Source organism: Actinoplanes sp. NPDC049681, from assembly GCF_044465265.1.
In the GTDB taxonomy this organism is placed as follows: Bacteria; Actinomycetota; Actinomycetes; order Mycobacteriales; family Micromonosporaceae; genus Actinoplanes.
Map to the genome: position 1 here is coordinate 337,166 of NZ_JBITLP010000006.1, position 55,586 is coordinate 392,751.

The 55,586-nt window shown below is 70.9% G+C and carries 52 protein-coding genes and 2 tRNA genes (1 of these 54 cut by a window edge); 22 read left to right on the forward strand and 32 right to left on the reverse strand.

Translation table 11 applies throughout. The features are described 5' to 3' along the window. Window positions 1–538, reverse strand: the 5' portion of a protein-coding gene (locus tag ACIBO8_RS23455; protein ID WP_396117398.1) for an ABC transporter ATP-binding protein. 338 nt of this gene lie to the left of the window's left edge; only the first 538 of its 876 coding nucleotides appear in the window; it begins with the start codon at window positions 536–538; its stop codon lies off the left edge, out of view. Further along, a complete protein-coding gene (locus tag ACIBO8_RS23460; RefSeq protein WP_396117399.1) occupies window positions 535–891 on the reverse strand; it encodes a GntR family transcriptional regulator in 357 nt (118 codons plus the stop codon). The genes ACIBO8_RS23455 and ACIBO8_RS23460 overlap by 4 nt, the downstream gene beginning before the upstream one ends. A 73-nt stretch (window positions 892–964) precedes the next feature. On the opposite strand from ACIBO8_RS23460, the gene ACIBO8_RS23465 reads away from it, so the two are divergent. Further along, window positions 965–2,053, forward strand: coding sequence for a tetratricopeptide repeat protein (locus ACIBO8_RS23465; protein ID WP_396117401.1), 1,089 nt, complete (start codon window positions 965–967; stop codon window positions 2,051–2,053). On the opposite strand, the gene ACIBO8_RS23470 is transcribed toward ACIBO8_RS23465, so the two are convergent. Genes ACIBO8_RS23470 through ACIBO8_RS23485 form a run of 4 tightly spaced genes read right to left on the reverse strand, consistent with a single transcriptional unit; the run spans window position 2,050 to window position 5,248 of the window. Next, the gene (locus ACIBO8_RS23470) at window positions 2,050–2,409 is read right to left on the reverse strand and encodes a hypothetical protein (protein ID WP_396117403.1); all 360 of its coding nucleotides are present in this window, start codon (window positions 2,407–2,409) and stop codon (window positions 2,050–2,052) included. The genes ACIBO8_RS23465 and ACIBO8_RS23470 overlap by 4 nt on opposite strands. Before the next feature lie 15 nt (window positions 2,410–2,424). After that, the gene (locus ACIBO8_RS23475) at window positions 2,425–3,528 is read right to left on the reverse strand and encodes a cystathionine gamma-lyase (RefSeq protein WP_396117404.1); all 1,104 of its coding nucleotides are present in this window, start codon (window positions 3,526–3,528) and stop codon (window positions 2,425–2,427) included. After that, window positions 3,525–4,520, reverse strand: coding sequence for an NAD(P)H-dependent glycerol-3-phosphate dehydrogenase (locus tag ACIBO8_RS23480; protein WP_396117405.1), 996 nt, complete (start codon window positions 4,518–4,520; stop codon window positions 3,525–3,527). Before ACIBO8_RS23480 ends, ACIBO8_RS23475 begins: the two co-directional genes overlap by 4 nt. After that, window positions 4,517–5,248 carry a lysophospholipid acyltransferase family protein gene (locus ACIBO8_RS23485; protein WP_396117406.1) on the reverse strand — a complete coding sequence of 244 codons (732 nt, stop codon included), beginning with the start codon at window positions 5,246–5,248 and terminating at the stop codon, window positions 4,517–4,519. The genes ACIBO8_RS23480 and ACIBO8_RS23485 overlap by 4 nt, the downstream gene beginning before the upstream one ends. Before the next feature lie 219 nt (window positions 5,249–5,467). Between ACIBO8_RS23485 and cofC the strand changes: the two genes are divergently transcribed. Genes cofC through ACIBO8_RS23505 form a run of 4 tightly spaced genes read left to right on the forward strand, consistent with a single transcriptional unit; the run spans window position 5,468 to window position 9,534 of the window. Continuing rightward, window positions 5,468–6,127, forward strand: coding sequence for a 2-phospho-L-lactate guanylyltransferase (gene cofC, locus ACIBO8_RS23490; protein ID WP_396117407.1), 660 nt, complete (start codon window positions 5,468–5,470; stop codon window positions 6,125–6,127). Window positions 6,128–6,137: 10 nt separating this feature from the next. Beyond that, entirely contained in the window at window positions 6,138–6,335 is a 198-nt protein-coding gene (locus ACIBO8_RS23495; protein WP_396117408.1) for a cold-shock protein, read from the forward strand. 45 nt (window positions 6,336–6,380) lie between these two features. Beyond that, window positions 6,381–8,648, forward strand: coding sequence for an RNA degradosome polyphosphate kinase (locus ACIBO8_RS23500; RefSeq protein WP_396117409.1), 2,268 nt, complete (start codon window positions 6,381–6,383; stop codon window positions 8,646–8,648). Window positions 8,649–8,652: 4 nt separating this feature from the next. Beyond that, the gene (locus ACIBO8_RS23505; RefSeq protein ID WP_396117410.1) at window positions 8,653–9,534 is read left to right on the forward strand and encodes an NUDIX domain-containing protein; all 882 of its coding nucleotides are present in this window, start codon (window positions 8,653–8,655) and stop codon (window positions 9,532–9,534) included. On the opposite strand, the gene ACIBO8_RS23510 is transcribed toward ACIBO8_RS23505, so the two are convergent. The 4 genes from ACIBO8_RS23510 to leuC all read right to left on the reverse strand — a co-directional run bounded on the left by ACIBO8_RS23510 (window position 9,491) and on the right by leuC (window position 13,181). Continuing rightward, window positions 9,491–9,985, reverse strand: coding sequence for a hypothetical protein (locus ACIBO8_RS23510; RefSeq protein ID WP_396117411.1), 495 nt, complete (start codon window positions 9,983–9,985; stop codon window positions 9,491–9,493). The genes ACIBO8_RS23505 and ACIBO8_RS23510 overlap by 44 nt on opposite strands. Window positions 9,986–10,093: 108 nt before the next feature. Continuing rightward, window positions 10,094–10,906, reverse strand: coding sequence for an HU family DNA-binding protein (locus ACIBO8_RS23515; protein WP_396117412.1), 813 nt, complete (start codon window positions 10,904–10,906; stop codon window positions 10,094–10,096). A 224-nt stretch (window positions 10,907–11,130) separates the two neighbouring features. Next, window positions 11,131–11,718: a 3-isopropylmalate dehydratase small subunit gene (gene leuD / locus ACIBO8_RS23520; RefSeq protein WP_396117413.1), complete on the reverse strand. Its 588-nt coding sequence runs from the start codon at window positions 11,716–11,718 to the stop codon at window positions 11,131–11,133. Between the two features lie 17 nt (window positions 11,719–11,735). After that, on the reverse strand, window positions 11,736–13,181 hold the full coding sequence (gene leuC / locus ACIBO8_RS23525; RefSeq protein WP_396117414.1) for a 3-isopropylmalate dehydratase large subunit: 1,446 nt from the start codon (window positions 13,179–13,181) through the stop codon (window positions 11,736–11,738). A 49-nt stretch (window positions 13,182–13,230) separates the two neighbouring features. On the opposite strand from leuC, the gene ACIBO8_RS23530 reads away from it, so the two are divergent. Then, the gene (locus ACIBO8_RS23530) at window positions 13,231–13,917 is read left to right on the forward strand and encodes an IclR family transcriptional regulator (protein ID WP_106125738.1); all 687 of its coding nucleotides are present in this window, start codon (window positions 13,231–13,233) and stop codon (window positions 13,915–13,917) included. Window positions 13,918–13,925: 8 nt separating this feature from the next. Here ACIBO8_RS23530 and ACIBO8_RS23535 read toward each other — a convergent pair whose 3' ends face one another. From ACIBO8_RS23535 to ACIBO8_RS23550, 4 genes are all read right to left on the reverse strand, one after another. Next, the gene (locus tag ACIBO8_RS23535; RefSeq protein WP_396117415.1) at window positions 13,926–14,618 is read right to left on the reverse strand and encodes an N-acyl homoserine lactonase family protein; all 693 of its coding nucleotides are present in this window, start codon (window positions 14,616–14,618) and stop codon (window positions 13,926–13,928) included. A 59-nt stretch (window positions 14,619–14,677) separates the two neighbouring features. Next, a tRNA-Glu gene (locus ACIBO8_RS23540) sits at window positions 14,678–14,753 on the reverse strand. A gap of 102 nt (window positions 14,754–14,855) precedes the next feature. After that, window positions 14,856–14,927 (reverse strand) — tRNA-Gln (locus ACIBO8_RS23545). Window positions 14,928–15,303: 376 nt separating this feature from the next. After that, the gene (locus ACIBO8_RS23550) at window positions 15,304–16,107 is read right to left on the reverse strand and encodes a fumarylacetoacetate hydrolase family protein (protein WP_396117416.1); all 804 of its coding nucleotides are present in this window, start codon (window positions 16,105–16,107) and stop codon (window positions 15,304–15,306) included. Window positions 16,108–16,245: 138 nt separating this feature from the next. Here ACIBO8_RS23550 and ACIBO8_RS23555 point away from each other — a divergent pair, with 138 nt between their 5' ends. Further along, a complete protein-coding gene (locus ACIBO8_RS23555; protein WP_396117417.1) occupies window positions 16,246–17,184 on the forward strand; it encodes a 3-methyladenine DNA glycosylase in 939 nt (312 codons plus the stop codon). A gap of 34 nt (window positions 17,185–17,218) precedes the next feature. Here the strand turns inward: ACIBO8_RS23555 and ACIBO8_RS23560 are convergent, their stop codons facing one another. From ACIBO8_RS23560 to ACIBO8_RS23570, 3 genes are read right to left on the reverse strand one after another with little or no spacing between them, the layout of a single operon-like run. After that, complete coding sequence (locus ACIBO8_RS23560; RefSeq protein ID WP_396117418.1) at window positions 17,219–17,791, reverse strand: ion channel; 573 nt, start codon at window positions 17,789–17,791, stop codon at window positions 17,219–17,221. Between the two features lie 24 nt (window positions 17,792–17,815). Beyond that, the gene (arfB, locus tag ACIBO8_RS23565) at window positions 17,816–18,253 is read right to left on the reverse strand and encodes an alternative ribosome rescue aminoacyl-tRNA hydrolase ArfB (RefSeq protein WP_396117419.1); all 438 of its coding nucleotides are present in this window, start codon (window positions 18,251–18,253) and stop codon (window positions 17,816–17,818) included. A gap of 36 nt (window positions 18,254–18,289) precedes the next feature. Next, window positions 18,290–19,147 carry an EamA family transporter gene (locus ACIBO8_RS23570; RefSeq protein WP_396117420.1) on the reverse strand — a complete coding sequence of 286 codons (858 nt, stop codon included), beginning with the start codon at window positions 19,145–19,147 and terminating at the stop codon, window positions 18,290–18,292. A 65-nt stretch (window positions 19,148–19,212) separates the two neighbouring features. Between ACIBO8_RS23570 and ACIBO8_RS23575 the strand changes: the two genes are divergently transcribed. The 5 genes from ACIBO8_RS23575 to ACIBO8_RS23595 all read left to right on the forward strand — a co-directional run bounded on the left by ACIBO8_RS23575 (window position 19,213) and on the right by ACIBO8_RS23595 (window position 25,406). Further along, a complete protein-coding gene (locus ACIBO8_RS23575) occupies window positions 19,213–20,103 on the forward strand; it encodes a LysR family transcriptional regulator (RefSeq protein WP_396117421.1) in 891 nt (296 codons plus the stop codon). A gap of 36 nt (window positions 20,104–20,139) precedes the next feature. Next, window positions 20,140–21,453: a M16 family metallopeptidase gene (locus ACIBO8_RS23580; RefSeq protein ID WP_396117422.1), complete on the forward strand. Its 1,314-nt coding sequence runs from the start codon at window positions 20,140–20,142 to the stop codon at window positions 21,451–21,453. Next, entirely contained in the window at window positions 21,450–22,796 is a 1,347-nt protein-coding gene (locus tag ACIBO8_RS23585; protein WP_396117423.1) for a M16 family metallopeptidase, read from the forward strand. Before ACIBO8_RS23580 ends, ACIBO8_RS23585 begins: the two co-directional genes overlap by 4 nt. Window positions 22,797–22,918: 122 nt before the next feature. After that, a complete protein-coding gene (locus ACIBO8_RS23590; RefSeq protein WP_396117424.1) occupies window positions 22,919–24,340 on the forward strand; it encodes a hypothetical protein in 1,422 nt (473 codons plus the stop codon). Window positions 24,341–24,407: 67 nt separating this feature from the next. Continuing rightward, the gene (locus tag ACIBO8_RS23595) at window positions 24,408–25,406 is read left to right on the forward strand and encodes an endonuclease/exonuclease/phosphatase family protein (RefSeq protein ID WP_396117425.1); all 999 of its coding nucleotides are present in this window, start codon (window positions 24,408–24,410) and stop codon (window positions 25,404–25,406) included. On the opposite strand, the gene ACIBO8_RS23600 is transcribed toward ACIBO8_RS23595, so the two are convergent. Further along, window positions 25,387–25,983, reverse strand: coding sequence for a TetR family transcriptional regulator (locus ACIBO8_RS23600; protein WP_396117426.1), 597 nt, complete (start codon window positions 25,981–25,983; stop codon window positions 25,387–25,389). The genes ACIBO8_RS23595 and ACIBO8_RS23600 overlap by 20 nt on opposite strands. An 83-nt stretch (window positions 25,984–26,066) precedes the next feature. Between ACIBO8_RS23600 and ACIBO8_RS23605 the strand changes: the two genes are divergently transcribed. Further along, window positions 26,067–26,975 (forward strand): ABC transporter ATP-binding protein, encoded by a 909-nt coding sequence (locus ACIBO8_RS23605; RefSeq protein WP_396117427.1) that lies wholly within the window; start codon window positions 26,067–26,069, stop codon window positions 26,973–26,975. Continuing rightward, window positions 26,956–27,693: an ABC transporter permease gene (locus ACIBO8_RS23610; RefSeq protein WP_396117428.1), complete on the forward strand. Its 738-nt coding sequence runs from the start codon at window positions 26,956–26,958 to the stop codon at window positions 27,691–27,693. The genes ACIBO8_RS23605 and ACIBO8_RS23610 overlap by 20 nt, the downstream gene beginning before the upstream one ends. Window positions 27,694–27,697: 4 nt before the next feature. On the opposite strand, the gene cimA is transcribed toward ACIBO8_RS23610, so the two are convergent. Next, window positions 27,698–29,284 (reverse strand): citramalate synthase, encoded by a 1,587-nt coding sequence (gene cimA, locus ACIBO8_RS23615; protein WP_396117429.1) that lies wholly within the window; start codon window positions 29,282–29,284, stop codon window positions 27,698–27,700. Window positions 29,285–29,514: 230 nt separating this feature from the next. Here cimA and ACIBO8_RS23620 point away from each other — a divergent pair, with 230 nt between their 5' ends. Next, window positions 29,515–29,694, forward strand: coding sequence for a hypothetical protein (locus ACIBO8_RS23620; RefSeq protein WP_396117430.1), 180 nt, complete (start codon window positions 29,515–29,517; stop codon window positions 29,692–29,694). 25 nt (window positions 29,695–29,719) lie between these two features. Next, window positions 29,720–30,457: a tyrosine-protein phosphatase gene (locus ACIBO8_RS23625; RefSeq protein WP_396117431.1), complete on the forward strand. Its 738-nt coding sequence runs from the start codon at window positions 29,720–29,722 to the stop codon at window positions 30,455–30,457. Here the strand turns inward: ACIBO8_RS23625 and ACIBO8_RS23630 are convergent. Further along, window positions 30,454–31,551 carry a branched-chain amino acid aminotransferase gene (locus ACIBO8_RS23630; protein WP_396117432.1) on the reverse strand — a complete coding sequence of 366 codons (1,098 nt, stop codon included), beginning with the start codon at window positions 31,549–31,551 and terminating at the stop codon, window positions 30,454–30,456. The two genes, ACIBO8_RS23625 and ACIBO8_RS23630, sit on opposite strands and share 4 nt — an antisense overlap. A 244-nt stretch (window positions 31,552–31,795) precedes the next feature. Then, a complete protein-coding gene (locus ACIBO8_RS23635) occupies window positions 31,796–32,824 on the reverse strand; it encodes a 3-isopropylmalate dehydrogenase (protein WP_396117743.1) in 1,029 nt (342 codons plus the stop codon). Between the two features lie 375 nt (window positions 32,825–33,199). On the opposite strand from ACIBO8_RS23635, the gene ACIBO8_RS23640 reads away from it, so the two are divergent. Further along, complete coding sequence (locus tag ACIBO8_RS23640) at window positions 33,200–33,535, forward strand: hypothetical protein (protein WP_396117744.1); 336 nt, start codon at window positions 33,200–33,202, stop codon at window positions 33,533–33,535. Between the two features lie 6 nt (window positions 33,536–33,541). Here the strand turns inward: ACIBO8_RS23640 and serA are convergent, their stop codons facing one another. Further along, a complete protein-coding gene (gene serA, locus ACIBO8_RS23645; RefSeq protein WP_396117433.1) occupies window positions 33,542–35,143 on the reverse strand; it encodes a phosphoglycerate dehydrogenase in 1,602 nt (533 codons plus the stop codon). A gap of 130 nt (window positions 35,144–35,273) precedes the next feature. Between serA and ACIBO8_RS23650 the strand changes: the two genes are divergently transcribed. Then, complete coding sequence (locus ACIBO8_RS23650) at window positions 35,274–36,242, forward strand: hypothetical protein (RefSeq protein WP_396117434.1); 969 nt, start codon at window positions 35,274–35,276, stop codon at window positions 36,240–36,242. Between the two features lie 7 nt (window positions 36,243–36,249). On the opposite strand, the gene mpgS is transcribed toward ACIBO8_RS23650, so the two are convergent. From mpgS to ACIBO8_RS23675, 5 genes are all read right to left on the reverse strand, one after another. Continuing rightward, window positions 36,250–37,512 (reverse strand): mannosyl-3-phosphoglycerate synthase, encoded by a 1,263-nt coding sequence (gene mpgS, locus ACIBO8_RS23655; protein WP_396117435.1) that lies wholly within the window; start codon window positions 37,510–37,512, stop codon window positions 36,250–36,252. Between the two features lie 178 nt (window positions 37,513–37,690). Continuing rightward, a complete protein-coding gene (gene ilvC, locus ACIBO8_RS23660; RefSeq protein WP_396117436.1) occupies window positions 37,691–38,704 on the reverse strand; it encodes a ketol-acid reductoisomerase in 1,014 nt (337 codons plus the stop codon). Window positions 38,705–38,730: 26 nt separating this feature from the next. Further along, window positions 38,731–39,252: an acetolactate synthase small subunit gene (gene ilvN, locus ACIBO8_RS23665; RefSeq protein ID WP_364704832.1), complete on the reverse strand. Its 522-nt coding sequence runs from the start codon at window positions 39,250–39,252 to the stop codon at window positions 38,731–38,733. Further along, a complete protein-coding gene (locus ACIBO8_RS23670; protein ID WP_396117437.1) occupies window positions 39,249–41,075 on the reverse strand; it encodes an acetolactate synthase large subunit in 1,827 nt (608 codons plus the stop codon). The genes ilvN and ACIBO8_RS23670 overlap by 4 nt, the downstream gene beginning before the upstream one ends. A gap of 145 nt (window positions 41,076–41,220) precedes the next feature. Continuing rightward, on the reverse strand, window positions 41,221–43,602 hold the full coding sequence (locus ACIBO8_RS23675) for a putative bifunctional diguanylate cyclase/phosphodiesterase (RefSeq protein ID WP_396117438.1): 2,382 nt from the start codon (window positions 43,600–43,602) through the stop codon (window positions 41,221–41,223). Window positions 43,603–43,705: 103 nt separating this feature from the next. On the opposite strand from ACIBO8_RS23675, the gene ilvD reads away from it, so the two are divergent. Continuing rightward, entirely contained in the window at window positions 43,706–45,553 is a 1,848-nt protein-coding gene (gene ilvD / locus ACIBO8_RS23680; protein ID WP_396117439.1) for a dihydroxy-acid dehydratase, read from the forward strand. 291 nt (window positions 45,554–45,844) lie between these two features. Here the strand turns inward: ilvD and ACIBO8_RS23685 are convergent, their stop codons facing one another. Genes ACIBO8_RS23685 through ACIBO8_RS23700 form a run of 4 tightly spaced genes read right to left on the reverse strand, consistent with a single transcriptional unit; the run spans window position 45,845 to window position 51,437 of the window. Continuing rightward, window positions 45,845–48,238: a glycosyl hydrolase 2 galactose-binding domain-containing protein gene (locus ACIBO8_RS23685; protein WP_396117440.1), complete on the reverse strand. Its 2,394-nt coding sequence runs from the start codon at window positions 48,236–48,238 to the stop codon at window positions 45,845–45,847. A 46-nt stretch (window positions 48,239–48,284) separates the two neighbouring features. Beyond that, window positions 48,285–49,133, reverse strand: coding sequence for a carbohydrate ABC transporter permease (locus tag ACIBO8_RS23690; RefSeq protein WP_396117441.1), 849 nt, complete (start codon window positions 49,131–49,133; stop codon window positions 48,285–48,287). After that, window positions 49,130–50,104 carry a carbohydrate ABC transporter permease gene (locus tag ACIBO8_RS23695; RefSeq protein ID WP_396117442.1) on the reverse strand — a complete coding sequence of 325 codons (975 nt, stop codon included), beginning with the start codon at window positions 50,102–50,104 and terminating at the stop codon, window positions 49,130–49,132. The genes ACIBO8_RS23690 and ACIBO8_RS23695 overlap by 4 nt, the downstream gene beginning before the upstream one ends. Before the next feature lie 58 nt (window positions 50,105–50,162). Then, complete coding sequence (locus tag ACIBO8_RS23700; RefSeq protein ID WP_396117443.1) at window positions 50,163–51,437, reverse strand: extracellular solute-binding protein; 1,275 nt, start codon at window positions 51,435–51,437, stop codon at window positions 50,163–50,165. 343 nt (window positions 51,438–51,780) lie between these two features. On the opposite strand from ACIBO8_RS23700, the gene ACIBO8_RS23705 reads away from it, so the two are divergent. Then, on the forward strand, window positions 51,781–52,800 hold the full coding sequence (locus ACIBO8_RS23705) for a LacI family DNA-binding transcriptional regulator (RefSeq protein WP_396117444.1): 1,020 nt from the start codon (window positions 51,781–51,783) through the stop codon (window positions 52,798–52,800). Window positions 52,801–52,808: 8 nt separating this feature from the next. On the opposite strand, the gene ACIBO8_RS23710 is transcribed toward ACIBO8_RS23705, so the two are convergent. Continuing rightward, complete coding sequence (locus ACIBO8_RS23710) at window positions 52,809–53,786, reverse strand: helix-turn-helix transcriptional regulator (RefSeq protein WP_396117445.1); 978 nt, start codon at window positions 53,784–53,786, stop codon at window positions 52,809–52,811. Between the two features lie 60 nt (window positions 53,787–53,846). On the opposite strand from ACIBO8_RS23710, the gene ACIBO8_RS23715 reads away from it, so the two are divergent. Both ACIBO8_RS23715 and ACIBO8_RS23720 read left to right on the forward strand, forming a co-directional pair. Further along, a complete protein-coding gene (locus ACIBO8_RS23715) occupies window positions 53,847–54,296 on the forward strand; it encodes a hypothetical protein (protein WP_396117446.1) in 450 nt (149 codons plus the stop codon). A gap of 869 nt (window positions 54,297–55,165) precedes the next feature. Further along, on the forward strand, window positions 55,166–55,366 hold the full coding sequence (locus tag ACIBO8_RS23720) for a hypothetical protein (protein ID WP_396117447.1): 201 nt from the start codon (window positions 55,166–55,168) through the stop codon (window positions 55,364–55,366). The last annotated feature ends 220 nt before the right edge of the window (window positions 55,367–55,586 follow it).

Below are 55,586 nucleotides of genomic sequence, written 5' to 3' on the forward strand. Positions count from 1 at the left end.
GGTGGGCAAGGTAGTCGTCGAGCAGCTCGCGGTAGAACGCGCTGCGCGCTGCGGCGTCCATGCCCAGATAGACCTCGTCCAGCAGGGTCAGCGGGGCGCGGCAGGCGAGGCCGAGGACGACGCCGAGGCTCGACCGCTGCCCCCGCGACAGCGCGGACGCCCTGGTGCGGCGGTCCAGGCCGAACACGTCGAGCAGGTGGGCTGCGTAGCCGGCGTCCCACCGAGGCCGCAGGCGGGCGTGGAAGTCGAGGATCCTGCCGATCCGGTCACCCTCGGGCACGTCGAGGGTGTCTCGGATGAAGACGGTGTCCCGCATGGTCCGGGGGTTCTCGAAGGGGTCCTCGCCGTCGACGCGCACCGTGCCGCCGTCGGCCTTCCGATACGCCGCGAGCACGCTGAGCAGGCTGGTCTTGCCGGAGCCGTTGCGCCCGAGCAGGCCGTAGATCTTGCCCGGGGGCAGCTCCACGGTGAGGCCCGAGACGGCCGTCGTGGCTCCGTATCGGACCGTCAGGTCGCGCACCGAGACGGTGGGGATCATCGGGGCCCTCCGTCGATGTGCTTCTTGATCTCCTCGATCGAGACGCCGATCATCCGCGCCTCGGCCAGCATCGGGTCGACGACCTCGGCGAAGAACCGCTTGCGCCGCTCGTCGCGCAGCTTCTGGCGGGCGTCCGGGCTGACGAACATGCCGATGCCACGCTTCTTGTAGAGCACACCGTCGTCGACGAGCTGGGCGAAGCCCTTGGCGGCCGTGGCCGGGTTGATGCGGTAGAAGGCCGCGTACTGATTCGTGGACATGACCTGGCCGTCCTCCTCGAGTGCCCCACTCAGGATGTCGTTCTTGATGCCTTCGGCGATCTGCAGGTAGATGGGGCTCCGGTCGTCGAACACGCCGAGCCTCCCTATCTCTGTGGTTCGCTACTCATGTAATGAACCATAGAGGCTGCCCGCTAGGGTGGCAACCATGACGACGGACACAAGCGACCTCGACGCGGCCGCCGAGCGGGCCGGCGTCCTGCTGGACCGGGGACAGCGGGCGTACGAGCAGGGCCGGCTCGAGGAGGCGATCGACCACCTCGAGGCAGCCGTGGAACCGGCCCGCAATGTGCCGCAGGGCCTGGGAAGCGTGCTGTACAGCCTGGGCGGTGCGTACATCACGGCTCGCCGTTTCACCGAGGCGATCACCGTGCTGACCGAGGCGCTCGCGGTGTACCGGGAACTGTCAGCGGACGCCCTGGTCGCGGACGTACGCGCGCGGCGCGGCATGGCCCACGCCCTGGCCGGGGCGGGCGCCACGGCGGTCACCGACGTGCAGGCGGCCATCATCGGCTTCGTGCGCCGGGCCGCCCTCGACCGGTTCGACGACGACTACGTGAGCCTCAGCCGGGTGCTGATGCTCAGTGCCGACGCGCTCGGCGCGTACGGGGATCCGACCATCGGGCTGACCGCCGCCCAGACCGGGCTGACCCTGTGCGTCGACGGCATCCGCGCGGGCGGGATCACGCCGGACGGCGCCCTGCACAGCGCGATGGTGCGCGCCCTCAGCGTGGAACGCGAGCTGCTCCACGCCCTGGACCGCCCGGACGAGGCCGGCAACGCCGAGGGCACGCTGCAGTGGCTCGGCGCCGAGCCGTCGCCGACCCTCGTGGCCGAACGGCTGGCCGGGGACAGCCCGGGGCTCCTGCTGCCCGTCGCGGATGCGGTGGCCACGACCGGCGATCCGCAGCTGGCGGCCCTGCTGCTGGGCGAGCCGGTCGGACCGCTGTGCGTGCCGGCGTTCCGGGTGCCTCCCCCGCTTCTGACCGAGGCGGGCCTGGCCGCCGCCGACGCCGCCGTCCGCGTGATGCCCGGCGACCCCGACGCCGCGGTCCGCCTCGGCCTCGAGGCCCACTTCCTGCTCGACGTCGCCCACGAGGACCGGCCGCCGGAGGACGCGGTCCGCACGATGTGGTCCGGAGTCCTCGACCGGATGCGCGCCCAGTGTGAAACCGACGGGGACACCGCGCTGGCGGCCGATCTCGCCGCCTGCGGCAGGCGCCTCGAGGCGGCTTAGGCAGCCGCGAAGGTCTGTGGCAGCACGCCCTCGTCCCACAACCGGTCGAGGTGCGCGAGGAAGCCGATCAGGCTGCGCTCCAGCTCCCGCCGCTCACCCGCGCCGAGCGCGGCCAGCGGATCCGAGAACACCAGGCCGTCCGGGTGCTTCGCGCGCGTGCCGACGAACCGATGACAGGCCGAACACCAGACGTAACTCACCAGGGTGGGCCGGCGGGCGTTCTCCGGAGCATTCACGTACGCCCGCACACTGCGCCGACCGCAAGCGGGACACTCCCGTTCCCCAGGAGCGGCGAAGAAGCTCTCGCCCTGCGCCAGCGCGGTGACCTCGGCTCCGCTGAAACTGCTCCACTCCATGCGGAGAACCGTAGATCAGGCGCCGTCGAGGGCGGCCGTGAGATCGGCGATGACGTCCGCCGTGTCCTCGATGCCGCAGGAGAGCCGGACGAATCCCGGCGGGGTGTCGTCGCCCCACTGCGCGCGCCGGTCCGCCGTGGTGTGCAGGCCGCCGAACGACGTGGCGGCGAACACCAGCTCCGAGGTCGTCAGGAAGCGCGCCACCCGCTCGGCGCTGCCCAGGTCGAACGAGACGATGCCGGGGATCCGCCGCATCTGGCTGCGCGCGACCTCGTACGACGCGTCCGAGGCGAGCCCCGGCCACCGCAGCCCGGTCACGTCCGCGCGGCCGGAGAGCAGCTCGGCGACGGCGGCAGCATTGGCGCTCTGCCGGGCCAGTCGCAGGTCGAGCGTGGCCAGCGACCGGTGCGCCAGCCAGCAGTCGAAGCCGCCCGGGATGCCGCCGGTCTGCGCCCGCCAGGTGGTCACCCGTTCGATCAGTGCCTCGTCCTGGGTCGCCACGTAGCCGAGCAGAACGTCGGAGTGGCCGGTGAGCGCCTTGGTGCCCGAGGCGACGACCAGGTCGGCGCCGAGCTCGAGCGGGCGCTGGCCCAGCGGCGTCGCCGTCGTGTTGTCCACCGCCACGAGGGCCCCGGCCGCGTGCGCCGCGGCCGACACGGCACGCACGTCGCAGACGTCCAGGCCCGGGTTGGCCGGGGTCTCCAGCAGCACCAGGCGTACGCCCTCGAACGACGGGTACGGCCCCGCGGTCGGCACCAGCACCGTCTTGACGCCCAGGTCGCGCAGCGCGCCCTCGGCGAAGGCGCGGACGGTGAAGTAGCCGTCGGACGGCACCGCCACCGTGTCCCCGGAGCGCAGCACCGACAGCAGCAGCGCCGTGATGGCCGCCTGCCCGCTGGCGAAGGCGCGGACGGTGCCGCCCTCCAGCTCACCGATCGCGGCCTCGAGCGCGCGCCGGGTCGGGTTGTCGGGCCGCCCGTACCCGTTCTCCGCCGGGCCGTCGACGGGGTCGAGGTGGTACGGCGCCGCGAGCACGGGACCGGGTAGGAACGGCTGGCCGGGCACCGGGGCCGGCAGCCCGGCATGCACGACCCGCGTGCCGTCGCCCTTCCCGGTCATTCGGGCTTCATCTCGCGGCCCATGAGCAGCTTCACCGCCACCCGGGGATCCACGCCCTCGTGACAGACCCGCTCGACCTGTTCGGTGATGGGCATCTCGACGCCGTGCGCGCGGGCCAGGTCGCGGATCGCCAGGCAGCTCTTCACGCCCTCGGCGGTCTGCTTCGTCGACGCCTGCGCCGCCTCCAGCGACTCGCCGCGGCCGAGGTGCTCGCCGAACGTCCGGTTCCGCGACAAGGGCGACGAGCAGGTGGCGACGAGGTCGCCCAGCCCGGCGAGCCCGGCGAAGGTCATCGGGTCGGCGCCCAGCGCCACGCCCAGCCGCGCCGTCTCGGCCAGCCCGCGGGTGATCAGCGAGGCCTTCGTGTTGTCGCCCATGCCCATCGCGCTCGCCATGCCGTACGCCAGCGCGATGACGTTCTTGACCGCCCCGCCCAGCTCGCACCCGATGACGTCGTCGCTGGTGTACGGCCGCACGTACGGCAGCGCGATGGCCTGCTGCACGAGCTGGGTACGGCCCGGGTCGATGCCGGCCACCACCGTCGCGGCCGGCTGCTCCGCGGCGATCTCCGGGGCGAGGTTGGGTCCCGAGACCACCACGACGCGCTCCGGCTCGACCCGCGCGGTCTCGATGATGACCTCGCTCATCCGCTTGGTGGTGCCGAGCTCGATCCCCTTCATCAGCGACACGAGCGTCGCGTCGGGCGGCAGATGACCGGCCCAGTCGGCGAGGTTGCCGCGCAGGGTCTGCGACGGCACCGCCAGGAAGACGAATTCGGCGCCCTCGAGCGCGGCCGCGAGGTCGCTGGTGGCGGTCACGCGCTCCGGCAGCTTGACGCCGGGCAGCGACACCTCGTTGATCCGGTATTCGCGGATGGCGGCGGCGACGGACTCGCGCCGCGCCCAGATGGTCACCTCGGAGCCGGCGTCGGCCAGGACCTTGGCGACGGCCGTGCCCCAGGCGCCGGCGCCCAGCACCGCGGAGCGCCTCATGCCGACCGCTCCGTCGGACCGGTGACCCGGCGCGCGGGCGCGTAGAGCTCCGGTGGCGGCGCTTCCTGGCGCAGCTCCGCGAGCAGGTCACGGGTGGCCAGCTGGATCGCCTCGGTCATCTGCTCGAGCACCGCCTTGGTCGGCGCCTCGCCCTTCCAGTGGCTCAGGTCGACCGGTTTGCCGACGCTGACGCTCACCGGCCGGCGTGGCTTCAGCGAGATCTTCTTGGTCCGTACGTCGTGCACCTGCTGCGACCCCCAGGTGGCCATCGGCACGACCGGGGCACCGGTCAGCAGCGCGAGCCGCGCGGCGCCGGTCTTGCCGCGCATCGGCCACAATTCCGGATCGCGGGTCGTCGTGCCCTCCGGGTAGATCACCACGACGCCGCCCTCGCGGAGGGCCTCGACGAGGCTGTCCAGGGACTTCACGGCCTCCACACTGCCGCGTTCCACCGGGATCTGCCGGGTCTTGCGCAGCATGAACCCGACGAAGGGCACCTTCCAGATGCTCGCCTTGGCCAGGAAGCGGGGCCACCGCCCCGCGGCGTAGATGACGTGCGCCACCAGCAGCGGGTCGAACTGCGACATGTGGTTCGGGGTGATGATCACGCCACCGCCCGGCGGCATGTTCTCCAGGCCGTACCAGCGACGCTTCGTCCAGACCTTGAGGGTCGGCAGGACCAGCACCACCGCCAGCCGCCGCCAGAACCCGAGCCTGCGCTGCCCCACGGTCTCTCCTCCGTCCCCCACACCCTGGATCGAAATCATGCCTGCTCGTGGTCGCCGGAGCCAGGCCGGGTCCGGCCCGGTCCGGCGGCGCCGCACGTCGAGCGCGGGAGCGGCCGCACGGGGTCCCGATGGTCAGGACGGCACCATGGTCGCTGGGGGTGGCGGCGCGGCGTCCCGGTGGCGGACGCGTCCCGGCGCGCCGGTGGCAGGATTGTCGGCGTGTCAGGTGCGGACTGGACGGCGGTCGTTCCCGTCAAGCGTCTCAGCGCGGCCAAGAGCCGGCTGCGCGGCGCCGTGCCCGACGCCTGGCACGAGGCGCTGGCGCTGGCCATGCTGCGGGACACCGTCGCGGCGGTGGGCGGGTGCGAGCAGGTCGGCGAGGTGCTGGTCGTCACCGACGACCCGGCGGCCGCCGCCGCGGTGCTCGCCCTGGGAGCGCGGGTGGTGCCCGACAGCCCGGCGGCCGGGCTCAACGAGGCGATGCGCTTCGGCGCGGACGTGGCGGTGGGCACCGGGCGCCGGCGGGCGGTTCTGGCCGGGGACCTGCCGGCACTGCGGCCGTACGAGCTGGGCAGCGCCTTGTTGAGCGCGGGCGGCGGGCGCAGCTTCGTCGCGGACGCCGCCGGCACCGGCACGGTGCTGTTGACGGCCGGCCCCGGCACGGCCCTGGACCCGCGCTTCGGCGTCGGCTCGGCCACCGCCCATGCCGCGTCCGGCGCCGAGCCGCTCACCGGCGACTGGCCCGGGCTGCGCCAGGACGTGGACACCGCCGCCGACCTGCGGACCGTCCTGGAGTTGGGCGCGGGCCAGCACACCTGCGCGCTGCTGCGACACCTCGGCCTGGTGACAGGGTGCGTGCCGGCCGGCCCGTCCCGGTAGCGTGCACCTCATGCAGGGCACGATCGCCACGTTCGATCCCCAGACGCGCACGGGCACGCTGCTGCTCGACGACGGCAGCGAGATGCCGTACCCGGCCGCGGCCTTCGACGCCTCCGGGCTGCGCCTGCTCCGGCTGGGCCAGCGGGTCACCGTCGAGGTGGGGCCGGACGACGGTGTGATCAAGATCGGAGTTCCCGGAATCTCCTGAGCTTTGTTCATTTCCCGTTAACCCCGGACGGGCAATGATGGAGTGGTGACCAGCCCACCCCGGACACCCGAGTCCACCGTGCCCGCGACGACGACTCGCCGGCGCGGCCCGGACGGAAAGTTCCTCCCGCGCGGCGCGTCCGGGGCCGCGGGGGTGGCTGATTCCGAGCCGACCGCCATCGAGCCGACGGAGCCTGCCGTGACGACCGCTGCCCCGCGCCCTGCCGATTCCCCGGCCGAGCGCGACGAGCTGCCCGACGACCGCTTCCTGAACCGCGAGCTGTCCTGGCTCGACTTCAACGCCCGGGTGCTGGCCCTCGCCGAGGACCCCGAGACGCCGCTGCTGGAGCGCGCCAAGTTCCTGGCGATCTTCGCGAGCAACTTGGACGAGTTCTACATGGTCCGGGTGGCCGGGCTGAAGCGGCGCCTCAAGGCGGGCCTGCCGATGCGCGGCGGCGACCGCAGCTCGCTGCGCAACCAGCTGGAGATGATCAACGAGCGCGCCGCGGACCTGGTCACCCGGCACGCCGCCTGCTTCGCCGAGGAGGTACGCCCCAAGCTGCAGGCCGAGGGCATCGAGCTGGTCAGCTGGGCCGAGCTCGACGCGCCGGAGCGCGAGCGGCTGCGCACCTTCTTCCGCGAGCAGGTCTTCCCGGTGCTCACCCCGCTGGCCGTGGACCCGGCGCACCCGTTCCCGTACATCTCCAGCCGCTCGCTGAACCTGGCCGTGGTGCTGCGCGACCCCGAGGACAGCAGCGGCGAGCTGTTCGCGCGCATCAAGGTGCCCAACAACGTCTCGCGCTTCGTGACGGTGCAGAACGACAGCCGCGGGGTGCGCTTCCTGCCCGTGGAGCAGCTCATCGCCGCACACCTGGATCAGCTCTTCTCCGGAATGAAGATCCTGGAGTGGCACCTTTTCCGGGTCACCCGCAACGCGGAGGTGGAGGTCGACGAGGACCGGGACGAGGACCTGCTGCAGGCCCTCGAGCGCGAGCTGGCGCAGCGGCGCTTCGGCCCGCCCGTCCGTCTCGAGGTCGCCGCCTCGATCAGCGACCACGTCCTGGATCTGCTGGCCCGCGAGCTCGACATGAACGACGAGGACGTGCTGCGGGTGCCCGGCCTGCTCGACCTCTCGGCACTGTGGCAGGTGTTCGGCGAGGTCGACCGCGACGACCTCAAGGACCGCCCGTTCGTCCCGGCGACCCACCCGCAGCTGGCCGACGGCGAGGTGCCGCGCAGCGTCTTCAACCGGCTGCGCGAGTGCGACATCCTCGTGCACCACCCGTACCACTCGTTCTCGACGAGCGTGCAGCGTTTCATCGAGCAGGCGGCCGCCGATCCCCACGTGCTGGCCATCAAGCAAACGCTCTACCGCACCAGCGGCGACTCCCCGATCGTCGACGCGCTGGTGGACGCGGCCGCCGCGGGCAAGCAGGTGGTGGTGCTCGTCGAGGTCAAGGCGCGTTTCGACGAGGTGGCCAACATCGGCTGGGCGCGGACCCTGGAACGGGCCGGCTGCCACGTGGTCTACGGGCTCGTGGGCCTCAAGACGCACTGCAAGACCGCTCTGGTCGTCCGCCAGGAGGGCAACCAGATCCGGCGCTACTGCCACATCGGCACGGGCAACTACCACCCCAAGACGGCCCGCCTGTACGAGGACTTCGGCATGCTCACGGCCGATCCGGAGATCGGCGCGGACGTCACGGATCTGTTCAACGTGCTCACCGGCTACAGCCGCCAGACCGCGTTCCGCCGGCTCCTGGTCGCGCCGCACGGGGTGCGCAGGGGCCTGATCGAGCGGATCGACGAGCAGGCCCGCATCGCCCGCGAGGGTGGCGAGGGTCTGGTGCAGTTCAAGGTGAACTCGCTCGTGGACGAGGAGACCTGCGACGCGCTGTACCGGGCCTCGCAGGACGGCGTGAAGGTCGATCTGGTCATCCGCGGCATGTGCGCCCTGCGGCCGGGCGTCCCGGGGTATTCCGACAACATCCGGGTCCGCTCGATCGTCGGCCGGTTCCTGGAGCACTCCCGGGTGTTCCGCTTCGGCGCCGGCGACGACGCCGAGTATTGGATCGGCTCGGCCGACCTGATGCACCGCAATCTCGACCGGCGCGTGGAGGCCCTGGTGCGGGTCACACTGCCGTCCGCGCAGGAGGACCTGCGCAGTGTGCTGGAATTGGCCATGAGCGACGAGAGCGAGGGCTGGGACCTCGACGGCGAGGGCACCTGGCACCGGCGGCCGGCCAACCCGGCCCAGCCCCACATCCACCTGCAGGAGGCCCTGCTGCGCCGGGTCATCGGCAAGGCGGTCTGACGCGGTGACGCAGACAGTTCGCGCCGCCGGCGGGGTGCTCTGGCGGCCGGCCGGCGACGGGGTCGAGTTCTGCCTCGTGCACCGGCCGTACCGATCGGATTGGAGCCTGCCCAAGGGCAAGCTCGACGGCTCCGAGCATTCCCTGGCCGCGGCGGTGCGCGAGGTGCTCGAGGAGACCGGCGTACGCGCGGAGCCACAGCTGCGGCTGCCCGAGGTCGCCTACACGTTGCCGGACGGCGTACCCAAGACGGTCGACTTCTGGCTGATGCGGGCCGGCGACGGCCCGGCGGCGGACCCGCAGGATCCCACCGAGGTCGACGCCGTGGTGTGGCTGCCGCCGCGGGAGGCCCTCGCCCGGTTGACCTATCCCGACGATCGCCGGCTGGTCGAGCACGTCCTCGGGCTGCCGCCGGTGACCGCCGTGACGGTGCTGGTCCGGCATGCGCACGCGGGCAAACGCAAGGATTTCGCGGGCCACGACGCGCTGCGGCCGATCGACGACCGGGGGCGGGCGCAGGCGGAGACGCTCGGCGTCGCGGCGGCCCTCTTCGCGCCGCGGCAGCTGATCGCCGCCACCCCGCTGCGCTGCCGTCAGACGCTGGAGCCGCTCGCGCGCACGCTCGGGCTGCCGATCGTGACGGACGGGGCCTTCGCCGAACCCGGTGACCCGGAGGAGATCCCGGCCCGGGTCAAGGTCGCGGCGGCGCGGATCGTCGAGCTGCGCGACGGCGAGCGTACGGCCATCTGCAGCCAGGGCAAGGTGATCCCGGACCTGCTGGCGCTCCTGGACGGCGCGGAGGATCCGGAGCCGTACAAGACCCCCAAGGGCGACGGCTGGGTGCTCAGCTGGTCGGGCGACCGGCTCGTGGCGCTGAGCCGGATCTGACGCCCGCGCCACGGCCCGTCCGGCGCGGCAGGGGCGGCGGCAGCGGATCCGCGCGCCAGAGGCCGATCAGGTCGCCGGTGAGCCACCGGGCCCGCCACAGCTCGTCCTGCCGTGGTTCCCAGTCGCGCAGCGGCAGCAGCGCGACCCGCCACGCCAGTACGGCGGTCAGGTACCAGCCGTAGATCGGCACCAGGCCGAGGACGGCGTCGCGGCGGCGGTACGAGCCGTGCGGCGCCAGCAGCACGACCGCGCCGGCGGACACCGCCCCGGTGACGAGCCAGTCGAGCACGCCCCATCCGGTCCAGCGCTCGGCGGCGTCGCCCAGCGTCCAGCCGGGTACGACCGCGGCGGCGAAGACGGCGGCGGCGATCAGGGACCGGCTCACCAGGCCACGCGGCCGGGCCGGATCGCGCCCCGGCTCGCGGCGGGGTGTGCGGAATCTGCGATCCATGCTGCGGACCGTAGGCTCAACGGCCGCTGTGGCGCCGGAACACGCGAAAGGCGTCCACCGGACGGGTGGACGCCTTTCGTCTCGTCAGCGTGCCGCTGAGCGGTTGCTTCAGCGGGTCTTGCGCGGCGCGGAGGTGCGCGCCGTGGTGGCCTTGGTGGCCGGCGTGGCCTTGGCGGCCGCCGTGGTCTTGCGGGCGGTCGTCTTCTTGGCCGGTGCCGACTTGGTGGCCGCCGACTTGGTGGCCGTCTTCTTCGCCGGCGCCGCCTTCGTGGCAGCGGTCGTCTTCTTGGCCGGTGCCGACTTCGTGGCGGTCGACTTGGCCGCGGTGGCCTTGGTAGCCGTCGACTTGGCCGCCGGGGTGGCCTTGGCCGTGCCGGCCGTCTTCTTCGCCGCGGTGGACTTCGCCGCGGTGGCCTTGGTGGCGGTCGCCTTCGTCGCCGTCGCCTTGGTGGCCGTGGTCTTCTTGGCAGCGGTGGTCTTGGCCGCGGCCGTCTTGGTGGCGGTCGACTTGGCCGGAGTGGCCTTCGCCGCCGTGGTCTTCCTGGCCGCCGCCGTCTTGGTGGCGGTCGCCTTGGCCGGGGTGGCCTTGGTGGCAGTGGCCTTCGCCGCCGCGGTGGTCTTCTTGGCGGCGGCGACCTTGGCCACCTTGCCGCTCGCGACCATCTCCCGGAAACCCGTGCCGGGCTTGAAAGCGGGGACGGACGTCTTCTTCACCTTGACTGGTTCGCCGGTGCGCGGATTCCGAGCCGTACGCGCATTCCGCGCGCGCTTCTCGAAGACACCGAAACCGGTGATGGCAACGCGGTCGCCCTTGGTGACGGCGGTCTGCACCTCGCTGATGACCGCGTCCAGCGCCGCTGTCGCCGTTTTCCGGTCCCCCAGTCGGGCGGCGAGCGCCTCGATGAGCTCGGCCTTATTCACGGTTTTCCTCCCGAACGTGAGAACTGACGCTTGGTCACGCACGGGTTCGCACCGTCGCAACAAGCATCATCGGCCCAATGCGAGCCATTCTGCGCGCACCGTATGCCCTCTGACCAGCAGACACAAACATTGGCCGGAAAAAAAACCGTTGTGTCGCAACGAATTCGCCCCCGTCGAGGGACCGACGGGGGCGAAAAAGCCTGCACTGACAGGGTTTTCGGGCCTCAGACCACCACCGGCTTGAAGGCCGGCCGGGTTTGCTCGTACGAGGTGATGTCGGCCTCGTTCCGCAGGGTCAGTCCGATGTCGTCGAGGCCCTCCATGAGGCGCCAGCGGCTGAAGTCGTCGATCGGGAAGCCCCACGCAGCGTCGTCCACGCGCACCTGACGCTCGCCGAGGTCGACCGTGATCCGCTTCTCCGGCTCGCTCTCGGCCATGTCCCAGAGCGCCTCGACGGCTTTCTGGTCGAGCTGCACCGGCAGCAGTCCCTCCTTGAGGGCGTTGCCGCGGAAGATGTCGCCGAACCGGGCGGCGATGACGACCTTGAAACCCCAGTCCCGCAGGGCCCAGACGGCGTGCTGCCGCGACGAGCCGGTGCCGAAGTTGGGGCCGGCGACCAGGATCGTGGCCCCGGCGTGGGCCGGGTTGTTGAGTACGAACGACGGGTCGTCGCGCCAGGCGCTGAAGAGCCCGTCCTCGAAGCCGGTACGGGTGACCCGCTTCAGGTAGACCGCCGGGATGATCTGGTCGGTGTCCACATCGGAGCGCCGCAGCGGCATGACCTTGCCGGCGTGGGTGGTGAACTTGTCCATGGCTGGTTCCTTCGGCTCTACAGGTCGGCGGGGGCGGCCAGCTTGCCGGCCACGGCGGTGGCGGCGGCGACCTCGGGCGAGACCAGGTGGGTACGCCCGCCCCGGCCCTGCCGGCCCTCGAAGTTGCGGTTGGACGTGGAGGCGGCCCGCTGTCCCGGGCTGAGCGTGTCCGGGTTCATGCCCAGGCACATCGAGCAGCCGGCGAAGCGCCACTCGGCGCCCGCGTCCAGGAAGATCTTGTGCAGCCCCTCCTGCTCGGCCTGCTCGCGGACCTGGTACGACCCCGGCACGATCATCATCCGGACGCCCTCGTGCACCTTGCGCCCGCGGATCACCTCGGCGGCGGCGCGCAGGTCCTCGAGGCGCCCGTTGGTGCACGAGCCGACGAAGACCACGTCGACCGGAACCTCCTTGAGCGGAGTGCCGGCCTCGAGGCCCATGTACTCCAGCGCCCGGCGGGCGGCGTTGCGCTCCACCTCTTCGACGAACTCCTCCGGGTCCGGCACCCTGCCGTCGAGGGCGGCGCCCTGCCCGGGGTTGGTGCCCCACGTGACGAACGGGCTGATCGCCGAGGCGTCCAGGATCACCTCGGTGTCGAACTCGGCGTCCTCGTCGGTGACGAGCGATTTCCAGTAGTCGACCGCGGCGTCCCAGTCGGCACCCTTCGGCGCGTGCTCGCGGCCCTTCAGGTAGGCGAACGTGGTCTCGTCGGGCGCGATCATGCCGGCCTTGGCGCCCCACTCGATCGACATGTTGCAGATGGTCATCCGGCCCTCCATGGAGAGCCTGCGGATGGCCTCGCCGCGGTACTCGACGATGTGGCCGTTGCCGCCGCCGGTGCCGACCTGGGTGATGAGCGCGAGGATCAGGTCCTTCGCGGTGACGCCGGGACGCAGCTCGCCGACGACCGTGACCGCCATCGTCTTCGGCTTGGCCTGCGGCAGCGTCTGGGTGGCGAGCACGTGCTCGACCTCGCTGGTGCCGATGCCGAAGGCCAGGGCGCCGAACGCGCCGTGGGTCGCGGTGTGCGAGTCGCCGCAGACGATGGTCGTGCCGGGCTGGGTGAGGCCGAGCTGCGGGCCGATCACGTGCACGATGCCCTGCTGCTCGTGACCGAGCGAGCGGATCTGCACGCCGAACTCGGCGCAGTTCTTGCGCAGCGTCTCGATCTGGGTGCGCGAGGTCGTGTCCGCGATCGTGAGGAGGTCGCCGCGGCGGGTGTTGAACGCCGGGTCCGCGTACCCCGTCGGGGTGTTGTGGTCCTCGGTCGCGAGCGTGAGATCGGTGCGCCGGACCCTGCGCCCGGCCAGGCGCAGGCCGTCGAAGGCCTGCGGGCTGGTCACCTCGTGCAGCAGGTGCAGGTCGATGTAGAGCAGATCAGGCTCACCCTCGGCAGCACGCACCACGTGGTCGTCCCAGACCTTCTCGGCCAGGGTCCTCGGCTTCGGAGTGACTCCCACCATCTGGACATCCTAAATTCTGGGAGGTATGTTTCGGCTTGTGGGACACAGTATGAGCGGTGTCGGCGTTCTCGACAAGGCGGTGGTCATCCTCGCGGCCTGTGTCGACGGCGCCAGCCTGGCCGAACTCGTCGACCGCACGAAGCTGCCGCGGGCCACAGCGCACCGGCTGGCCCAGGCCCTGGAGATCCACCGGATGCTGGTCCGGGACACCCAGGGACGCTGGCGGCCCGGACCGCGGCTCGGCGAGCTGGCGAACGCGGCCCCCGACGTCTTGCTGACCGCGGCGGAGCCGCTTCTGGCCGCACTGCGCGACGCGACGGGCGAAAGCGCCCAGCTCTACCTGCGCCGTGCGGACGAGCGTATCTGCGTGGCCGCGGCCGAGCGGGCCAGCGGACTACGCGACACCGTCCCGGTGGGCTCCGTGCTGCCCATGGTGGCCGGTTCCGCGGCGCAGATCCTGCTGGCGTGGGAACCGCCGGAAGCCGTGATGCCCCTGCTGCCACGCTGCAAGTTCACGGGCCGCACCCTGGCGGAGGTCCGCCGGCGCGGCTGGGCGCAGAGCGTGGCCGAGCGGGAGCCGGGTGTGGCGAGCGTCTCGGCCCCGATCCGCGACCGTACCGGCCGGGTCATCGCGGCGATCTCGATAAGCGGGCCGATCGAACGCCTCGGACGCCGTCCCGGCGAACGGCACGCCATGGCCGTCGTACGGGCGGGACAGCGCCTCAGCGGCCTGTAGGGGGCCGCTCAGAGCTCCCAGACCGCGTTGTCGTGGGCGAACACGACCCGGGCGGGGTCGAACTCCAGGAGCCGTGCGATCCACGCCGGAGCGACCGGCAGCGGCGGCTCCACCCCCTGCCCGGCCGCCCGGTGCGCCAGGACGTCACCGGTGAACGCCGTCGCATGGTCGTGGCTCTGCCCCGCGACGATCACCGTGCCGTCACCGCGCCGCACGACGACGGATTGGTGGCCGGCGGTGTGGCCGGGAGTCGGCACGATGACCACACCCGGCAGGATCTCCGCCTCGCCGTCGAGTTCGGCGTACGAGGTGCCGGGCGAGTCGATCAGCTCCGGCAGCGTGTGGCCTTCCGCATGGCGCGCGAGGTCGAGCTCCACCCGTTGCGTGAAGATCGGCCGCCCGGGCAGCAACGGGTTGCCCCCGCTGTGGTCGAAGTGCAGGTGGCAGTTCACAACGTACCGGATGTCGGGGAGTCCGACCCCGACGGCGCCGAGCGCGTCCGCCAAGGGGATGCGCCGCGGCCGATAGTGGGCGTCGACCTCGGGATGCGCGCCCATGCCGGTGTCGACGAGCAGCAGGCCCCCGGGATGGTCGACCAGGTAGCCCAGACAGGGTTCGACCCGCGGCGAACCGGTCCGAGTCTCGGAGGCCGGGCGGACGAAATAGCCGAAGTCGACCCGGCGTACGCGAAGATCCGTCACACTGTCAGTGTCCCGCACAAGACAAACGGCCCGTGTCCAGCGACACGAGCCGTTGATGCTGGTAGTCCCGAAGGGATTCGAACCCTCGCTACCGCCTTGAGAGGGCGGCGTCCTAGGCCGCTAGACGACGGGACCAGGCCTTGCCTTTGTTGCTCTTGCTCGGTCTTCCCGCTCCAGCAACGGTGCTGAACTCTATCAGAAGTCCAGCGCCGCCGATCTCGCGGGGAGACCGTAGCGCTGGGGTACCAGGACTCGAACCTAGACTAACTGAACCAGAATCAGTCGGGCTGCCAATTACCCCATACCCCATTGGTACGGCTTGCCGTACCGAGTGAGAACTCTACCCGAGCCCATGGTGCCCACCAAATCGGGGCACCACATGGCGTTTCCGTAACCTCGTGACTACGGCTTGAGCGTGTGAGCGTGGTCGCGCCGGGCAAGCATTCGCAGCCCGCACGCCTCCACGCCGTCCTCGACGCCCTGTCAGTGATCCCCTCGCCCCGACCATGTCCACGATCCGCCGCAGCCGGGCGGCGGCCGCCATCCGGCGTTGGTCTCGATCAGCTATGGCCCCGGGCAGGCTCGCCGGCCCGCCCAGGCAACCGTCACGACCTCCACCTGCGCAGGAAGCGCCGCCTTGGCCAGGCGACCCCGGGTTGCGGCGTACGCCTGATGCTCGACGGCATCAGTCGAGCGACACGACCGGATTACGCAGTTCGCCGATTCCCTGCACGCTGACCGACACCGTCTCCCCGGCCACGATCGGGCTGACCCCGGCCGGGGTGCCGGTGAGGATCACGTCACCCGGCAGCAGCGTCATCACGTGCGACACGTACGAGATCAGGGTCGGCACGTCGAACACCATGTCCTTGGTACGGCCGAGCTGGCGTACCTCCATCTCCTCGGGGTTGCGACCCACCTCGCACCGCACCTCGAGGTCGCTGACGTCCAGCTCGGTCTCGATCCACGGGCCGAGCGGGCAGAACGAGTCGAATCCCTTGGCCCGCGTCCACTGCGGGTCGCTGCGCTGAAGGTCCCGCGCGGTGACGTCGTTGCCGACGGTGTAGCCGAAGATCGCCTTCTCGGCACCGGCCCGGTCCACCCGCCGGGCGCCGCTCGCGCCGATGACGACGGCCAGCTCGGCCTCGTGCTCCACCTGCTGGGTGACCGGCGGGATCCGGATCGCGTCGTGGGGACCGATCACCGAGGTCGAGGGCTTGATGAAGATCAGCGGCTCCTTGGGCACCTCGTTGCCCATCTCGGCCGCATGGTCGGCGTAGTTGCGCCCGACCCCGATCACCTTGCTCGAGAAGATCGGCGCGAGCAGCCGGACGTCGGCCAGGGCCCAGCGCTGACCGGTGAAGCGGACGTTCTGGAACGGGATGCTGTCGATCTCGGCGATGGTCAGACCCTGGGCGCCCGACAGCGCCTCACCCTCGACGACCCCGAACGACACGCCACCGGCATGAACAAAACGAGCGAAACGCACGGATAACCCCATCCATCGAAAGCCTGCACGCAAGGACGAGGCTACGCGGGAGGCCCGGGCGAAGCCTCGTTCGGGCGTTCCTCACACCCGGCCCCGCCAAGGCTCGATAGGACTGGACCGGCTGGATACGCTGGTGCGATGGGGATCAGCGAGACACACGCGCTGACCACAGTGCTGCCCAGCATCAGCTGGATCCCGCTGGCCCGCGCCCACGCGGAGCGCGCCGACGAGATGACCGCCGGCCACCGCGCCCGCCGCGCCACCGGTGAGAAGCACGCGATAGAGGACTTCCTCTACGACTACTACGGCACCCGCCCGGCCCAGCTACGCCGCTGGCACCCCGGCGTCGGCACCGGCCTCGCCCCGGCCCCCGACGGCCTCGCCGAGCAGGCGACCTGGAAGTTCTACACCACCGGCCCCGACGGCGTGGTGACGCTGGACGTCGAGGCATACATGCACGCCCGCGGCGAAAGCGTCCGCTACATCCACGGCCTCCTCACCGCAACGGCGTCCCGCCCGGCCTTCTCCGGCTGCTTCGGCCTGCACGAGTGGGCGATGGTCTACCGCCAGCCCGAACACCGCCACTCCCTCCCGCTGCGCCTGGGCCAGGCCGAGACCGACAAGGTCGTCGAGGAGCACCCGATCCGCTGCACGCACTTCGACGCCTTCCGCTTCTTCACCCCCGAAGCGGTGGGCCTCAACCGCCTCCAGCCGACCCGGGCCACCCAGGTCGACCTCGACCAGCCGGGTTGCCTCCACGCGGCCATGGACTGTCACAAGTGGGCGAGCAAGCTGGGCCCGGCGGTCCCGGGTGCGCTCGCGCTCGACTGCTTCGCCTTGGCGGGCGACATCCGCCTGCTCGACATGCAGGCCAGCCCCTACGACCTCAGCTCCTACGGCCAGCCGCCGGTGAAGATCGAGACCCCGGAGGGCAAGGCCGAATACGTGGCCCGGCAACGGGAATTCGCCCGGCGCGCCGCGGCCCTGCGGGCCCGGCTGATCCGCGTCTGCGAGGAACTGCTCGGTCCCGCACTCGCTGCGGAGAACCGCGAGGCCGTGGCTCCCCACAACACCTGACTTTCCCGTACGCCCGACGACCTCGCGCGACCGCTCACTCGCCCGTCCGGCCCGTGCCGCCGCCGTCCCGCCGCCGGCGTCCGCGACCGACCGCGCCGACGATGACCTTGACGCCGAGCCCGAGAACGACCAGATCAGCAATCATCTGGCCGGTGACCACCAGCCGCGCCGCTTCGGTCTTCGCCGTGATGTCACCGAAGCCGACCGTCGCGAACACCGTGACGGTGAAGTACAGCGCGTCGGTGCGGGTCAGCGGCTCGCTGAAGTCGCCCGGCGACAGGCGGGACATGACCGTGTACGTACCGGAGAACAGCAGCAGGAAGAGGGGAACGCTCGTGGCCAGCGCTGCCACGGCCCGCAGGACGGGAAACGGTGACGCGATGATTGCGCGGACCTGCAAGCCGATCAGCCCGACCAGGACCGCGAGCCCGGCGACCAGGATCGCCACAGCGGCACTCGCGGAGGACCTGTCCAGCGGCACCAGATAGTAGATCCCGATCAGCACGACGATCGATCCCGCCGCCCGCACGAGGGTCAGGGCGGTCGACAGGTGTGGAGGTAGCTCGGTGCGTGACCCCTTGCTCGTGGCATCTCGACCAACGGTCATCGACCCAGGCTAGAGCCCGGACCGTCAGTCCATGTCGCCCCGGCGACCCCGCTTGATCTGGCCGCGCCGCTTCTTGTCGGCGATTCTGCGTTCCACCGCTCCCCGGGAAGGGCGGGTGGCGCGGCGTACGCGCGGCGGTGGTGCGATGGCTCCGGCGACGATGCCGGCGAGCCGGGCCGCCGCTGCCTCGCGGTTGCGCAGCTGGGAGCGGTGCTCCGATGCCACCACGGTCAGTACGCCGTTCACGAGGCGGGACCCGAGGCGCTCGATCGCGCGGTCGCGCAGGGAAGCCGGTAGCAGGTCCGAGCCGGCGAGGTCCCAGGAGAGTTCCACCCGCGAGTCCGTGGTGTTGACGCCCTGTCCGCCGGGTCCGCTGGACCGGGAGAACCGCCACGACAGCTCCGCGGCCGGGATCACCAGCCGCTCGTTCACCTGGACGTCGTCGGGCACGCGGCCCAGCATGGCATCGCCCGGGCGGTATCGCCACGCGGTTTGTGATCAGGAGAACGCGGTCGAACCGATGCTGGCGAGGACCACCAGGAGCACCGCGGCGATGGCGGTGGGGCTCAGGGGCTGGGCGAGCAGGAGCCAGCCGGCCAGGGCGGCGACCGCGGGTTCGAGGCTCAACAGGATGCCGAAGGCCCGCTGCGGCAGGCGGCGCAGGGCCGACATCTCCAGGGAGTACGGGATCACCGAGGCGAGCAGGCCGGTGGCGAGCGCGATCACCAGCAGGTGGGGTGAGGTGAGCGCCTTCTCGGCGCCGGTCACGCCGCCCGGCAGGAGGACCAGGGCTCCGACCGTCATGGCGACCGCGAGGCCGCCCTGTCCTTGGACCGCGACGCCGGCGCGGGAGCCGGCCAGGATGTAGAGCGCCCAGAATGCTGCCGCCACGAGCACCAGCAGCACGCCGACCGGGTCCAGGGTGGTGCCGCCGTCGGCGAAGCCGAGGGCCGCTACTCCGGCGGCGGCGAGCAGGACCCAGGCGAAGTCTCGGAGGCGCCGGGACAGGACGGCGGCGAGGGTGAGCGGGCCGAGGAACTCGATGGTCACTGCCGGTCCCAGCGGGATGCGGGCGATGGCCGCGTAGAAGAAGCCGTTCATCCCGGCCAGGGAGGCGCCGAGGAACAGCACTGCCCGCCACTGGTGCCGCTGCCATGACCGTACGGCCGGGCGGGCCACGGCGAGCAGGACGCCGGCTGCGAGGCCGAGGCGCAGCAGCGTCGCGCCCGCGCTGCCGGTCACGGGGAAGAGCCGTGCGGCGAGGGCCGCGCCCACCTGGAGGGAGGCGCAGGAGCCGAGCACCATGAGAACGGCGGGGCCGGGGGCGGGCGCGACGCGGGACGGGGCAGTGGTCACCGCTTCACCATCGCCACGGCGCAACCGTTCGTCCAGCGAATGTTTCTGGGCAATAATCGTCAGCGATGTTGGACGTTCATCGGCTCCGGCTGCTGCGCGAGCTCGATCGGCTCGGCACGCTGGCCGCCGTCGCGAAGGCGTTGAGCTACAGTCCGTCCGCCATATCGCAGCAGCTCAGCGTGCTGGAGGCGGAGACCGGGGCGACGTTGCTGGAGCACGTGGGGCGGGGCGTACGGCTCACCGCCCAGGCCCGCATCCTGGTCCGGCACGCCGAGGCGATCCTGGAACGGATGGAGCTGGCCGAAGCGGAACTGGCGGCCAGCATGACCGACGTCACGGGCACGCTGCGGGTCGCGTCCTTCCAGTCCGTGATGCTCGCCCTGGTTCCCGGGGCGCTGTCCCGGCTGACCGCCGAGCATCCCGGCCTGCGGGTGGAGATCACCCAGTCGGAGGCGGCACCGGCCTTCGCCGGCCTGCTCGCCCGGGATTTCGACGTCGTGCTCGGTGAGTGCTACCCGGGTCTGCCCGAGCCCGGCCTGCCCGGTGTCGACGAGGAGGATCTGCTCGAGGACGAGATGCGGATGGCCGTACCGAAAAGCGGTCCCTGGTCCCGGACCCGGCTGGCGGACCTGGCCGATGCGCCCTTCGTCTTCGATCCGGAGGAGGCGACGGCGGGCCGGTGGGCGCGGCACGTCTGCCGCATCGCGGGTTTCGAGCCCGACGTCCGGTTCCAGAGCCCCGACCTGCTGCTCCAGCTGCGACTGGTGGAGACGGGGCACGCCGTCGCCTTCGTACCCGATCTGCTGTGGACCGGGCGTGCCCCCGGAGATCTGGAATTGCGGCACCTGCCGGACCGGCCGCGACGCCGGCTTTTCACCGGTGTGCGCAGCGGCTCGGCAAAGCAGCCGGCGATCCGTGCCTTCCGGTCCGCGCTGCAAGTCACGGCCGGAGGTTGAGGTTCGCGATACTGGAACCCGATACAGGGAGGTTGCGTGTCCGCTCAGCCCGCTCCGGTCGCCGAGACCGGCTATCCGTGGCCCATCGAAACCGCGCGCCTGGACAACGGCCTGCGCATCGTCGTCAGTGAGGACCACACCGCGCCCGTGGTGTGCGTGAACCTCTGGTACGACGTCGGCTCGCGGCACGAGCCGGCCGGCCAGACCGGGTTCGCCCACCTCTTCGAGCACCTGATGTTCGAAGGTTCGGCGCACGTCGGCAAGACCGAGCACATGCGGTACGTGCAGGGCGCCGGTGGCTCGCTCAACGCCACCACGAACCCCGACCGCACCAACTACTTCGAGACGCTGCCGGCCGAGCACCTCGAGCTCGCGCTCTGGTTGGAGGCGGACCGGATGGGCGGGCTGGTTCCCGCGCTCACCCAGGAGACCCTGGACAACCAGCGCGAGGTGGTGAAGAACGAGCGGCGCCAACGGTACGAGAACGTCCCATATGGCGACGCGTGGCTGCGCCTCCTGCCGCTGCTGTACCCGCCGGGGCACCCGTACCACCACGCGACCATCGGGTCCATGGAGGACCTGAACGCTGCGAGCCTCGAGACGTTCCAGGCGTTCCACGCGCAGTACTACGCCCCCAACAACGCCGTGCTGACCGTGGTCGGGGACGTCACGCCGGGCGAGGTCGTCGCCCTCGCGGACAAGTACTTCGGCATGATCGAGCCGGTCCCGGACATCCCCGCGGCGCCGCACGGGCACCTCCCCGGCCCGGCCACCTCGCCGGCGCGGGAGACGGTGACCGGCAGCGTCCCGGCGCCGCGGGTGTACTTGTCACACCGCACCCATCCGTTCGGTACGGCCGGGTACGACGCGATCACCGTGCTCGCCGCGGTGCTGGGCAGCGGCCGCGGCAGCCGCCTCTACCAGCGGCTGGCCGACGGCGCCCGGATCGCCCAGCCGGACTACATCGGCGCGTACGGCGTCGACCTGGCCCACGCGCCGGCACCGCTGATCGTCACGGCGACCGCGAAGGACGGGGTGGACGCCGCGACGCTGGAAGCCGGCGTGGCGGAGGTGCTGGACGGCATGGCCACCGAGCCGGTGACCGAGACCGAGCTGGAGCGGGCGAAGGCACTGCTCACCACCGCGTGGTGGCGGCAACTGTCCACGGTCGGCGGGCGGGCGGACACCCTCGGCCGGTACGCGACCCAGTTCGGCGACGCCGCGAGTGCCGCGTACCGGTTGCCGCAGTGGCAGGCCGTGACCGCCGGCGACATCGCCGAGGCCGCCCGCACGCTGAACCCGGAGTCCCGGGTGACCCTCGTCTACCTCCCGGAAGGGACCGAAGCATGAGCCTCGTCGCGACCCGGCCCGATCCGGGCGACGCCCGCCCGTACGCGTTCCCGGCGATCCGCCGCACCTCCGTGGCCGGCGGCGAGGTCGTCGCCGCGCACCTGCCGGGCCAGCTCCTCGCGACGGCGTCGCTGCTGCTCGACGCGGGCGCGGCCAGGGAGACCGCGGGCCGTGAGGGTACGGCCGCCGTCCTCGCGAAGTGCCTGGAGGAGGGCACCCGGACCCGCGACTCGGCGGCGTACGCGCTGGCCCTGGAGGGGCTCGGCGCGGAGCTCACCACCTCGGTGGACTGGGACTCGTTCCGGGCCGGCGTGTCCGTGCCGGCGGATCTGCTGCCCCGTGCCGTGACCCTCATGGCCGAGGCGGTCCGCACGCCCCGCCTCGACCCGGCCGACGTCACCCGGGTTCGCGACGACGAGGCGACCGCCCTGCGCATGGACTGGGCGCAGCCGGGGCCACGGGCCGACGCCGCGCTGCGCGCCGACCTGTTCGGCGCGGCCGAGCGGTACGGCCGGCCCCTGCACGGCGACCCGGCGTCGATGGCGGCGGTCACGGTCGAGGACGTGCAGGCATTCCACACCGGCTGGCTGACCCGTCCCGGCGTCCTGCTGGTCGCCGGCGACCTGGACCGGCTCGACCTGGCGGAGCTGGGTGCGGCGGCGTTCGCCGGTACGTCCGGTGCGCCGGTGCCCGCGGAGGGGCCGCTGGACGTACCGATCGCCGGGAGCCGGCGGGTGCTGCTCGTCGACCGGCCCGGCTCGGTGCAGTCGACGCTGCGCCTCGGCCACCGGGCGCCGGAGCGGGCGCACCCGGACTACGTGCCGATCACCCTCATGGGAACGGTGCTGGGCGGGGCGTTCACGTCCCGGCTCAACCACCTGATCCGCGAGGTGAAGGGCTACACGTACGGCATCCGCGCGGACTTCGCGATGACCCGCCGGTTCGGCCGTTTCGGGGTCAGCTCGTCGGTGCAGACGGCGGTGACGGCACCGGCGCTGGCGGACACCGTCGGCGAGATCGCCCGGACCCGCCTGGACGGGGTCACCGAGGAGGAGCTGGCGGTCGCGCGTACGTGGCGGGCCGGGTCGCTCTCCGTCGACATGCAGACGCCCGGCTCGATCGCCGGCGCGCTCGCCACCCTCGTCGTGCACGGCCTGCCGGACGACTACTACGTCACGCTGCGCCAGCGGCTGCTGGACGCGACGGTCGAAGACGTGTCGGCGGCCGCCGCGAAGTACCTGCACCCGGACGGGCTGACCCTCGTGGTCGAGGGCGACGGCGCGCTCATCCGCGAGGAGCTCGCGGCCAGCAAGATCGGCGATGTCCTCGACGCGGACTTCTGACGTACGATGTCGGGCCGCCGCCGTGACGGGCGGCGGTCCGAGTATTGCCAGGGCGTGTTCCAGGGGGTTTCAATGGCCCCGAGCCTCTCTGAGAGCGCTCCCGCGAACGTTGGGACCCTGACATGCCCACGAACCTGACGGCGTCGTCCGCATCGTTCACCCGCCGGCGCCCGCTTCCCCGGCAGGCGGCGGCACCACCCGTGCCCGCCCCGGACGCCGCCGCCGGCACCTGCGCGCCCCGGCACCTCGTGGACCGGTCACTCGCCGAGCCGGTCGGCCGCGCGTACCACTACCTCGACGTCGTGCAGGACGCCTATGTCAAGGGCGGCGAACCGCGGCTGCTGCAGAGCTACAACAACGAGAGCGAGCTGCTGACCACCGCGTTCGTCTACGACAACGCGCTCGCGATCCTGGCCTACCTCGCCAACCCGACGGTCGCGAACGTGCGGCGCGCCCGGCTCATCGGCGACGCCCTGCTGTGGGCGCAGGCCAACGACGAGACGTTCAGCGACGGCCGGGTGCGGCAGGCGTACGCGGCGGGACCGATGCAGTTCTACGGCGGCGGACCGGCCTTCCCGGGCCTCAAGCGCGAGGACGGCAAGGCCGCGTTCCTGTGGCCGTTCGGCTTCGGCGGCTCGTCGACGGGCGACATGGCCTGGGTGGGGCTCGCGCTGGCACAGCTCTACGCCGACACCCGGATCCGCAAGTACCTCGACGGCGCGGTGGGCCTCGGCCTCTGGATCGCCGGCCGGCAATCGCCCTACCGGTACGGCGGCTTCCACGGCGGCTTCCAGGAGGACGGCCGGACGCCGCAGCGCTGGGCGTCGACCGAGCACAACATCGACGCGTACGCCCTCTTCACGCTGCTCGCCAAGCTGACCCGGGAACGGCGCTGGACGACGCGCGCGGACATCGCGGCCGCCTTCGTCCGCGAGATGTGGAACCCCGCCGGCCGGCATTTCTGGACCGGCACGATCAGCGAGGCCCCGGACGAGATCAACGTCGGCAACGTCCCCGAGGACGCCCAGAGCTGGGGATTCCTCGGCCTCGGCGACCACCGCTACGACGAGTCCGTCGACTGGGCCGTCCGGAACCTGGGCAACACCGACGGCCGGGTCTCCGGCCTGACGTACAGCAGCCAGGCCAAGGTCCTCACCGGTACGGTCTCCGGCAGCGCGCAGACCAGCAACCCGGGGGCGGTGTGGCTCGAGGGCACCGGCCACGCCGCGCTCGCCCTGCTCAAGCGCGGCGGCCCGGGCGATGCCGCACGAGCCCGGCAGCTGCTGCAGGCGACCGTGACGGCCCAGGAGTCGCTCGGCGCCGGGCAGACCGTCGGGCGGACCGCGGACCCGCGAGGCGGCCTGCTCTCCAGTCCGGCCGAGGGCGGCACGTGGACCGGCACCCCGCTCCCCGCCGCCTCCGGCATCGTGGCGGCCACCGGCGCGTTCGAGACCGGGTTCGGCTTCGGCTATTTCGGCCTCCAGCACGTCGGCACCACGGCGTGGTTCCTGATGGCGGGGCAGAACTTCAACCCGTACCAATGACGGCCCGGATGTGACCTGAGCCCTGTTCCTTCGGTACGGGTGGCCGCCGCCGGATACCGTCGCCCGCATGACGATCACGACCCCCGCGCCCGTGACGAAGCCGGTCCGGGCTCGCCGGGCCGCCTGGACGGTGCTGCTCTGGCTGCTGGTGCTCCCCGGCACCGCGTGGGCGGTGGCTCGGCTGGGCGGCTGGGAGCGCGGTCTGTTCATCCAGTTCTTCGCCTTCACCCCGTACGTGGCCGCCTGGTCGGCCGTCCCGGTGATCGCGGCCCTGGCCACCCGCCGCTGGCTGGTCGGCGCGGTCGCAGCGGTCACCCTCGCCCTGTTCGCCGTCACCGTGCTGCCCCGCGCCATGGCCGACGACGACCGAGGGCCGCAGACCGGCGTGAAGCTCCACGTCATGACGTCGAACATGCTCTTCGGCAACGCGGACGCCGCCCAGATCGTCCAGCTGGTCCGGGACAACGACGTGGCGGTGCTGGCGCTGCAGGAATTCAGCCCGGCCGCCAAGGACCGGCTCGCCCAAGCGGGTCTCGGCAGCCTGCTCCCGTACTCGTCCCTGGGCCCCGAATACGGAGCAAGCGGATCGGGCCTCTACTCCCGCTTCCCGATCACCGCCCCGGGCATCCACGACAACGGCGGCGGCTTCCGCCAGGCGTACGGCACGATTAAGCCCCCGGGGGCGGGACCGATCGTCGTCGAATCCGCCCACCCGCTGGCACCGGCCGCACGGTCGGCCCTGGCGGGCTGGCGCTCGGACCTCGAGGCCGAGCCCAAGCCGGACCGCGCCGGGCCGCCCCGCATCCTGCTCGGCGATTTCAACTCGACGCTGGACCATCAGCCGCTGCGCTCACTGATCGCCAAGGGCTACCGGGACGCGGCGGACGCCACGGGCAAGGGCCTGATCGGCACCTGGGGCCCGTACGACGGCGACCCGATCCCGCCGGTCACCATCGACCACGTCCTGGTGGACGAGCGCCTCGGGGTCGGGGCCACGGCCGTGCACGGCGTCCGTGACAGCGACCACCGCTCGATCGTCGCGGAGGTCATCCTCCCGGCCGCGTGACCGGCAGCCCCATCAGCGCCTCGACACCGCGGGTGTACGTCGTGACGGGGACCGCCTCGGGATCGGTGAGGTACTGCAACGCGACGCCGATGTCGAGGGCGAGCAGCAGCGCCGCGGCCTGGTCGGTAGGCAGGGGCAGCCGATCCCCGAGCACGGCGGCGTCCTCCGCGAGATGTGCGCGGACCGTCCGCAACCACTCGCGGAAGAGGCCGCGGTGGCTCTCGTCGCGCATGCCGAAGAGCCAGAGCTCGACGAAGGCCATCGCGAACCGGCGTACCTCGGGCGTCGGGGCGTGCGCCTCGTAGCTCTCCCCCATCGACTTCACCCAGGATTCCGCCGTCATCCGGGACCGGACCGGCTCCTCACCGTCGAGCTTGCGCTGCAACAGGGCGGCGATCAGGTCCGTCTTGCCGCCGAAATTCGCATAGATCGCGCCCTTGGTCAGACCCGCCGCCGCCGCGATGTCGTCGAGTGTCGTCCGGTGGATCCCGCGATCTCCGAAGAGCGTCTCGGCACTGTCCAGCAATCGCTCGCGGGTGCGTTCCTGCTGCTGCGCGCGGGTCAGTCGCTCGGCCATGTCGCCAACCTATCCCATTGACATTCTTGCCGGTATCCAGATACTCATGGGTATCCGAATACCGATCGGTATGTGAGGCGGCCATGCTGCACATCGACTCCTTGACCAAGGTCTATCGCCGTGGCGTACGGGCCAATGACGGCATCAGCCTCGACGTCGGGGCGGGCCAGGTGACCGGTCTGCTCGGCCACAACGGGGCCGGCAAGACCACCCTGCTGCACCAGGTCGTCGGGCTGGTACGCCCCAGCGCCGGCCGGATCCGGCTGCTGGGTCGTGACCCGGTGGCCGACCCGGCGTACGCCCGCACCGCCTGTTCCTTCCAGCCGCAGGCCCAGGCTCCGCTGACCGGCGTCACCGCCCGGCAGGCCATCGAGATCGTCGGGCGGATCCGGGGCGGCGCGCGGCGCGCCGTGCGGGGACGTACGGCCGAGCTCCTGGCGGCCCTGAACATCGAGGAGTGGGCGGACGCCCCGGCGGAACGGCTCTCCGGCGGGGTCCGGCGGCTCACGGCGTTCTGCATGGCGATCGTCGCGCCGGGCCGGCTGGTGATGCTCGACGAACCCACCAACGACGTGGACCCGGTGCGCCGCCGCCTGCTCTGGGAGCAGGTCCGCGCGCTGGCCGCCGCCGGTCACGCCGTCGTGCTCGTCACCCACAACATCGCCGAGGCGGAGCGCGCGATCGACCAGGTCGTCGTCCTGGACCACGGCCGGGTGGTGGCGGCGGGCAGCCCCGCGAGCCTGGCCGCGGGACACGAGATGCGGCTGGAGGTCACCGCACGCGCCGGCGGCCCGCCCGGGTGGGCACGGACCGTGCATCGCGACGGTGACCGGCTGACCGTGACGCTCGCGGCGGCGGACGCCCCGCGCGCCGTGGCCTGGGCGCAGCTGCACGCCGACCGCTTCGCCCTCCATCCGGCCGGCCTCGAAGAGGTCTACGTCGGACTCACCGACGCCCCGGAGGGAGCAGACCGTGCGCCACTGGTTCCGTAGTTACCTGCTGCTCGTCCGCTGGACCGCCCTGCGGCTGCGGTTCGTCCTCCCGCTCGTCCTCATCGTCCAGATCTTCCTGGCGGTCGGCATCGTCGTGGGGTTCGCGTACCTGGTGCCCGGCATCGACCCGGCGACGGCGCTGTGTCTCTCGACCGGCGCTCCGACCCTCGGCCTGATCACCATCGGCATGGTGATGGCGCCGCAGCTCATCGCGCAGTCGAAGACCGAGGGCACCTTCACGTACAACCGGACGCTGCCCGTGCCGCGCACCGCCGTGCTGGCCGCGGATCTGACGACCTGGCTCGTGACGGGTGCTCCCGGGCTGCTGCTGGGCCTGCTCACCGCGGTGCTCCGCTTCGATCTCCGGCTGCGGGTCAGCCCGTTGGTGGTCGCGGCGATGCTGCTGGTCGCGCTGACCGCCACCACGGCCGGCTTCGCCCTCGCGTACGCGGCCCCGCCGGCGACCACGAGCCTGGTGACGCAGGCCCTGGTCTTCGTGGCGTTGATGTTCTCGCCGATCAACTTTCCCGCGGACCGGCTTCCCGGCTGGCTGCAGGCGGCGCACCAGGTGCTGCCGTTCCAGTACATGGCCCAGGCCGTACGGGAAAGCCTCACGTCGCCGCCGGACGGAATCTCGGCCCTTCCCTACGCCGTTCTCGGCGGGTGGTGCCTCACCGGCCTGGTCATCACCCTGCGCGTGATGACCAGGCGGGAGTGACGGCTCAGGCGCGGGCGGCGGTGCGGGACAGGCCGTACGTCAGCGCGTCGGTGAGTGCCTTCCAGCTGGCCTCGACCACGTTCTCGTGGACACCCACCGTCGTCCACTCGCGGTTGCCGTCGCTGGTCTCCACCAGGACGCGCGTGATGGCGTTCGTGCCGTGCGAGCCCTCCAGGATGCGGACCTTGTAGTCGGCGAGCTCGAAGTTCTCGAGTTCCGGGTAGTGCTTGGACAGCGCCGTGCGGAGGGCTTCGTCGAGGGCGTTGACCGGGCCGTTGCCCTCCGCGGTGGCGATCACGCGCTCTCCGCGTACCCGGACTTTGACGGTGGCTTCCGAGACGACCGCGCCGTCCTCGCGGTGCTCGACCTGCACCCGGTAGGACTCCAGGCTGAACGGCCTCGCCAGGGCGGCACCCGGCAGGGCGTCGCGGACCAGCAGTTCGAAGGAGGCGTCCGCCGCTTCGAAGGACCAGCCTCCGGCCTCCAGATCCTTGACCTTGCGGGTCACCTCGGTCAGGGTGTCCGGGTGGCCGGCCAGGTCCAGTCCGAGCTCACGGCTCTTGAGCTCGATGCTGGCCCGGCCGGCCATCTCCGTCACCAGGATCCGCATGTCGTTGCCCACCACCGCCGGGTCGACGTGGTTGTAGAGCAGCGGATCCACCTTGATCGCACTCGCGTGCAGCCCCGCCTTGTGGGCGAATGCCGCGGCCCCGACGTACGCCTGGTGGGTGTCGGGGGCGATGTTGGCGATCTCGGCGAGCGCGGTCGACACCCGCGTCGCCTTCTCGAGGCAGCCGTCCGGTAGGACCTTCAGCCCGAGCTTGAGTTGCAGGTTGCTGACGACGGCGAAGAGGTCGGCGTTGCCGGGCCGCTCGCCGTAGCCGTTGGCCGTGCACTGGAAATGCTTGACGCCCGCCTCCACGGCGGCAACGGTGTTCGCCACCGCGCAGGACGTGTCGTTCTGGCAGTGGATGCCGAGCCGATCGGCGGGGACGCCGGTCCGTGCCACCACGTCCTGGATCGCGGCGGTGACCATCGACGGGAGCATGCCGCCGTTGGTGTCGCACATGATGACCCGCTCGGCGCCGGCGTCGAAGGCCGCGCGGACCACGGAGGCGGTGTAGTCGGGGTCGTAGCGGAAGCCGTCGAAGAAGTGCTCGCAGTCCACGAACGCGCGGCGCCCGTTGGCGACCAGGTGGGCGACCGTGTCGCGGACCATCGCCAAATTCTCGTCGCCCGTCGTACGCAGGGCCCGTTCCACGTGCCGGATGTCAGACTTGGCGACCACACAGACCACCGGGGTCTCGGCGTCGAGCAGCGCCTGCACCTGGGCGTCCCCAGCGACGTCCACGCCGGCCTTGCGGGTGGCACCGAAGGCGACCAGGACGGCGTGCTTCAGGTCCAGCTCGGTCTTGGCCCGGCGGAAGAACTCCGTGTCCTTGGGCATGGCGCCGGGCCAGCCGCCCTCGATGAAGCCGACCCCGAACTCGTCCAGCAACCGCGCCACGGCGAGCTTGTCGACGACCGAGTAGCTGATGCCCTCGCGCTGCCCGCCGTCGCGCAGCGTCGTGTCGAACACCTGGTAGGTCATGGGGAGTTCCTTTCGGCGAGACCTGACGACCCAACAAAAAGACCCCCCGGCGGATGCGGGAGGTCTGCGCGTCGGCGGTGGGGGGCCGGCGCGCTAGGTGCCAATAATGAGCACGGAAAGTCGGGTCACGTAGGAGAGCATGCCACTCACCGTGCGTTCGTGGGACAGAAGTCCAGAGTTCGGGACAGCGGTCCCCGTGTCGGGTGTCCCGCACGGGGTACACCCACCCCATGAGCTATCCGCAGAACGATCCGCGCCGGGCCGGCGGCCTGATCTCGGACGCGCAGGGCGAGTTCGTCGAGCAGGAGGGTGACGGCGGAGATGAAGTGCGCGGCGGTGAATCGGGCGAACCACCCATGGAAGACAACCGCATGGTGGGTCCACGTGAGGAGATCGACAAAGCCCGCTAGGCCCATCGCCCGTTAAGTTGGACGCGTGCACCCCCGGAATCTGACCTTCTCCGCCAGCTACAACTTCCGTGACGTCGGCGGGTACGCCGGACTCGACGGCAGGACGGTGCGCTGGCGCCGCCTGTTCCGCTCCGACTCCCTGCACCGGCTCAAGGGCGACGACCTGGCGAGGTTCGGCGAGCTCGGCGTCCGCACCGTCATCGACCTGCGCCGGCTCTTCGAGGTCGAGGAGCACGGCCGGGTGCCGGAGGCCGAGGGACTGGCGTACCACAACCTCGTGCTGCAGCACGTCGACTGGGAGACGGTGCCCGAGCCGGAGGGCACCGCGCACGACCGCTGGCTGGCGGACCGCTATCTCAACTTCCTCGAGGACGGCCACGAGGGCCTCGCCGCCGCACTCGCTCTCATCGCCGATCCCGATGCGGCGCCGGCGGTCGTGCACTGCATGGCGGGCAAGGACCGCACGGGCGTCGTCTGCGCCCTGACCCTGTCGCTGTTGGGCGTCTCGGACGCGGACATCGCCGCCGACTACGCGCTGACCGAGGTCGCCATGGCGTCGCTGACCGAATACCTGACGCGGACCCGGCCCGACATGGTTCAGGACAAGTACCACATGTTCGACTGCCCCGAGGACGCCATGCTGATGTTCCTCAGCGACCTGCGGGACCGGTACGGCTCGGTGGAGAAGTACGTGCGCGAGATCGGCATCAGCGCCGAGCAGGTGGCCGCGCTGCGCGACCACCTGCTGACGCCGGCGTCCTAGAACACGCGGTGGACCCAGCCGAACGGGTCCTCGGCACGACCGCGCTGGATGTCGGCCAGCTGTTGGCGCAGGCCCATCGTGACCTCGCCCGGGCCGCCGTCGGCGACCGTGAACTCGCCCTCCGGCGACCGGACGGTGCCGATCGGCGTGATCACCGCGGCGGTGCCGCAGGCGAACGCCTCCCGGATGCGGCCGGAGGCGGCGCCCTCACGCCATTCGTCGATGCTGACCGGACGCTCCTCGACCCGGCGCCCGGCCCGCTGTGCCAGCTTGAGGATCGAGTCGCGGGTGATGCCCGGCAGGATCGTGCCGCTCAGGGGCGGGGTCACGAGGGAACCGTCGTCCATCACGAAGATGACGTTCATGCCGCCGAGCTCGTCGACGTACTTACGCTCCACCGCGTCGAGGTAGACGACCTGGTCGCAGCCGTGCTCGATGGCCTCCGCCTGCGCGGACAGGCCGGCTGCGTAGTTGCCGCCGCACTTCGCCGCGCCGGTGCCACCGGGGGCGGCCCGGGTGTAGTCGGGGGTCACCCACACCGTCACCGGCTTGACGCCGCCGCTGAAGTAGGCGCCGACCGGCGAGGCGATGACCAGGTAGAGGTATTCCATCGCCGGGCGCACACCGAGGAAGACCTCACTCGCGTATGCGAACGGGCGCAGGTAGAGGCTGCCCTCGTCGCTCTCGGGGATCCACTTCCGGTCGATCGTGATGATCTGGCGCAGCGACTCCAGGAACATGGGCTGGGGCAGGGCCGGCATCGCCATCCGCTGGGCCGACTGGGCGAACCGCGCGGCGTTGGCGTCCGGGCGGAACATCGCGACGCCGCCGTCGGGCGTCGTGTACGCCTTCAGCCCCTCGAAGATCTCCTGCGCGTAGTGCAGCACGGCCGACGCCGGGTCCATCGGGATCGGCGCGCGGGCCTCGACGCGGGGCTCGTACCATCCTTTGCCCTCCGCGTACCGGACGGTGACCATGTGGTCGGTGAAGATGCGTCCGAAGCCCGGGTTGGCCAGCAACGTCGCGCGGTCCGCGTCGCTTACGGGCGCCGGGTTCGGACGGATCTCGAAGTCGAGGTTGTCACCACCACTCATGGGAGCTGACCTGCTTTCTCTCGCGAAGAAAAAGGAATATGAGCATGACGGAGCACCCGCAGCGCTCCATGAACTTACCCCGAACGACCGTTAAAGCCGACCACCCGAAGGGCGATCGGCCCGGGGATACGGTCCGTCATCCGACGGTACGCAGAGCGCACCGCGAGGGAATCATGCGGGATCAGCGCATTTGTCGCACATTTCCCTCGTCGGCGGCCCTGACCGCCGACGCTCGCCGCAGGAATCAGGCGAGTACGGCGGCGACCCGGTCTCCGACCTCGGCGGTGCGCAGCGGGGCCCCCGGCGTACGGGAGGCGACCTCGGCCGCGACCGCCTCGGATACTCGGCGGGCCTCGTCCGGATGCCCGAGGTGCTCGAGGAGCAGGGCGGCGGAGAGGATGGCGGCAGCCGGGTCGGCGATGCCCTGGCCGGCGATGTCGGGCGCGGATCCGTGCACCGGCTCGAACGTCGACGGGTACGCGCGCTCCGGGTTGACGGAGCCGCTGGCGGCCATGCCGATGCCGCCGGTCACGGCAGCGGCGATGTCGGTGAGGATGTCACCGAAGAGGTTGTCGGTCACGATGACGTCGTAGCGCTGCGGGTTGCTCACCATGAACATGCTCGCGGCGTCGACGTGCTGGTATTCGGTCGTGACGTCGGGGAACTCGGCGGCCACCGCCTGGAAGGTGCGCGACCACAGCCCGCCGGCGTGGGTGAGCACGTTGGTCTTGTGCACCAGGGTCAGATGGCGGCGCTCGCGGCGCTGCGCCCGCGCGAAGGCGTCCCGCACGACCCGCTCGACGCCGTGCCGGGTGTTGAGGCTCTCCTCGGTGGCGATCTCGGCGGGCGTGTCGCGGTGCAGAACGCCGCCGGCGCCGACGTACAGCCCCTCGGTGCCCTCCCGGACGACGACCATGTCGATCTCGCCGGGCTTGAGGCCGGCCAGCGGGCTGGTGGTGCCGGGCCACAGCCGCGAGGGGCGCAGGTTGACGTACTGATCGAAGTCGAAGCGGAGCTTGAGCAGCAGCCCGCGCTCGAGGACGCCCGGCGGGACGCTGGGGTCGCCGATGGCACCGAGCAGGATGGCGTCGTGGCCCGCGAGCTCGTCCTCGACCGACCGGGGCAGCACCTCGCCGGTGCGGTTGTAGAGGCGGGCGCCCAGGTCGTACTCCTGGTACTCGGCGCCGGGAAGGACGACCTCGATCACCTTGCGGGCCTGCGCGGTCACCTCGGTCCCGATGCCGTCGCCGGCCACCACCGCGATCCGCGCCACCGTCACGTCCACTCCCTCGATCGGTCCGACCTGGACGAGCCTACCGAGGCGTCCCGGTCTCCGGTACGCCGGTCCCAGACTGTGGATGAAGGGACGCCGGACGCGAACAACCCCCGCGGATCGCGGCAACGATCGCGGGGGCTGTCACGACGAAAACGCGTGGCTCGCGCCCGCCGGGGTGCATAACCGCACGGAACAGCCACAGAAGTGTCACCCGAAGACACGCCCGCAGGCCCCGCGCGGCAAGGACCAACGCTAGCGATGCGGACTAATGTCGCGCAAGACGCATCCCCCGCGTGTCGGCGCGACAATGGGATCCAACGCCCACCGGTATGGCACCATGCGCCGGTGAGTTTCGACCTCGTGGTGTGGGCCATGGACAACGCGGACATGCCGGACGACGTGCGTGCCGCCAACGAGCGGTGTGCGCGCGGCGAGCATCCGCAACGCCCCGCCGACCCCCGCGTCGTCGCCTTCTATGACGCACTGACCAGCACGTACCCCGACCGCGGGCCGCACGCGTCGCTGGGCGGTTCCCCCTGGGCGAGCGCACCGCTGCACGCCGCCGCGGACCACATCCAGATGCGGCTGGACGAGAACTGCGCCGACGAGGTGCTGGAGACGATCGAACGCCTCGCCGGCGAGTTGAACCTCGACCTGCTCGACCTCCAGGACGGCACCGTCTACCCGCCGCCGGTGAAGGCCCGCTGACCGGCGTCAGTCCTCGTCGCGCAGGTCCGCGATGCTTCCCTTGGTCGCACCGATCGTCGTAGCCACCGTGGACAGCAGCTCCGCGTCCACCGACGAGTCCACGGTCAGCGCCATCAGGGCCTCGCCGCCGGCCTCCCGGCGGGCCACCTGCATGGCCGCGATGTTGACGCCCGCCTCGCCCAGGATGGAGCCGATCGCGCCGACGATGCCGGGCCGGTCGGCGTAGCGGAAGAAGAGCAGCACACCCTCGGCGTCGAGCTCCAGGTCGAACTCGTCGATCCCGGTCAGCTTCCGCGAGTCACGGCCGCCGGCGCTGTGGACCGTACCCGTGATGGTCACGCGGCGGCCATCGGGGAGCGCTCCGCGTACCGTGACGAGGTTGTGATGGTCCGACTCCTCGTCGAAGACCACGAGCTCGACCTCGACGCCGCGATCCGCCGCCAGCTGCGGGGCGTTGACGTAGGTGACCTGCTCCTCGACGACCGAGGTGAAGAGCCCCTTGGTCGCCGCCAGCTTGAGCACCGTGACGTCGTGCGACGCGATCTCGCCACGCACCTCGACCGTCACGCTCGCCGCGATGCCGCCCGCCACCGCGGTGAAAACCTTGCCCAGGCGCTCCGCCAACGGCAGCAGGGGCCGCACGTCCTCGTCGACGACGCCGCCGGCCTGCACGTTGACGGCGTCGGGCACGAACTCGCCCTGCAAGGCGAGCTTGACGCTGCGCGCCACCGACAGGCCGGCCTTGTCCTGCGCCTCCACCGTGGACGCGCCCAGATGTGGCGTCGCCACCACGTTGTCGAACGCGAACAGCGGTGACGCCGTGATCGGCTCGGTGGTGAAGACGTCGAGGCCCGCGCCCGCCACGCGGCCGTCCGCCAGCGCGTCGGCCAGCGCCCGCTCGTCGATCAGGCCGCCACGGGCGGCATTCACGATGCGCACGCCCGGCTTGACGGTCGCGAGCTCCTTCTCACCGATCAAACCCAAGGTCTCGGGGGTACGCGGTAAGTGCACGGAAATGAAGTCGCTCTCCCGCAGCAGCTCGTCGAGCCCGACCAGCCGCACGCCCAGCTGTGCCGCCCGGGCGGGCTGGATGTACGGGTCGTACGCGATCAGCCGCGTCCCGAACGCGGCCATGCGCTGGGCGAACAGCACGCCGATGCGCCCCAGCCCGACCACGCCGACCGTCTTGCCCTGCAGCTCCACACCGGTGTACTTCGCGCGTTTCCACTCGCCCCGCTTCAGCGCCGTGCTCGCGCTCGCGGTGTTGCGGGCCACCGCCAGCAACAGGGCGATCGCCTGCTCCGCCGCCGAGACGATGTTCGACGTCGGCGCGTTGACGACCATGACCCCGCGCGCCGTGGCGGCGGGCACGTCGACATTGTCCAGCCCGACGCCGGCCCGCGCGACGACCTTGAGCCGGGGCGCCGCGGCGATGGCCTCCGCATCGACCCGCGTCACGCTCCGCACGATGATCGCGTCGGCGTCGGCCAGCCCGGCGAGCAGCCCGGCCCGGTCGGCGCCGTCCACATGGCGCACGTCGAAATCATGAGCGAGCACGTCGAGAGCGGCAGGGGCAAGTTCCTCAGCGATCAGTACGACGGGAGTCATGCGTCTCCATCTCGCAGGCTGCCGCGATCGTATGCCCGCCCCATGTCACAGCGGCGTGACGGCCATCACACATTCGTAACCGCGGCCGGCGGCCCGCGTGATGTCGGACCCGGCCGCTAACCTGCCACGCATGACGACGACCCCCGAAGACGAAGACTCCGCGCCGGTGGTGCCCGAGCCGCCGCGCCGCGTGCCGTTCGGGGTCGCCGTGACGACGTCGTTCCTCGTCCTGCTCGCCCTGCTGCTCTTCGTCGGGGCGATCGCGACGCTGGTCCCCTCCGGCATCTACCGCGACGAGGTCGGTGAGGCGGCGGCCGAGGGCCTCGGCACGGCCCTGATCGCGATCGCGGCCGTGCTGGTCGCCGCGACGGCCTGGTCGTTCGCCCGCAACGGCAACACCGTCGGGCCGATGATCGTCGGCGGCCTCACCGTGCTGGCCGGCCTGATCTGCCTGGCCCAGGGCGTCATGGCGGACACCGACGGTGTGCGGGTGGGCCTGCTCGCGCTCGCTGTGGGCCTGGGCACCACCCTGCCGGCGCTGATGGGTCAGAGCCCGCTCTACCTGGCGGCCCGGCGAGTCTGGGCCCAGGCCGAGAAGGATTGGCTGCACGACCTGGCCACCCCGGAGGCGGCGCCGTTGATCCAGCCCTGGCAACCGCCCCAGCAGGGTCAGCCGTGGCCGGGGCCGCACTACGGGCCGCCCCACCAGCCGCAGCCGTATCCGGCCCAGCTTGGTCAGCCGGTTCAGCCCGGTCAGCCGGCAATGCCGTATCCGGGTCAGCCAGCGATGCCCTACCCAGGCCATTACCCGGGTCAGCCGGGGATGCCCCCGGCGATGCCGTCCGTGAACCAGCCGTGGCCCGCTGCGACGTGGCCGGCCCAGGCGACGCCGGCCTCCGCGCCGCCCATGCCGGGGGCGCAGCAGAACCCGCCGAGCGAGGCGCCGCAGGTGCCGCACTCCGGACCCCCGCACGCGGCCGCCCAGCATGCCCCTACCGAGCAGATTCGCACCGCCACCCCGCCGGCACCGGCGTCGGTATCGACCTCGGAGCCGGCCACATCGGACAGGCCGAACAGCGCACCTCCGGCCGCCCCCTGACGGGCGGTTACACGCGAGCGTGCGGGATCGACCCGCGGGCGATCGGGGGAATCGGAGGCAGCCCCGCCGAAGCCCGGCCGTCGAACTGCCGGAACGTCTGCGCCTCCGCGTCCAGCCCGTCGTACAGCAGCTCCAGGTCCAGGCTGCCCACCGGCGGGTAGACGCGCTCCCGCGGCGGCTCCTCCCCTACCCCGAGCGCTCCCTCCGCCACCATGAAGTCGACGATGGCCTGCCGCACCGCCGGCAGCGTCACCGGCGAGTGGTAGACCACGTTCAAGGCCTGCATGCGCATGCCCTGCACGTGTTCCTCACCCTTGTTGTCGTGGAAGTGCGGGTTGCGGGTCTCGATCTGCAGCACCGGCACCGAGCCCGCCATCACGTCCGGCTCGTTGCTCTCCAGGACGCCGCCGAACTGCTCGAACATGTCCATGTACTCGTACGGTTCGACGGCGAAACCGCCGGCGAGCCGCAGCTTCAGGCCCAGCTCCAGGCTCATGGCGTGCTCACCCGCGTTGCCGGTCGCGATGACCTCGGTGCCGAAGCCCGAGTACTCGGCGAGGAAGCGGTTGAGCCACTCGTTGGTGATCTGTGAGCTGCGGCCCTTACGGCTGAAGAACAGGCGCCCGTCGCGGAGCTTCGGCTTGGAGTGCCAGGAGATCCGGACCATCGAGTACGGGCTGTCGGCCAGGTGCAGGCCCGCCGCGTACGCCTTGCAGTATTCGTGGACGGCGCCCGGCACGTAGTTGTCCGCGTCGACGTAGCCGAGGTAACCACGGCCGGTCATCGCGGCGACGGCCATGCCGATCAGCATGGCTTCGCCCTTGCCGTTGCGCACGAGCCCGTCGTCGCCGATGAGTTCCGCCATCCCGGCCGCCTTGAAGGCCGCGGCGAGGCCCGGGTCCTTCTGGTGGACGGCGATCGCGGAGCGGCCGGCGAGGCGGCAGAACTGTTCGAGGGTCTGCGCCTCGATCTCGTACCGGTCCACCGGCAGCTTGTCGCTGTTGGAGATCAGCACAATGAGACAGTCGTGCGGAATTCCGGAGAGCACTCCTTCGATGACGCTTCGTGTCTCATTCATGCATGGGATGACGATTACCATTTGCGACTCGACAGCCCGCAATGCCTCCGGTGCCACCACCCGGCTACCAGCGGAAAAAGCGGGCCGGCCGGTGTCGTGCACGGCGCCCGAGTCGAGCTCGATCACCCTCTGCAGCTCGTGAATCCGGACCGCGCCGAAGCGCTCACTCCGGAAAGAATCAGCCAGTCGCATGCGGCGAGGCTACCTGTTCCACACCACCCGCAAGCGCCTTAACCCTGCACAATTCGCCGGTGACGCCGAGTAGGTAAGCGGGACGTAACGCGCACGTTTCCGGTAATCGAATGATGACGGAGAACGCCGGACCAGGAGGCCTCGCCAGGCCCCTGATCCGGCGTTCAGCGACGTGGTGTCAGGCCGTTTCCGTGATCGGCCGGTCGACCCAGCTCATCATGTCGCGCAGCTTCTTGCCGGTCACCTCGATCGGGTGCTCGGCGCCCTCCTTGCGGTACTGCTGAAGGCGCTGGCCGCCCGCCTCGTCGTCCGCGATCAGCGTCCGGGTGAACTCGCCCGACTGGATCTCGGCGAGGATCTTCTTCATCTCCTCCTTGACCGACGCGTTGATCACGCGCGGGCCGCTGACGTAGTCACCGAATTCCGCGGTGTCCGAGACGCTGTACCGCATCCGCGAGATCCCGCCCTCGTACATGAGGTCGACGATGAGCTTCAGCTCGTGCAGGCACTCGAAGTACGCGATCTCCGGCGCGTACCCGGCCTCGGTGAGCACCTCGAAGCCGGTCTGCACCAGCGCGGCCGTGCCGCCGCAGAGCACCGCCTGCTCGCCGAAGAGGTCGGTCTCCGTCTCCTCCTTGAACGTCGTCTTGATGACGCCGGCGCGGGTGCCGCCGATCGCCTTCGCGTACGACAGGGCGAGCGCCTGGGCGCCACCGGTGGCGTCCTGCTCCACGGCGATGAGGGCGGGCACGCCCTTGCCGTCCACGTACTGGCGGCGGACCAGGTGACCCGGGCCCTTCGGAGCGACCATCGCGACGTCCACGTCCGCCGGGGGCTTGATCAGCTCGAAGCGGATGTTGAGGCCGTGCCCGAAGAAGAGCGCCTTGCCGGCGGTCAGGTTCGGGGCGATCGACTCGGTGTAGATCTTGCGCTGCGCGGTGTCCGGCGCCAGCACCATGATCACGTCGGCCCAGGCGGACGCCTCGGCCGGGGTCATCACCCGCAGGCCCTGTTCTTCGGCCTTGGCCCGGCTCTTCGAGCCCTCCTGCAGGCCGACCACCACGTCGACGCCCGAGTCGCGCAGCGACAGCGAGTGGGCGTGCCCCTGGCTGCCGTACCCGATGACGGCGACCTTGCGGCCCTGAATGATGGACAGGTCGGCGTCGTCGTCGTAGAACGTTTCCGCGGTCATGACTTCCTCTCGAGATAGGACAGAACTCAGGCGGCGCGCAGCGCCGGGCCGGTGGTGATGGAACGGGAGCCGCGGCCGATGGCCACGAGGCCGGACTGCACCATCTCCTTGATGCCGAACGGCTCGAGGTCGCGCAGCAGCGCGTCCAGCTTGTCGGGATTGCCGGTCGCCTCGATCGTGAGGGTGTCCGGTGCGACGTCGATCACCTTCGCCCTGAAGAGCTCGACCGTCTCGAGCACCTGCCCGCGCACCGCACGGTCGGCGCGCACCTTGACCAGCAGGAGCTCGCGCTGGACCGACTGCTGCGGGTCCAGCTCGACGATCTTCAGGACGTTCACCAGCTTGTTGAGCTGCTTGGTCACCTGCTCCAGGGGTGAGGAGTCGGCGTTGACCACGATCGTGATGCGGGAGACGTCCGGGTTCTCCGTCTCGCCCACCGCCAGCGAGTCGATGTTGAAGCTCCGCCGCGAGAAGAGGCCGCTCACCCGGGCGAGCACGCCGGGCTTGTTCTCGACCAGCACGGAGAGGGTGTGCTTGTTGGTAGTCACAGGTCGTCCTCGTCGAAGGTGGGGCGCACGTCCCGGGCGAACATGATCTCGTCGTTGCTGGTGCCGGCCGCCACCATGGGCCAGACCATGGCGTCCTTGCCGACCGTGAAGTCGATGACCACCGGGCGATCGTTGATCTCCATGGCGGCCTTGATGGTGGCGTCCACATCGGCCTTGGACTCGCAGCGCATGCCGACGCAGCCCAGCGCCTCGGCGAGCTTCACGAAGTCGGGGATGCGGTGCTTGTGGGTGCCCAGCTCGGTGTTGGAGTAGCGGCCCTCGTAGAACAGGGTCTGCCACTGCCGGACCATGCCCAGGTTGCCGTTGTTGATGACCGCGACCTTCACGGGGATGCCCTCGAGGGCACAGGTCGCCAGCTCCTGATTGGTCATCTGGAAGCAGCCGTCCCCGTCGATCGCCCACACCTGAGTGCCGGGCTTGCCGACCTTCGCGCCCATCGCCGCCGGCACCGCGTAGCCCATGGTCCCGGCGCCGCCGGAGTTGAGCCAGGTGCCGGGCTTCTCGTACTTGATGAACTGCGACGCCCACATCTGGTGCTGGCCGACGCCCGCCACGTACACCGCGTCCGGGCCGACCAGCTCGCCGATCCGCTCGATGACGTACTGCGGGGCGAGGGTGCCGTCGGTCGGCTCGTCGTAGCCGAGCGGATAGCGCTGGCGCAGGTCGTTGAGCTGCGCCCACCACGGCTCGTACGCGGAGGCGCCGGCGGCCGTGCCGGAGACGGCCGCGATCAGCTCGTCGATGACATGCCGCGCGTCGCCCACGATCGGGACGTCGGCGTGCCGGTTCTTGCCGATCTCGGCCGGGTCGATGTCGGCGTGCACGACCTTGGCATCCGGGGCGAAGGAGTCGAGCTTGCCGGTGACCCGGTCGTCGAAACGGGCGCCGAGGGTGACCAGCAGGTCGGACTTCTGCAGCGCGTACACGGCGGGAACCGTGCCGTGCATGCCGGGCATGCCCAGGTGCTGCGGGTGCGAGTCGGGGAAGGCGCCGAGGGCCATCAGCGTGGTGACCACCGGGATGCCGGTCACCTCGGCGAGCTTGCGCAGCCCGTCGGTGGCGCCGGCCTTGAGCACGCCGCCGCCCACGTACAGGACCGGGCGCTTGGCCGCGGCGATCAGCCGGGCCGCCTCCCGGATCTGCTTGCCGTGCGGGTGCAGGGTGGGCCGGTAGCCGGGCAGGTCCAGCGTCGGCGGCCAGGAGAAGGAGGTGTGCGCCTGCAGCACGTCCTTCGGGATGTCGACGAGCACCGGGCCCGGGCGGCCGGTCGAGGCCAGGTGGAAGGCCTCCGCCATGATGCGCGGGATCTCCTCGGCCGACTGGATCAGGAAGTTGTGCTTGGTGATCGGCAGCGTGATGCCCTGGATGTCCGCCTCCTGGAAGGCGTCCGTGCCGATGTACTGCCGGCCCACCTGGCCGGTGATGGCCACGATCGGCACCGAGTCCATGTACGCGTCGGCGATCGGCGTGACCAGGTTGGTCGCGCCCGGGCCGGAGGTGGCGATGCAGACGCCGACCTTGCCCGTGGCCTGGGCGTACCCCGTGGCGGCGTGCCCCGCGCCCTGCTCATGGCGCACCAGGATGTGCCGGACCTTGGAGTCGTAGAGGGGGTCGTACGCCGGCAGGATGGCCCCGCCGGGGATGCCGAAGGCCACCTCGACGCCGAGGGCCTCGAGCGACCGCACGAGCGAACCGGCTCCGCTGACCGGGGTCGGCGACACCGCGGCTACGGCGCCGGCCGCGGCCGCGACGGTGGCCGGGGTGGCACGGTGGGCGAGGGTCTCGGGCGTGGGTCTCGTCATGGCGATTCAGACCTTCGTTCGGGTTCCGATGTCGATCCTGCGCAACAAAAAAGGCCCTCGTGCTTCCGCACGGGACCTAGCGCACTGCCCAGAAGCTCGGGGGCAGCGCGCTCAACTAAGTACGAGGAACGACGAACACATGCGGCTAAGACTGCCCCATCTCACGTGGTGCGTCAACTGATCTCACATCTTGGTCACCCGAAAAGGCCGGATCGGTCGGCAGCACCGCCCGGACCTGCCGCATCCCGGGTCCCAGCATGACGATCTGGCTCCGCGCCGGGGCGCTCGGAGTGATCTTGGCCGGGCGGCGGCGCGGCACCGGCACCGGCCGCGTCGCCGACGACCGGGCGGTCCTCAGCTGCGCCTCCAGGTGCTCGGCCGGCACCCCCCAGCCGAAGAGCGAGCCCTGCCCGAGGCGGCACCCCGCCTCCTCGACGACCTCGCGCTGGGCGGGGGTGCCGATGCCTTCGGCGAGCACCTCGAGGCCCAACCGGTGCCCGAGCCGCACCACGACGTCCACCAGGGGCGCGGCCATGCCGGTACGGGACTCCGGCTCCGCCACCAGGGCATGGTCGATCTTCAGGATGTCCACCGGCAGGTTCCGCAGCTGCCCCAGCGAGGAATACCCGGCGCCGAAGTCGTCCAGCGCGATCCGTACGCCGGTCGACCGCAGCTCGACCAGCCGCCGGATCAGCTCCTCCATGTCGGTGGCGACCGCGTGCTCGGTGACCTCGAGCACCAGCCGCTGCGGCGGTACGCCGTACTTGTCCAGCACGGCAGCCACGTGACCGGCGTAGTCGGCGGCGTGCAGCTCCTTGGGCGAGAGGTTCACCGAGACCCACACGTCGTGTCCCGCGGCGAGCCACTTGGCCAGCTGGGCGCACGCCTGGTCCAGCACCCAGGCGCCGAGCATGCCGATCAGGCCGGACTCCTCGGCCACCGGGATGAACTCGTCGGGGCGTACGGCGCCGAGCTCCGGGTGGTGCCAGCGCAGGAGGGCCTCGGCGCCGACCGGGCGTACCGATGGCAGCGCGACCACCGGCTGGAACACGAGCCGGAGCTGGCGCCGGTCGATGGCGTGGCGCAGCTCGTTCTCCAGCACGCTGTGCCGGCGCAGCAGCTCGTCGTAGCGCTTCTGGTAGCGCTCGACGCGGTTCTTGCCGCGCTGCTTCGCGTACCGCAGGGCGAGGTCGGCGTCGCGCATCAGCTCGCCGGTGTCTCCCGGCGCCGGTGAGCCCGCCACGCCGACGCTCGCCGACAGGAAGACCGAGCCGTCCTCGGTCTCGTACGGCTCGCCGAGCACGGCGAGCAGCCGCTTGCCCGCCGCCATGGCCTCGTCCGGCGTGGCCCACATGAGCACCGCGAACTCGTCGCCGCCGAGCCGGGCCGCCACGTCGCCGTCGCGCAGGTTGGCACGCAGCCGCTCACCGACCTCCGCGAGAACCGCGTCGCCGACGTCGTGCCCGCGCATGTCGTTGACGTTCTTGAAGCCGTCGAGGTCGAGCCCGACCAGCGTGCGCGGGCGGTCCTGCTGCGCCGGCTCGCGCAGGGCCCGGACCAGGCCGCGGCGGTTGGCCAGCCCGGTCAGCGGATCGGTGTGGGCCAGTTCACGGAAATGCGCCTCCCGCTGGCGCAGCTGCAGCGTGTAGCTCCGCACGTCGCCGAGGGCGAGGTACTGCCGGCCGACCAGCGCGAAACCCTCGACGCTGGCACCGAGGAAGCCGTAGCCGGCGAAGTCCCCGCCCGCCAGAAGGTGGTACGTCCCGGCGAGAACCATGGCCGCCATCGGGACGAACGCGTAGCCCGTACCCCGTTGGATGATGTCGCCGGTGACCGTGACGGGCCGATCCGCCACCTTCACCGCGTGCGCGACCACGAAGAGCCCGGCCGGCAGCAACACCGCGCTGAGCAGCACGAAGCCGGGCCGGCCCTGGCAGATGCCGCCGGGCAGGCCGCTGGCCGCGACGGAGACCAGGCTGACGCCCGCCGCGACGCGGATGGTGACCTGCCTCGGCCGGTGCGCGTGCATGGCGAGGACCGCGGTGAGCCCGAGCGCGACCGTGGCCACCCCGGCGCCCAGCAGGAGGGCGACGCACCCCATGGGGGTGCTGGCGCCGAGGATGCGGGTCGGCTCGCAGACGAGGACCCAGCCGACGAACCAGAGCGCCGCGGCGATGATCAGACCGTCGAGCAGGTGCCGCAGGCCCGCACGGCGGTTCTCCGCGGCCCCGGGCAGCATCAGGGTGCCCGCCAGCAGGGTGAGGGTGCCCAGCGCCATCGCGACGGCGACGGCCTGGCCGAGGGCGCGGCGGTGGTCGGCCATCGCGTCGTGCGCGAGGAACAGCGCGCTGATCAGGCCGGCCAGCGCCGCGCCGGTGACCGCGGCGCCCCCCGCTGCCAGGATGAGGTGGGCACGACGGGCGGCGCCCGTGTGCCGGCGACCGGAATTCCCCAGCAACGCCACGGCCGGGACCGCGACCACGAGGCTCGCCAGCCCGGCCAGCTCCACGCCGGACGGTGAGTGCACGGGAACACTCTGCCGTACCCGGAACATTTTCGGTATCCCGAGGGATGGACATCCTGGATGCCGGTTCACCCCCGGTCCTTACCGGCGGTGGCACTATGTAGTAATGCCTGAGCTGCGCTCCCGGACCTCGACCCACGGTCGGACGATGGCCGGCGCGCGCGCCCTGTGGCGCGCCACCGGCATGACCGACGACGACTTCGGCAAGCCCATCGTGGCGATCGCCAACAGTTTCACCCAATTCGTACCCGGGCACGTGCACCTCAAGGACCTCGGCGGCCTCGTGGCCGACGCGGTCGCCCAGGCGGGCGGCGTGGGCCGCGAGTTCAACACCATCGCGGTCGACGACGGCATCGCCATGGGTCACGGCGGCATGCTCTACTCCCTGCCCAGCAGGGAGCTGATCGCCGACGCGGTCGAATACATGGTCAACGCGCACTGCGCGGACGCCCTGGTCTGCATCTCGAACTGCGACAAGATCACGCCGGGCATGCTCATCGCGGCCCTGCGGCTCAACATCCCGACGGTGTTCGTCTCCGGCGGCCCGATGGAGGCCGGCAAGACGGTCGCCATCGAGGGCATCGTGCACGAGAAGCTCGACCTGATCGACGCCATGTCGGCCAGCGCCAACGAGAACGTCACGGACGAGCAGCTCAGCACCATCGAGCGCTCGGCCTGCCCGACCTGCGGCTCCTGCTCCGGCATGTTCACCGCCAACTCGATGAACTGCCTGACCGAGGCGATCGGCCTGGCCCTGCCGGGCAACGGCTCGACGCTGGCCACGCACGCCTCCCGCAAGGCCCTCTTCGAGAAGGCCGGCGCGCTGATCGTCGACATCGCCAAGCAGTACTACGAGAACGACGACACGTCGGTGCTGCCCCGCAGCATCGCGAGCCGCGACGCCTTCGAGAACGCGGTGGCCCTGGACGTGGCGATGGGTGGGTCCACCAACACCGTCCTGCACCTGCTGGCGGCGGCGCGCGAGGCCGAGCTCGACTTCAGCGTGGCGGACATCGACGCGGTCTCCCGCCGGGTGCCCTGCCTCAGCAAGGTCGCCCCCAACAGCGTCAAGTACCACATGGAGGACGTGCACCGCGCCGGCGGCATCCCCGCCCTGCTCGGCGAACTCCACCGCGGCGGCGCGCTGAAGACCACCGTACGAGCCGTGCACTCCCCCGACCTCGACACCTGGCTGAACGCCTGGGACATCCGCAGCGGCTCGCCCAGCCCGGAGGCCCTCGAACTGTTCCACGCGGCCCCGGGCGGCGTCCGCACCACGCAGCCGTTCTCCACCACCAACCGCTGGGCCACCCTCGACACCGACGCCGCCGAGGGCTGCATCCGCTCGGTCGAGCACGCGTACACGGCCGACGGCGGCCTCGCCATCCTCTTCGGCAACCTCGCCCCGGACGGCTGCGTGGTCAAGACCGCCGGCGTCTCCGAAGACCTGTGGAAATTCACCGGCCCGGCCCGCGTCTACGAAAGCCAGGACGCGGCGGTCGAAGGCATCCTCGGCAAGCAGGTCGTCGAGGGCGACGTGGTGGTGATCCGCTACGAGGGCCCCAGGGGCGGCCCCGGCATGCAGGAAATGCTCTACCCCACGTCCTTCCTCAAGGGCCGCGGCCTCGGCAAGGCCTGCGCACTGATCACCGACGGACGCTTCTCCGGCGGCACGTCCGGCCTGTCGATCGGCCACATCTCCCCCGAAGCGGCATCCGGCGGCCTGATCTCCCTGGTCCAGACCGGCGACGAGATCACCATCGACATCCCGGGCCGGTCGATCACGCTCAACGTCTCGGACGAGGAGCTCGCCCAGCGCCGCCACGAGGAGGAGCGCCGGCCGAAGCCGTACACGCCGGTGGATCGGCAGCGCCCGGTCTCGGCGGCCCTGCGGGCCTACGCCTCGATGGCCACCAGCGCCAGCGACGGCGCCTACCGGCGGGTTCCGGAGTAAAAGTACGGGCACACGAGAAGACAGAAGCATCACCGACCGGCCCGGTCACACACGGAGCTCCGTGCGTGACCGGGCCGGTCGTCCGTCCCCGGCCGAGTCCCATGGCCGCAGGAACCCGGAAACGCGGGCAACCGTCACACCACTTCGTCGAACTGCGAGGATGGTAGGGACGCCATGCCCCTCCACATCATCGTGACAAGCCGTCGGCTGATGCGTGCACCGCGGCGAGAAGGGACCTGGTCGGCTACATAGAGCTTCGCGCTGCCATCGGCAGGCGCAAGATTGCCGCTCTCACACCAGGTCGTTGACGCAGCGCAGGACGGGCCGGGTCGTCAGCGCCCCCGGATCCAGGTTCTGCGCGCCGCGGATGCGGAACGTCGCCGACTCGCCCGGTAGCAGGGTCACGACCGCCTCATCGGCTTCGGCGGCCGGGTCGAGGCGGTCCGGTTGCAACGTCACGTCACGGAGGATGGTCTGTGCCGTGACCGTCACACGGGTCTCGTCGTCCGCTGTCGTCACCGTCGCGTCGAACTTTGCGGGCGGCCAGGCGATGTCCTTGTCCTCGGCGAAGAACCACCAGGCCCGTTGCTCTTCCGCCGACGCGACCAGGACCTCGCCCGTCACGTCGCCGGCTTCGCCGACTTCCGGCGGGATCGGCAGGGTCGTGGCCGAGCCGGGTGCAACGGTTGCACCGATCGCCGCTCGGGCTGCCACGACCCCGTCGAGGGTACGGCGGGACACCGTCGCCGAGAACGTCCACGGGGTGGTGGAGTCGTTGACCGCCACGAGTGCCGGGGCGCCGTCGCGGGGTTGCAGCGTGAGGAGGCGGGGCGCGTACGAGCGGCGGAGGGCGTACCAGAGGGGCTTCTTGCGGCCGTAGCCGTCGAGCGCGGCCCAGGAGGTGACCGGCCAGCAGTCGTTGAGCTGCCACATGATCGTGCCCATGCAGTGGGGGCGGAGGGCTCGGAAGTGTTCGATGCCCAGGGACAGGGCGCGGGCCTGGTTGAGCTGGGTCAGGTAGTGCCAGTCGTCGAAGTCGCGGGGTGCCGGCAGGTGTGCGTCCAGTCCGCGCTGGAGCTTCGCGTCGCCGTCCGCGGCCTTCTGGTGAGCCCGCATGCCGGGTGAGTCGTGGGCGAGCGGCTCGTCGGACAGGGCGCGGCGCAGGGTCGAGTACGTGGGCGGCGCCTGGTAGCCGAACTCTGCCACGAACCGCGGGCGGTAGTCGCGGTACTTCGTGTAGTCGTCGGTGTTCCAGACGTCCCAGATGTGCGTGGTGCCGTACGCGGGATCGTTGGGATGCTTGTCCTCCCGCCCGGACCAGGGGCTGCCGGGCCAGTAGAACCGGCTGGGATCCTCGGCGGCGACGATGCGGGGCAGCAGGTCGAAATAGAAGCCGGCGCCCCACGTCCTGCCGTCGAGGTCCTGTTTCCAGCCCCAGTCCTCGTGGCCCCAGATGTTCTCGTTGTTGCCGGTCCACATCACGAGGCTCGGGTGCGGGGACAGCCGCACGACGTTCTCGCGGGCCTCGGCCGCCAGTTCGGTGGCGAACGGCTCCTCCTCCGGGTACGCGGCGCAGGCGAACAGGAAGTCCTGCCCCACCATGAGGCCGAGGGAGTCGGCGAGGTCGTAGAAGTCCCCGGACTCGTAGCGGCCGCCGCCCCAGACCCGCAGGTAGTTGACGTTCGCGTCGACCGCCTGCCGGAACCGGGTGGCGAGCCGTCCGGGGGTGACCCGGTCGGCGAAGACGTCGTCGGGGATCCAGTTGACGCCGCGGACGAAGACGGGAAGGTCGTTCACGACGAGGGTGAACCCACCCGCGGTGGTGTCGACACGGACCGAGCGAAAGCCCACTTTCCGGCTCCACGAGTCCAGCGGCTCGCCGCCCGCCCCGGTCAGGGTCACGTCGAGGTCGTAGCGGGGCTGGTCGCCGTACCCGATGGGCCACCAGAGCTCGGGATCCGCGACGGTGACCGTCACGACGGCCTCGCCGCCCTCGGTGGTGGTCTCCACCCGCTCGCCGGCGATCTCGGCGGCGACGGTGACCGGCCCGGGGGTGTCGCGTTCGATGCGGACGCGGACCTCGGCCGTGCCGGTGCCGCCGTCCACCGTGACCTGCGGCCGGACCTCGGCCAGGCGCGCCCGCGACCAGGTCTGCAGGCCGATCGGCTGCCAGATGCCGGCGGTGACCAGCGTGGGTCCCCAGTCCCAGCCGAAGTTGCACGCGGTCTTGCGGATGAACTGGAAGGGCTCGGGATAGGCGTTGGGCCGGTCGCCGAGCCGGTCGCGCTGCGCCTCGGCATAGCTGTACGCGGACCCGAACCGCACCCGCAGCTCGTTGTCGCCGTCGCGCAGCGCCTCGCGGACGTCGAACCGGTAGCTGCGGTGCATGTTGGCGGTGCGGCCCAGCTCCACGCCGTTGAGGAGGATCGTGGCCACGGTATCGAGCCCGTCGCACACGAGATCCACCCGGCCCGGTGCCTGCTCGTGGCGGAAGGTCGTCGCGTACTCCCAGTCGGTGCGGCCGATCCAGGCGAGCTTCTTCTCGTTGTCGTCCCGATAGGGATCGTCGATGAGGCCGGCGGCGAGCAGGTCGGTGTGCACACAGCCGGGCACGGTGGCGGCGACGCCCTCGACGTCGCCACCACTCAGGACCCAGCCCTCGTGCAACGGTCGGTACGCGGTCACGTGACTCCCTCTTTCCCCCGCGGCGGAAAACCGAAAGGAACTTCAGTCAGGACTTGACGGCACCTTCCATGATTCCCCGTACGATCTGCCGCCCGCCCACGACAAGCAGAACCAGCAACGGAACGGTGGCCATGAAGGCGCCTGCCAGCACCCGGCGGTAGATCACATAGTTGCCGCTCGCGAGGTCGGAGAGGGCGACCATCGAGGTGGGAAACTCCGTGCCGTTCAACGTGATCAGCGGCCACTGGAACTCGTTCCACGTCGCCACGAAGGTGAGCAGGCCGAGCACCGCCAGCGCCGGACGGATCGCGGGCACCACGATGCTCCAGTAGATGCGCATCGTCAGCGCGCCGTCCATCCGGGCCGACTCCACCAGCTCGTCGGGTACGGCGTGCAGGATGAACTGTCGCATGTAGAAGACGCCGAACGCGCTGACCAGGAACGGCGCGATGACGGCGAGCAGGGTGCCGTTCCAACCGAGCTTGCCCATCAGGATGTAGAGCGCGACCACGCCGAGCTGGTTGGGCACGGTCAGGGTCAGGATCACCACGACCATCAGCGGGTCCCGGCCCCGGAAGCGCAGCTTGGCGAAGGCGAACCCGGCCAGCGAGCAGAAGAACAGCGTCGAGGCGGTCACCACGCCCGCGACGATGAAGCTGTTGATCAGAGACGCGGTGAAGTAGACGTCCTGCATCGTGAAGACTTCACGCAGGTTGGTCAGCAGCTGGTCGCCGGGCACGACCGACGGCGGGGTCTGCGAGACGGCCTCGTCGGTGCTGGTGGCGATGACGAACATCCAGTAGAGCGGGAACGCCGAGATCGCCAGGAACGCCGACAGGGCCAGGTAGGTGCGCCAGGTTCCCCGGGTGTCCTGGGGTGCGCTCACGGTGGTCATCGCCGGCCTCCTCCCAGACGGTTGGTGACGAAAGCGTTGAGGGCCGCGACGATGAGGATGATCAGGAACAGCGCCCAGGACATCGCGGCGGCGTACCCGAGGTTGAGGTCCTTCCAGCCGACCTTGTAGATGAGCTGCGCGATGGTCTGCCACTGGCCGTCGGATCCGCCGGTCGCCGCGGCCGGGTTCTCCTCGAAGAGCATCGGCTCGTTGAAGAGCTGGAGCCCGCCGATGGTCGACAGCACCACGGTGAAGATCAGGACCGGTTGGATCATCGGTACGGTGATCCGCCACAACTGCCGCCACGGGCCGGCACCGTCGACCGCGGCCGCCTCGTAGACGTCCTTGGGGATCGCCTGCATGGCCGAGAGGTAGAGCAGGGCGTTGTAGCCGATCCACTTCCAGTTGACCATCGTGGCGATGGCGAGCCAGGCGCTCCACTTCTGGGCCCGCCAGTCCAGCGGCTCTCCGATCAGCCAGTTCGCCAGGCCGTTGTCGCGGGAGAAGAACACCGCGAAGACGAGCGTCGAGGCGGCGACCGGGGTCACGTACGGCACCAGCACGCCGACCCGCCACCAGGTCGTGGCCCGCAGCTTGCGGTTGAGCAGGTTCGCCACCATCAGCGCGATCAGCAGCTGCGGCACGGTGGAGAGGACGAAGATGCCGAACGTGTTGCCCAGCGCGTTCCAGAAGTCCTCGTCGTGCAGCAACCGCTCGAAGTTGGCGAAGCCGGCCCACCCGTCGGCGTCCGGATCGTCGAGGCGCCAGGTCCGCAGGGCGACGACCCCGTTGAAGACGATCGGGAAGAGCCCGAAGACGCCGAAGAAGATGAAGAACGGCGAGATGAGTACGTACGGCGTGCGCTTGAGGTCGAACCGGTAGAACCACAGCTTGCCCCTCGGCGGCGTGGCCGGCGGGTGCGGGTGCGGAGCCGGCCCGATGACCGGCGGGGCGTTGCGGGTGAGGGACACGGCCACTCCTTCCACCCAGGTGGCGGCCCGGCTAGGCCGCCACCTGGTCACAGTCCGATCAGGAGCCGGCGACCTTCTGGGCCTCCTTGACCGCCTCCGGCCACGCCTTGTCCGGGGCGAGCGAGCCCTGCTGGACCCGCGTGATGACGTTCTCGACCGCGACCCGGGTGGGACCGTTCTTCTTTCCGAGGTACTGCGGCTTCAGGTTCTCGGCGGTCGAGGCGAAGATCTGCCCGGTGGGCGCGTTGCTCATGAACTCCTTCTTGTAGTCCAGGACCGCCGGGTCCTTGTACAGCGCCGGCTGCGAGGGCAGGTTGCCGACGGTCTTGAAGACCTCGATCTGCTGCTGCGGCTGGATCATCCACTCGACGAACTTGTACGCCTCGTCGACGTTCTTGCCCTGCTTCGGGATCGTCCACCAGGAGCCGCCCCAGTTGCCGCCGCCGCCGGGGATCGTGGCGATGTCCCACTTGCCCTTCTGCTCGGGCGCGGTGTCCTGGATGTGGCCGAGCATCCACGCCGGGCAGGCCAGCACGGCGAACTGGTCCTTCTTGAACCCCTGGTCCCAGTTGGGCTGGAAGCTGGCGAGGTTGGCGGAGAGCCCGGCCTGGATCGTCTTCATGCTGACGTCGAACGCGACCTTGGGGCCGCCCTCCATCTGCAGCTGCTCCTGCTGGTCGTAGAAGCCCTGCGGCTGCTGCGCGAGCACGGGGTTGAACATGTTGGTGCCGGAGTCGACGAACTTCTTGCCGGTCTTGGACACGTACGTCTTGCCGACGTTGATGAAGTCGTCCCAGGTGGTCCAGAGCTTCGACACCTGATCGCGGTCGGTCGGCAGGCCGGCCTTCTTGAACAGGTCGGTGCGGTAGCACATGGCCAGGCCGCCGACGTCGGTGCCGAGGCCGATCTGCTTGCCGTCGGCGGACAGCGACTGCTGCCACTTCCAGGGCAGGTACTTCGACTCGTACGACCCGGCGCCCTTGTCGAGGAGGTTGACGAACTTGTCGGCCTGGCCGCGGAACTGCACGATGAAGCCCTCGTCGATCGCGGAGATGTCCGGGGCGCCGGTGCCGGCCACGAGCTTCTTCTGCAGGTCCTCGTGCTGGGCGTTGTACTCGCCCGAGTTGAGCACGATCTTGACGTTGGGGTGGTCCTTCTCGTACGCGGCCTTGAGCTTGTCCAGGCCCATGTCGCCCCAGAAGTTGACCTTCAGCGTGACCTGACCGTCGGCGGCCTTGTCGCCGCCGCCTTCGAGGCTCTGACCGCTGCAACCCGAGACCACCAGCGCACCGGCGACGACGAGCGCTGCTCCCCGCTTGCCGAAACGTGTCATAACTCCTCCACCCGAGGGGTAGCTTTCTACTGAACCGGATAAGTGTCGTGACCGTATGCTCCGTCACATCCACTGTCAATACCGTGTCTCAGCTCGATGATCCGTGCGTCCCTACCTCGTAAAATCGGGCAATTCCTCTTCGGTCCTGGCGCTTCAGTCATGTGCGCTGCAACACTTAACCGATCAAGTTAACGGTCCTTGCGGCGAAAGTTTCGGCGCGAGGTAGCGTGAGAGCGCTCCAGCAGGCATTTCTCCGAGGCGGACCCGCGTGCGGCCCGTTTCTCCCGAAGCGGTTCACTTTCAAGGAAGAAACACCGTCCACGGCTGCAGGGAAGGCGAGGCAGTGAAGCGGCCCACGATCGCCGACATCGCCCGGCGGGCCGGCGTGTCCAAAGGGGCGGTGTCGTACGCCCTCAACGGCCAGCCCGGCGTCTCCGAGGCGACCCGCCAGCGCATCGTCGCCATCGCCCGGGAGATCGGGTTCAACCCCAACAGCGCCGCCCGCGCCCTGTCCGGCGCCAGCGCCCGTGCGGTCGGGCTGACGCTGTGCCGCCCCGCGCGCATCCTCAGCATCGAGCCGTTCTTCATGGGTCTCATCAGCGGCTTCGAGCAGGAACTCGCGGCCCGCTCGTACGCGCTCACCCTCCAGGTGGTGGCCACCCCGCAGAACGAGACCGAGGTCTACCGCCGCTGGTGGGGCGAGCGCCGGGTCGACGGCGTCTTCGTCACCGACCTGCGGGAGAACGACATCCGCATCCCGGTGCTCAACGAGCTCCAACTGCCGGCGGTGGTCATCGGCGGACCCGGCGACACCGGCAACCTCACCCAGCTCTGGTCCGACGACGCCGGCGCGATCACCGAGGCGGTCCGCTACCTGATGGCGCTGGGGCACCGCCGCATCGCCAGGGTGGGCGGGCTGCCGGACCTGCTGCACACGCGTACCCGTACCAAGGCGTTCACCGAGGTCTGCGAGTCCCTGGGCCTGAGCGAGGCGGTCACGGTCCCCTCGGACTACACGGGCGAGGAGGGTGGCCGGGCGACCCGCCGGCTGCTGATCAACGCGGAGCGGCCGACCGCGATCATCTACGACAACGACGTGATGGCGGTGGCGGGGCTGTCGGTAGCCCAGGAGATGGGCCTGTCGGTGCCGGGAGACCTGTCCATCGTCGCGTGGGACGACTCGCCGCTGTGCTCGCTCGTACATCCGCCCCTGACGGCGCTGACCAGGGACATCGCGGCGTACGGGGCGCACGCGGCCCGCCAGCTCCTGGCGGCAATAGCGGGCGAGCCGGTGCAGGACGTCGAGGAAGGCACCGCCCACCTGACACCGCGGGGAAGCACCGCCCCGCCGCGCGAGTCCTGATCCGCACGTCACTCGCGATAGAGACGCGCCATCGCCTGGATCGTGGTCGTCATGTGGGCGACCAGCGGGGCGGGAGCGAGGACCTGGACCTCCGCGCCGAGCCGGAGGAGGGTTCCGGCGGCATGGCGCAGATTCTCCAGCGGGATGGTGGCCTGCTGCCAGCCGTCCGGACCGGCGGGTGTGAGGGTACGCAACGCCAGCCGTGCGGCCCTCGGGCCCAGGACGTCGCGCAGGGCGGCAACGCCCGCCTCGGTCAGCCGTACGGTGGCGACCTGCTCGGTCTCGGCATCCTCGTACCGATGGACATGTTCTTGCCAGAACGCCGCGAGGTCGAAGCGGTCCGGCCGGACGAAGTGCTCAGGCAGCGGCCGGAGTCTCGTGATCGCCGAGACGCGGTACGCGCGCGGCCTGCCATGACCTGCGGCGATCAGATACCAGACGCCCGCTTTGAGGACGAGACCCAGCGGGTGCAGCCGTCTCGTCACCTCACCCGGCCGGGGCGACCAGCGCCGATAACCGACCTCGACGACCTGGTCCTGCCACAGCGCGTCGGCAACGGCGAGCAGATGCGGCACAGCGTCGGGCTCGCGATACCAGCCGGGAGCGTCGAGGTGGAAGCGCTGCCGGATACGCGCCGACGCCTCGCGGTACGGAACCGGCAGCGCCGCCGTCAACTTGAGCTCGGCGGCGGCCAGCTGGGCGCCCAGGCCCAGGTCGGCGGCCGGTTGCGGCAGGCCGGTCAGGAACAGCGACTCCGCCTCGCCGGCGGTCAGCCCGGTCAGCCGGGTGCGGTAACCGTCCATGAGCTCGTAACCGCCGCTCGGTCCGTGCTCGGCGAAGATCGGTACGCCCGCCGCGGAGAGCGCCTCGACGTCGCGGTAGACCGTACGCGCGGTCACGCCGAGCTCACCCGCCAGCTGCGCGGCGCTCATCCGGCCCCGGTTCTGCAGCAACAGCAGCAGGGACAGCAGTCGACTGGCACGCATCCGCGAAAGTCTGTCAGCCCCTGACAGAAGTTGTCAGGGGTAGGCGCCCAAGATCACCGCATGAACGACTTCGACTTCCTCACGGGCTCCTGGAACATCTCCAACCACCGGCTCGGAACGCTGTTCGCCGGCAGCAACGAGTGGGACACCTTCCCCGGCACCTCGACCTGCCGGCCCATCTTCTGCGGCGGCGGGAACACCGAGGAGATCACCTTCCCGACGCTCGGCAGCCAGGGCTTCACCTTGCGCCTGTTCGACATCGAGCGGGAGGAATGGTCGATCTACTGGGCGAGCAGCCGCACGGGGTTGCTGTACCCGCCGGTGGTGGGCAGGTTCGCCGACGGTCGCGGTGACTTCTACGGGGACGACACCCACGACGGGAGGCCGATCAAAGCGCATTTCATCTGGTCCGACATCACACCGACGTCGGCCCGGTGGGAACAGGAATTCTCCGCGGACGGCGGGAAGACCTGGGAATCGAACTGGGTCATGGAATTCACCCGCGCATGATCTGTTCGCGCAGGCCGGCCCGGGCGGTCGTGTGACGTGTTCGCGGGGAGCGCGGGCCGGGCCCCGCGGATTCTCTGTTGGCGCCGGGCCTGGCCCGAGTCGCGCCCGGGCCGAGCCGAAGCCGGGCCTGGTCGGACCAAAGCCAAGCCGCGGACGGCCTTCTTGCCAGGCCCCGCCATCCCGCCCGCTGAGCCCGAGTGGTCGCTCACCGGGCTCTCGCCCCTCCGTGATCCGCGCCTAAGGCTCGAGGCCGGTGATGCGTCTTGGTGGCGCTCCGGCCGTATGTGTCTGAAAGCTAGCGATCGGCGGCTGTCCCGATAGGCCTCCGTGCGCCCGGCCGGCGCCGGGCGCGCCGGGACGAAGCCCCTGGCCGTAGTGGCAGCCGGCCTGGCGGGTGCGCTCGCTTGTGGGAGCCTGTCTGAGCAGGGGATTCCGGAGAGAGTGTGGGCTTGTACGCAATCTGCGATATGGCAGGTTGATGTGTGGCGATGATGCACCCCGGCGTGCTCTACTGTCTGCACCGCTGAGTCTCGACTCAAGGCGGGCTCCTGAGCTGTCTGGTTTTTGGGCGGACGAGTCAGGAATGGAGGCACCCGGGGTCGCAGCCGGGTGCCTTTTGCGCGCTTACCCACACTGTGCTCAGTTGACGACTTGATCACCCGAGACGCGTCTGCATGGCGGAAACTGTCCACATGGCAGGTGGGAAGCTGGCCTTCTGCGACCAGGCTACTTCCCGGCTTCTCTGCCAGTCCGCCCTTAACCTGCAGCTCGTACGGGTCCACTCAGAACGGTACGCCCGCTCAACGCTGGTGGGAACCCGGCCGATGCTGCGCACCTCCGATGTGAGGTGCGTCGAGAAAGCCGTGCCCATGCGTGACAGTCCCCGCAGTGACGCCAAGCCGCTATGGCTCGCTCTCATCCTGCTCACCGCGTCCGGTATCGCGGTCGCCGCCGGGTTGCTTTCCTGGCTGGGTGGGTTGAACCCGCCGACGGCGATCCTCACCGCCGGCGGCGCGTTCTCCGCGGCTACCTTCTTGCTGCTGGCTCTGCAGCAGTACCTCGCCTCGTAGCATCCGCCCGCCGCTTATCTCGTGTAGAAGCGGCGGGCGGCGAGCATCTCCCGCGCCGCGCCGTCCTGATCCCAGAGAAGGCACCGATTAACGCGTGCTCCCCGAGCGTGACGTCCTGCGACCGCGGGGCGCAGAGCGCGGGGCAGCGTGTGTCCTCGAGGGGGAAGGCGCAGACCCCAAGCCTGCGAGCGCGAAGGCGCGGTCCGAGGCCTGGGAGCGC

Coding starts and splice junctions, on each gene's coding strand:
- ACIBO8_RS23470 (WP_396117403.1), bottom strand. CDS start 2,409: ATGGAGTGGAGCAGTTTCAGCGGAGCCGAGGTCACCGCGCTGGCGCAG.
- ACIBO8_RS23650 (WP_396117434.1), top strand. CDS start 35,274: ATGACGACGACCCCCGAAGACGAAGACTCCGCGCCGGTGGTGCCCGAG.
- ACIBO8_RS23600 (WP_396117426.1), bottom strand. CDS start 25,983: ATGGCCGAGCGACTGACCCGCGCGCAGCAGCAGGAACGCACCCGCGAG.
- ACIBO8_RS23510 (WP_396117411.1), bottom strand. CDS start 9,985: ATGGATCGCAGATTCCGCACACCCCGCCGCGAGCCGGGGCGCGATCCG.
- ACIBO8_RS23710 (WP_396117445.1), bottom strand. CDS start 53,786: ATGCGTGCCAGTCGACTGCTGTCCCTGCTGCTGTTGCTGCAGAACCGG.
- ACIBO8_RS23620 (WP_396117430.1), top strand. CDS start 29,515: ATGAGCTATCCGCAGAACGATCCGCGCCGGGCCGGCGGCCTGATCTCG.
- leuC (WP_396117414.1), bottom strand. CDS start 13,181: ATGGTGGGAGTCACTCCGAAGCCGAGGACCCTGGCCGAGAAGGTCTGG.
- mpgS (WP_396117435.1), bottom strand. CDS start 37,512: ATGCGACTGGCTGATTCTTTCCGGAGTGAGCGCTTCGGCGCGGTCCGG.
- ACIBO8_RS23605 (WP_396117427.1), top strand. CDS start 26,067: ATGCTGCACATCGACTCCTTGACCAAGGTCTATCGCCGTGGCGTACGG.
- ACIBO8_RS23595 (WP_396117425.1), top strand. CDS start 24,408: ATGACGATCACGACCCCCGCGCCCGTGACGAAGCCGGTCCGGGCTCGC.
- ACIBO8_RS23690 (WP_396117441.1), bottom strand. CDS start 49,133: ATGACCACCGTGAGCGCACCCCAGGACACCCGGGGAACCTGGCGCACC.
- ACIBO8_RS23495 (WP_396117408.1), top strand. CDS start 6,138: ATGCAGGGCACGATCGCCACGTTCGATCCCCAGACGCGCACGGGCACG.
- ACIBO8_RS23465 (WP_396117401.1), top strand. CDS start 965: ATGACGACGGACACAAGCGACCTCGACGCGGCCGCCGAGCGGGCCGGC.
- ACIBO8_RS23715 (WP_396117446.1), top strand. CDS start 53,847: ATGAACGACTTCGACTTCCTCACGGGCTCCTGGAACATCTCCAACCAC.
- ACIBO8_RS23575 (WP_396117421.1), top strand. CDS start 19,213: ATGTTGGACGTTCATCGGCTCCGGCTGCTGCGCGAGCTCGATCGGCTC.
- arfB (WP_396117419.1), bottom strand. CDS start 18,253: ATGCTGGGCCGCGTGCCCGACGACGTCCAGGTGAACGAGCGGCTGGTG.
- ACIBO8_RS23590 (WP_396117424.1), top strand. CDS start 22,919: ATGCCCACGAACCTGACGGCGTCGTCCGCATCGTTCACCCGCCGGCGC.
- ilvD (WP_396117439.1), top strand. CDS start 43,706: ATGCCTGAGCTGCGCTCCCGGACCTCGACCCACGGTCGGACGATGGCC.
- cimA (WP_396117429.1), bottom strand. CDS start 29,284: ATGACCTACCAGGTGTTCGACACGACGCTGCGCGACGGCGGGCAGCGC.
- leuD (WP_396117413.1), bottom strand. CDS start 11,718: ATGGACAAGTTCACCACCCACGCCGGCAAGGTCATGCCGCTGCGGCGC.
- ACIBO8_RS23630 (WP_396117432.1), bottom strand. CDS start 31,551: ATGAGTGGTGGTGACAACCTCGACTTCGAGATCCGTCCGAACCCGGCG.
- ACIBO8_RS23480 (WP_396117405.1), bottom strand. CDS start 4,520: ATGAGGCGCTCCGCGGTGCTGGGCGCCGGCGCCTGGGGCACGGCCGTC.
- ACIBO8_RS23640 (WP_396117744.1), top strand. CDS start 33,200: ATGGACAACGCGGACATGCCGGACGACGTGCGTGCCGCCAACGAGCGG.
- ACIBO8_RS23475 (WP_396117404.1), bottom strand. CDS start 3,528: ATGACCGGGAAGGGCGACGGCACGCGGGTCGTGCATGCCGGGCTGCCG.
- ACIBO8_RS23585 (WP_396117423.1), top strand. CDS start 21,450: ATGAGCCTCGTCGCGACCCGGCCCGATCCGGGCGACGCCCGCCCGTAC.
- ACIBO8_RS23555 (WP_396117417.1), top strand. CDS start 16,246: ATGGGGATCAGCGAGACACACGCGCTGACCACAGTGCTGCCCAGCATC.
- ACIBO8_RS23700 (WP_396117443.1), bottom strand. CDS start 51,437: ATGACACGTTTCGGCAAGCGGGGAGCAGCGCTCGTCGTCGCCGGTGCG.
- ACIBO8_RS23670 (WP_396117437.1), bottom strand. CDS start 41,075: ATGACGAGACCCACGCCCGAGACCCTCGCCCACCGTGCCACCCCGGCC.
- serA (WP_396117433.1), bottom strand. CDS start 35,143: ATGACTCCCGTCGTACTGATCGCTGAGGAACTTGCCCCTGCCGCTCTC.
- ACIBO8_RS23720 (WP_396117447.1), top strand. CDS start 55,166: ATGCGTGACAGTCCCCGCAGTGACGCCAAGCCGCTATGGCTCGCTCTC.
- ilvC (WP_396117436.1), bottom strand. CDS start 38,704: ATGACCGCGGAAACGTTCTACGACGACGACGCCGACCTGTCCATCATT.
- ACIBO8_RS23560 (WP_396117418.1), bottom strand. CDS start 17,791: ATGACCGTTGGTCGAGATGCCACGAGCAAGGGGTCACGCACCGAGCTA.
- ACIBO8_RS23530 (WP_106125738.1), top strand. CDS start 13,231: ATGAGCGGTGTCGGCGTTCTCGACAAGGCGGTGGTCATCCTCGCGGCC.